A 54,803-nucleotide genomic window follows, 5' to 3' on the forward strand; every position below is an offset into this window, starting at 1 on the left:
TCACGCGGCTTCGACGGCCCGCCCTGACCACGGCGTTCCTTCTCGCGCGCACGCTTCAGCGCGGCGAGACTGCGCGCACGGCGGCCTTCATCCTCGTTGAGGGCGCGCGTGACAGTCAGCTTGCCCGACCGGCGGTTGTCCTTGCCCGCATCGATCGGCGCAGCGCGCTTGTCGTCCTTCTTCTTGCCCTTGACCTCGGGGGCCGGACGCTTCGGCTCGGGGCGCTCGACCGGGGTAAAGCGGCGAGCGGCAGGGACAGTCGCCTCAGCCTTGGCGGCGGGCGCAACGCCTTCATCAGCGGCGGGCGCTTCAGCGTCAGGCGCCGTCGCCAGAGGCTCAGGGGCAGCGGCTACTTCGGCGCGCTGCTTTTCGGCCTCTTCTTCGGCGCGGCGGTTTTCCTCGGCGCGGCGGCGTTCCTCCTCCTCGCGCTCGCGCGCTTCAGCTTCCTCGCGCTTGCGGGCTTCCTCGGCCAGACGCAGCCGCTCTTCCTCCGCTTCGAGCTGGAGGCGCTTCACGCGCTCCTGCGGGGTCTCACCAGCAGGGGCGGGACGCGCGGGCGGCGGCGGAGGCGGCGGTGCGGCCACGACCGGCTCGGGCGCGGGCGGCGGCGGGGGCGGCGGCGGAGCAGCCTCACCCGGTTTACCGAGCACGCGGCGACGCTTCACCTCGACCACCACCTTGTTGGTGCGGCCGTGACTGAAGGTCTGCTTGACCTCGCCCGCATCAACCGAGCGTTTGAGGCCCAGAGGCTTGCGGGTGCGCTGGTTGTCGTTGTCGTCGCTCATTATCGCTCGTCAGTCCTTCACGTATTCATCAAAATCAGCCGACCGGCCCTGCGGCTGATCGGCGTGGCCGGATTGATCCCGGCCCGTCTCATTCGTCGCGCTCGCCCGATCATCCCCGGTGTAATGCACCAGCCGGGATACCGCCTGAAGCACGCGGGTTGCCGCGCGCATGTCGCCGGGATGACCGGCAACGCCCAGGTGGACCACATTGTCGCGGCCCAATGCCACAGACAGCGCGGTGCGGTCTAGGGGCAAGACTTCGCCGCGTGCGCCTGTGCCTTCGGCATCCGTGCCGACACGCCACGCCTGATCAAGCTTGCGCCGCCCGTCTTGGCTGCTGTCAGCAGCATGGAGCAGCAGCGCGATCCTCCCGGAGCGCGCCTGTTCCTCGATCCGCGAGGAGCCCATCACGATATTTCCGGAACGCAGTTCCAGCCCGAGCCGATCACAGAGATGGCGCGCCAGCGCCGCCTCGACCCGCGCGGGAAGATCGTCGGGAATGGCAAGCGGCGCCCCCTTGAAGGCACGCATAAGGGCCTTCTTCAGGCTGCCATCAGCCAGAGCGGTTTCCAGCCGAGGCTGGGTCACACCGATCCACGCGCCCCGCCCCGGGGCCTTGCCGGCGGCATCAGGCAAAACCAGCCCATCCGGCGAAATCGCCAGCCGCACAAGCATGTCGCGCGGCGAATTCTCCCCGGAGAGGATACAGCGCCGCTCGCTCCCCGCAGCAGCGGAAAGCGACGGCTCAGCGATGTCGGACGTCAGGCGCTCATTGGGTGGAGTCCGCATGGGCGGCCTCCTCGGTCGGCTCTTCGTCCGCGAACCAGTGCGCGCGGGCAGCCATGATGATTTCGTTGCCCTGCTCTTCCGACAGGCCATATTCGCCCAGCACGCCGCCCTTGTCGGTTTCGCGCTGCGGACGACGCTGCGGCGGGCCGTCGGCCTGGCCACGACGGCGCGGGGCCTCGCGCTTCTTCGCAATCAGTTCGTCGGTCGCAAGATCGGCCAGATCGTCGAGCGTCTTGATCCCGGCCTTGCCGAGCGTGACCAGCATCGCTTCGGTGAGGTGCGGAATTTCGGCGAGCGCATCTTCAACGCCCAGACCACGACGCACTTCGCGGTGCGCAGCTTCCTGACGCTCAAGCGCTTCCAAGGCACGGCTCTGGAGTTCCTCGGCCAGTTCCTCGTCGAAGCCTTCGATGGTCGCGAGTTCAGCGAGGTCGACGTAAGCCACTTCCTCCAGCTCGGCGAAGCCTTCGGCCACCAGCAGCTGCGAGAGGGTTTCATCGACGTCGAGTTCTTCCTCGAACATCTTGGAACGCTCGGCGAATTCCTTCGAGCGCTTCTCCGAGGCTTCTTCCTCGGTCATGATGTCGATCTGGTGGCCGGTGAGCTGGCTCGCCAGACGCACGTTCTGACCACGGCGACCAATAGCCAGCGACAGTTGATCGTCCGGCACCACCACTTCGATGCGGCCGTCATCCTCGTCAAGCACGACGCGGCTGACCGTGGCGGGCTGGAGCGCGTTGACCACAAAGGTTGCGGTGTCTTCGCTCCAGGGGATGATGTCGATCTTTTCGCCCTGCAATTCCTGCACCACCGCCTGCACGCGGCTGCCCTTCATGCCGACGCAGGCGCCGACCGGGTCGATGCTCGAATCGCGGCTGATCACGCCGATCTTGGCGCGGCTGCCGGGATCGCGGGCGGCGGCCTTGATCTCGATGATGTTGTCGTAGATTTCAGGCACTTCCTGCGCGAACAGCTTCTTCATGAAGTCGGGATGCGCGCGGCTGAGGAAGATTTGCGGGCCGCGGTTGTTGCGCTCGACCTTGGTGATAAGCGCACGCACGCGCTCGCCCACGCGGGCGGCTTCGCGCGGGATCTGCTGGTCGCGGCGGATCACGCCCTCGGCCCGGCCCAAGTTGACGATCACATGGCCGAATTCGACCGACTTGATCACGCCGGTGATGACTTCGCCCTGACGGTCCTTGAATTCCTCGTACTGACGCTCGCGCTCCGCGTCGCGAACCTTCTGGAAGATCACCTGCTTGGCCGACTGCGCGTCGATGCGACCGAGATCGACCGGCGGCAGCGGATCGACGATGAAATCGCCGACCTTGGCGCCCGGCTGGAGCTTTTCGGCCTGCTTCAGATCAACCTGCTTGAAGTAGTCCTCGACCACGTCGACCACTTCGACGACGCGCCACAGCGTCAGATCGCCGGTCAGCGGATCGAGCTTGGCGCGAATGTCGTTTTCCGCGCCATAGCGGTTTCGCGCGGATTTCTGGATCGCTTCTTCCATCGCCTCGATGACGATCGCCTTGTCGATCATCTTTTCCGAGGCAACCGCATTGGCGATTGCGAGAAGCTCAGCCTTGTTGGCGGAAATGGCGCTGGCCATCAGTCGTCTGCCTTTTCTTCTTCTTCGATGAGTTCGTCGACCCCGCTGGTGTCCAGCGGGCGGGTGGCGGCGATCAGCGCGTCGGTGAGGACGAGCTTAGCCATATGAATCTGTTGGCGCGGCAGGCGAACATCGCCCGCCTTCACTTCCTTGACGAGGACCATACCATCCTCAAGCCCCCCAAGCACGCCCTTGTTGACGCGTTGACCATCAAAGCCCTTGTCCATGACGATCCGCACCTCGTGCCCTGCCCAGTTCACGAAGTCCTTGTCGCGGGTCAGCGGACGGTCGATTCCGGGGCTGGAAACTTCGAGGTGATAGGCATCCTCGATCAGCACGTCGCCCGCTTCCTCGGCGGCATCGAGCACATCCGACACGCGGCGCGACAGAGCGGCACACTGGTCGATCACCAGCTGGCCGGTTGCCGGATCCTCGGCCATGATTTGCAGCGCCATGCCGCCATCGCCTGCCTCGGACGGCAGAAACGCCACGCGCACAAGATCAAAGCCGAGCGCCGCAGCCTCGGGTTCGATCAATTGTGTCAGGCGCGCGATATCGGCCATGCGGGCTCCAGAATGATGACATTGCGCAAATGCGGTGTGGGGCCGGCCCCGTGCGGCGCCAGCATCCAAACCTTGTTGCGACAATGTCGGGATTGGCAGGCGCAATAGTCGCCTTTGCCCCGTTTGGCAAGCATCTTCGCGGCCGCCCGCCAGTTTGCCCTGCGCGAGCGGCCTAGCTGTCCCCCGCAACCCAGCGCCGCACCTGATCGCGCAGGGCCTGCTGGTTGCGCAGCTCGAAACCTTCGGCAAACCTGCGGATCCGGAGCACGTCTTCGTGCAGGATCGGATCGTCGAATTCCATCGCATTGACGGCCATCTCGGGCCTGCGCTCGGCCCGCACAATCATGCCGAAGATTTCCAGACGGCCGATCTCGATATAGCCGCTCTTTCCTTCGGCAAGAGGCGCGGGCAGCGCGATGCGGGCGCCGGTACGGGAAATGTCCATCAGAACGCAGGACTGGGTCGCGTAGATCGACACAAACCGTGCCGGGACGGCCAGCCGCAGGCGCGCAGCAGCGCGGCGGCCTGTGGACACCGCTTCATCCTGCGCGGCAGAGGAAAGAGGTTGCGCTGCCATGACGACGCAATGCTCGCCGCCAATGCTGAAAATAAGCCCTGCCAGGCTCCCGGGAGGATTACTTACTCATCCTGCGGGAGGCGCGCCCGTGCAGCCCGCTTAGCGGGCCGGGGTCAGGCCGTGCGTTCGTCGCTATTGTCGCCAGTCACCCATTTACGCGCGGTCTCGATCAGCGCGCGCTTCTCGCGTTCCTCGAAGGTCTCGTGATAGCGGCGGATCTCCAACACGATTTCGTCGGTGAGCGGCTCATCGAATTCCAGCGCGTTAAGGCCAAACTCGCTACGCGTAATGATCGCAAAGTTATTGATGATGCCACATCGCAGGATCGCCCCCTCGCCCTCACGCATGGCATCAAGAATGGCAACCTGCGCACCCGTGCGCGACAGGTTGAGAAGAATGCAGGTATGGACCTTCTCAACTGCGACCAGTTGAGCAGGCAGACTTAAACGCAGTCGTGGAGCAGCGCGGCGACCGACAGGCACCCCTGCTTTGGCATCCTTGTCCGGATCGGGATCCACCATCGGTTGCGCTCCCTTCCGCAGCCACGTCGAAGCCCCATCGACTGGCATCACGACGTGCGACTCGGCAACGGTATCAAGTGCAACCCGCGACTGTTTAACCGAGGAAGAGCCATGCGGCAAAGGTGTCATAAGACGCATTGCATGGTCATCAGGCACGCCGACATGAGTCACGTCAGGCCGTTCAGGCTCAGAGCACGAGCGAACGGGCCTTGCCGCTGATTGCGCCATATCTCTGACTGATCTTTGCATCCTGTCGTCGCCCCGGACCCCGCCCTTTCAATAATCGCCAGAGCTTTAAAAACGGTAAGGAACGCTCTCAGTCCTGGCCTTCCATCAAGCCATGCTTACGGATGCAGTGACGCAGTTGGTCATAGGTCAGGCCGAGCGCTCGCGCCGTCTGACGCTGGTTCCAGCGATGCTTGCCTAGCGCGTGGGCGAGGATTGCGCGTTCGTGCGCATCGACTGCGGCGCGCAGGTCATCGACGTTGTCATAGCCTGTGGCCGCAGGCCCGGCTGGCACCGCACCGCTTGATGCGGCAACAGGTGCCTGCGGGGAGGCGCGTCGATGTTCGGGTGGACGCGGGCGCCATGGGCTGTCGAACGGATCGAACTGCACATGGGCGATCGCCATGTCCGGCGCGTCCCAGCGATAGACCGCGCGTTCAATCACATTGCGCAGCTCGCGCACATTGCCGGGCCAAAGGTGATCCTCCAACGCTTCCATCACGTGCGGGGCAAAGCCGGGCCAGCGCTCCCAGTCGAGCTCGGCTGCCATGCGCCGCCCGAAGTACTCCGCCAGCACGCCAATATCGCCCTCACGCACGCGGAGCGGAGGCAAGGTGATGACTTCGAAACTGAGCCGATCGAGCAGATCAGCGCGAAATTCCCCCGCGGCGGCGAGAGCAGGCAGATCGTCATTGGTCGCCGCAATGATGCGCACATCGACCCGGATCGGCCGCGAGGCGCCAATGCGCGTGACCTCGCCATACTCGACCGCGCGCAGCAAGCGTTCCTGCGCGCCCATGGAAAGCGTGCCGAGTTCATCGAGGAACAGCGTTCCCCGGTCCGCCTCCTCGAACCGCCCCGCGCGCGCTCTGGTCGCACCGGTGAAAGCCCCTGCCTCATGGCCGAACAGCTCGGCCTCAATCAGCGTTTCGGGCAAAGCAGCGCAATTCATCGTTACCAGCGGCTCGTCCCACCGGCTCGACAAGCGGTGAAGACGTTCGGCGATCAGCTCCTTGCCGGTGCCGCGCTCGCCGATCACCAGCACCGGACGGTTCATCGCCGCAGCCCGACTGGCGCGCTCGACCGCGTCCAGAAAGGCCCCTGATTGACCAATGAACTGCGTCTCAAGCTTCATGTCCAAACTATAGTGAAATTCCCCAATGCTTGGCAATAGAGACCAATGCCCGACCGTCACTTGCGCCAGAAAACCGCGCAAATCCGCCATTCGGGCAGTTTGGCACGGCGGTTGCAGATTGGATGGCAAGACCACGGATACGACTTGGGAGGCCATAATGATCAACCGCAATGCAAGCCAAGCCAGCTTCTGGAGCTCCAAGCTCGGCCAGGCCGCGATGGCCAGCATCGCTGCCATGGTGATGATGATCGCGCTGACATCCCAGCTTCAGCCGGGGGCGGCCAGCGCCGCTCCGCTTGGTCACCCCGCTGCCGAAGCCGGCGCCTTGATCGAGGTTGCCTGACGTGAGCGATCACGAGAATCCCCTCGGGCCGGAGCGCCCCATGCAGGCTGTCCCTCCTGCAAACGCCGGTCACACCGCGGAACCCACCCGCGATGCAGGTACCAGCGAAGCTCCGGCCCACCCTTCCCGCCTGCTGTCGGCGGGGCGCATGTCGCGGCTCGATGAAGAAATCGAAGCCTTGCGTCGCAGCCCCACCCCGACGCAATCTCGGCGCGACAACGCCCAGCCGCAGGACGAGCGAGTCGCTCCCCTCGACCGGGTCAATTCGTTTCTCGATGGAGTAGCCTTCATGGGCATTTTCAGCCGCACCCGCGACATCATTGCTGCCAATTTCAACGATATGCTCGACAAGGCGGATGATCCGACCAAGATGATCCGCATGATCATCCTCGAAATGGAGGAGACCCTGGTCGAAGTCCGCGCCAGCGCGGCGCGCACCATCGCCGACCAGAAGGAAATGCACCGCCACTGCGTGAAGCTTGATCGCCTCCAGGCCGACTGGGCTGAAAAGGCGCAGCTCGCGCTGTCGAAGGACCGCGAGGATCTCGCCCGTGCGGCGCTGGTCGAAAAGAAGAAGGCTGGCGACATGGCCGAGCAGCTCAAGGCTGAAATCGCGGTGCTCGACGATGCCCTGCGCGCCTACGAGGACGATATCGCCAAATTGCAGCACCGCCTGCGCGAGGCCCGCAGCCGCCAGACCGCAATTGCCGCGCGCCTCGAAAGCGCCGAAAACCGCGTGAAACTGCGCACCCTGATGAGCACCGAGCGCACCGACGAGGCGCTGGCGCGGTTCGACCAGCTCGAACGCCGCGTCGACTACGCCGAGGGCCGCGCCGACGCTTTGCAGATCGCAGAAGGCAAGACCCCGTCGCTCGCCGATGAAATTGCCGCTCTCGCCGGGTCGGACGCGATCGACGACGAACTGGCTGCCATGAAAAAGGCGCTTGGCAAATCCGGCGAAGACAAGGGGGAATAAGCCATGGATGGAGGAGAAGTCATTGCCGCCCTGGCGCTGTTCATTGGCGCACCCTGGGTGATCCTGCACTACATCACCAAGTGGAAGACAGCCCCAACCATCACATCGGATGACGAGGTGCTGCTTGAGGAGCTCTACAACCTGGCCCGCCGGCTCGACGAACGGATGGACACGGTGGAACGGCTGGTCGCTTCGGACGACCCCGCCTTCACCCCCGCCCGCCGCCTGATCGCCGATCAGGAAAAGGACAACCAGCAGCTTCGCGAGTTGGAAGCACTGATCGCCGAGAAGAAGGGAACGACGCGATGAACAGCCCCCGGACCACGCTTTACCGCGACAAGCACAACGGCAAAATCATGGGTGTTTGTGCAGGCATCGCCGACTATACCGGAGTGAACGTGTTCTGGGTCCGCCTGGCGACCATCGCTCTCACATTCGGGCTCGGCTGGCCGATCATGGCCTATTTCATCGCCGGTTTCTTCCTCAACAAGAAGCCACCGCATCTCTACCGTGACGAAAGCGAGCAGAAGTACTGGCAGTCCGTCCGGCAGAGCCCGAAGCGCACCGCCCGCGAAATCCGCGCGAGCTTCCGCGACATCGACCGCCGCCTCGCCGCTGTCGAGCACCATTATGTCAGCAGCAACCCGCGCCTGACCGCCGAGATCGAGCGGCTGCGCTGAAACCCGCAATCACACTCAAAGGGGGACGCATATCATGGAAGGCTACCTGGCCCTGATGATCCCGATCATCGCATTGATGATCCCGATCGTCGCAATCTGGACCAAGCACCAGCAGAAAATCGCTGAAATGCAGGTTGGTGCCACCGCCGAGCAGACCGCCGAAAAGGCTGCGCAGTACGCCAGCCACATTCAGCGGCTCGAAGACCGGGTGCAGGTGCTCGAACGCATCGTCACCGATCGCGGCTACGACATTGCAACGCAAATCGAGGCGCTGCGCGACACGCGCCGGGTTGATGAAGCAGGCGCGGGCGTCCCGCTCGGCCTAGGCAGCAAGGAGCGCGTGTGATGCAGGCGTCCGATTTTCTCCCCTATCTGGGCTGGATCATCCTAGCCTGCACCGTGCTTGGCGGGATGGGTATCCTCGTCTCGTTCCAGACCACCCGCATGAAGATTAAGAACGGCTATCCGCTCGAAGGGATGTGGGGCCAGTCGCTGAAGCCCGGCTCGGACAAGGAAACCGCGCACCGCGTGACCCTGCTGACCCAGGAAAACGCCGAACTGCGGGCAGAGCTGGGTTCGATGAAGGACAGGCTTGCCAATGTCGAACGGATCGTCACCGACGGCGGATATCACCTCGGCGCGGAAATCGACGCCCTGCGCGACCGCGCGCTGGCAGGCCTCAAGGACAAGGGCGAAGCATAATGAGCTTTTGGACCGCCGCAGTCATCATCTTTGCCATCTGGGGCCTGGTGCAGATCTACACCCGTCGCCATGACCGCGAACTGGGCGTGACCCGCGATGAGGATGGCAACCCGGTCTTCGCCCCGCGTGATGACGGGCAGGCAGCTGCGGCGCTTGAAGCTTCGCGCAGGGAGATTGCCGAACTTGCCGAACGCGTGAAGGTGCTCGAACGCATCGCCACCGATGGCAACACCAGCGATGCGCGTGAACGGGCGCGGATCGCCGCTGAGATCGAGGCGCTGCGCGGGCTGCCGAACGCGCATAATTCCGACGAACGCCAGAAGGAGCAGAGCCAGTGACCACGCCCCTTTTCGACCCCTCCATTATCACCGCCGGTTCCTCCCTGATCGCGGTCATCGTCATCGCCGCTGCTCTGCTGCGCGCCTGGCAGGGATGGCTCGATCTCAAGCGGCACGAGCTTGAGCGTGCGCCCGAGGACAAACGCCCGGATCACGGCCTCGCGCTGGGCACGGCGCGTATCGAGATGGCGGATCTCAAGGAACGCATCCGCAAGCTGGAAGCGATCGCCAGCGGGGTGGAGCTGTGAGCGGCGCGCGCGATACCGCCACGCAGGCGGGGATCGGCCTTGGCAGCGCCATCGCCGTCGCCATCAGCTGGAGCCTCAACCAGTCGATCATCTGGGCGATCATCCACGGCTTTTTCGGCTGGTTCTACGTGATCTACCATGCTCTCACCCGGCCGGGCGGGCTCGGCGGATAATCACCCCTTTGCGTTGGAGTGCCGCCCTGTCTAAGGGCGGCCCATGCGCACTCTTTCCGACATTCTTGAGGAATATGAATTCCTCGACGGCGATGACCGTTACGGCCTGCTGATCGAGCTGGGCCGTAGCCTTGAACCCATGCCCGATGCACTGAAGACCGACGCCACGCTGGTGCGCGGGTGTTCGGCGGCGGTCTGGGTCTATCCCGCAGGCACCGACGCCGAGCGCCTGCACTTCCTTGCCGACAGCAATGCCGCGATCACCAAGGGCATCGTCGCGCTTGTCATCGCCGCGGTGCAGGACAGGCCGGCCGCCGAGGTTGCCAGCATGGACGTGATGGGCGCGCTCGCCCCCTTCGATCTCAAGAACCAGCTGTCGAGCAACCGCACCCAGGGCGTGCCGAACATGATCGCGCTGGTGAAGGAACACGCCAGCCGCCTCGCCGCAGGCTGAGCGGCTGTTTCACGTGAAACAGCGCGCGCAAGCCGGGGGCAAACCCCGCCGAGAGGGAGGCTAACCGGGGTCTGGAGGGGGTCTGAACCGAGTCAAGCTGCCGTTGAAACCGGCCTAGATATTGCGCCCGACCGCTTCGAATTCGTCGCCGCCCGCGCCCGCGCTGTCACGCACCACGGCAAGACCCGCTTCCTTCTGCGCCTTCAGTTCAGCCTTCAGCTTGGCCGGATCACGCGCGAAGACGAAACCGAAGCTCACCCCGCCTTCCTTGCCGATCGTCGCATGGTGGAGCTTGTGCGCCTGCACCAGCCGCTTGGCATAGCCCTTCCTCGGCACCCACTTCCAGTAACGCTGATGCACCAGGCCATCATGCACCAGCGTGTAGATCACCCCGTAAAGGCTGATCCCCACCGCAAACCACCACAGCCAGTCCCAGTAGAGCGAGCCGTAGATATACATCGCGGCATTGATCGTGCCGAAGACCACCGCGAACAGATCGTTCTTTTCCAGCATGTTGTCATGCGGTTCGTGATGGTCGCGGTGCCACGCCCAGCCCCAGCCATGCATGATGTACTTGTGCGCATACCACGCGAACAGCTCCATCCCGATCAGCGAGGACATGACGGTGAGGAAAATTTCGAGCCAGCTCATGCAGGCACCTTTTCAGTCAATGCGTCGCGGCCCACCCCGGCCCGGCGCGCTGCCGGGAGCGCCCACCACGGCACATCGGGGCGGCGGTGATGTTCGAGATGATAGCCGAAATGGAAGCAGGTGGCGAGGCTCGCCAGCGTGCCGAAATCCTCGGAGCGGGTGTTGTGACGATCCGCAAAGCGCTGCGCGTCTTCGCCGGGCTTGTGACAATGCGGGCGATAGGTGCCGAAATAAAACAGCTGCAGCGATGATCCCAGCGCGGGCAGGCCGTAGAGCAGCACGATCTGGACCATGGGAATGTCCAGCACCAGCCAGTAAATCCCGACGACAGTGTGCACGAACACCAGCGAACGCCAGCCGAAATAGCGCCGGAAGAAAGTAGCATACCAGCGCCAGAAATTGTCGGGATGATGCTCGTCGAAATCGGGATCGCCCGCATGGCCAGCCAGCTTGTGATGGGCAAAATGCGCATCGCGCAACTGCTTCCAGGCAAAGCCGGCATACAGCGCCAGCAGCACCGCGCCGATGGTGCCGTTCACACGCGGCGCGCCCGGCACGAGGCTGCCGTGCATCGCATCGTGGCAGACGATGAACACGCCCACCGAAAGCCAGCACTGCACCACCGCCAGCATCAGCGCAAAGGGCCAGTTCGACCATGTCAGATCGAACACGAACATGCCGTAGGCATGGATGCCCAGCCAGCTCCCGGCAATCGCCAGTGCCAGCGCAAGGCCGAGGGCGCGTTGGCGCGGACGCTGAGGCAGAGCGAAGTGCGGGTTCATCTCAAGGGGATACGCGCAGGCGGGCCATGCGGATGCGTATAGAGCGCGCGCGGCAAACGGCAATTGCGTTTGCGCAAAACAGGATTGCGCCGCGCACGGCAGCAATGTGCCGGTTTCAACCTTCGCCCGAAACTGGCAGCGCCCGCGTGAGCAGCACCGCACCGCATTCGTCCGCCACCTCGGTTTCGATCCGCCCTTCGAACTGCATGAGGCCGTCGCTGCGCGCGGTAAAGCGGCCCTCGAAATCGGCGGCGCCCTCCCCCGTCTCAGGCGCGACCAGCCAGCCGAGATTATCGAGCGTCACATGGCCATCGGCGCGGATCTCACCCACCAGCCGGAAGCTCCCCGCACTCTCGCCATGGATTCCGGCACGTCCGGAGATCACGGGGAAGAAGGCATAGCGGCCTTCGAGGCGGTAGGGGTAGTCGGGCGTGTCACCGGGGATGACGCGGGTGATTTCCAGCAGCGCGCCATGTTCGCCGTTCTCGCAGACATGGCTCCCGCCATAAAGGCCGGCAAGGCGCAGCGGCTCTGGCGGCAGTTCGGCGCGCGCCGGGCCGGATGGCGCAAACGCCAACGCCAGTGCGGCACAAGCGGCAATCCGCCAGAGGCTGGCTGTGGCCGTTGAAGCCTTGCCAATGGCGCAGGGTGGTGTCTTGACCATGGCAATCCTCCCTCGTCCCCTGGCTTGCGCGGCGCTGCGCAGTACACGCCCGTCAAGCCTGCGCCAAGCAGCACGCCTGTTCGCTGACCCCACCTTACTACTGCCCCAGCATACTCCGCGCCGTACAACCTCTTGTGTATCCCCCATCGCAGGCGCGCTGAAAGGCGGCTCGCGCCGCGGGCAGATCGAAAGCGCCGCCTTCGCCCTTCACCAGGAAGGTGCCCAAACTGAAACAGCCGTGCGCGTTGCCGCCATCACAGGCGCGCTGCGCCAGGCTCCGCGCACGCGGCAGATCGGCAGAGCCACCCTCGCCTTTCGCCAGCATTGTGGCCAAGCCGGAGCAGCCCTCCGCACTCTTGCCATCGCAGGCCCGCTCGAACAGGCTCCGCGCGCGCGGGAGGTCGGCGGGTCCGCCTTTGCCGTCCCTCAGCAAGACGCCCAGATTGTAGCATCCCCCTGCATCTTTCAGATCGCAGGCGCGCTGAAGGGCGGTTCGCGCGTTTGGCAGGTGGGCAGGACCACCCTGGGCGTTCACGAGCATGAGGCCCAGGTTGAAGCATCCATCCACGTCGTTCCCGTCACAGGCGCGCTGGAACGCGCTTCGCGCCTTGGGCAGGTCGGCAGGGACCCCCATGCCCTTCGAAAGCATAAGCCCCAGACTGAAACATCCCTGAGCTTCGTTCCCGTCGCATGCGCGCTGGTAAAGGTTCAATGCTTTGGGCAGATCGGCAGGGCCGCCTTGGCCTGTCCTCAGCATGTACCCAAGGTTAAAGCAGGCCTGTGCATTCTTGCCATCGCAGGCGCGCTGGAACAGGGTTCGTGCCGTGGCAAAATCACCTCTCTGGTAAGCCGCCCAGCCAGACTGAAATGTGCTCGCAGGCGAGGTCGGCGTTTGTGCCTGCCTTGCCTGTGCCGGGATTGCCGCTGTTGCCAGTGCCAGCCCCGCCAGCACCGCCCCCCAATGCCGCGCGCTTGCCGCGATCCGCATTTGTCACCTCATTTGTCGTCAGCGCCCATCAATACGTGGTGTTACAATCGTTCCAGTAATCGGTGTAGGTGTGGCACGAATTGCGCGCGCCGGTGGTGCGGTCGACATAGCAGACCTTGCGCTGCGGGCAGACGCGGCGTTCGGTCGGGCGGTAGGCGGGCGGTGCGTTCATGCGGTCGAAGATGCTCACCACCTGCGGGCGAAAGCGGGCCATGTCGCCCTTGATCTTGGCATCGCCGTGGGTCTCGGCGAAGGCCATCCAGTGCAGGATTTCGTTCTGGTGCTTCTTCACATCCTTGCGTTGAAGCAGGGCACTGGCGGCGATCACTGCGCCCACCACCTCACCCTGATCGACAAGGTTGCGCCCGAGCCTGTAGGCAAGACCGTAATCGGCCTTCACCCCGGCCCCGCGATTGACCAGATCGGCGGCGGAAAAGGTGGCGTGGACGTGGCCGCGCTCGGCCGCCTGCTTGAAGTATTCCAGCGCCTTCTTCGCGTCTTTCTTCGTACCGATCCCCTCGGCATGGATCAGCCCCAGCATGAACAGCGCATCGACGTGCTCGGTCTTGGCGGCGGCTTCGAGATGCTCGAGCGCCTTGGCCGGATTCTGCGGGCCAAGACCGCTGGGCTGCATCCTGAGGACACCGACCAGATAGTTGGCCGAGGGATCGCCCAGCCGCGCGGCTTCCGCCAAAGTGGCAATGCCGAGACTCGCATCGACATCCGGCACCCGCCCGTTCAGCGTCGCCAGCGCAAGTTCGTAATGGGCGGCGGCATCGCCTTGCTGGACATACTGGGTGAGCTGGTAGAACGCCTCCTGCGTCACCACGTCGCGGTTGGTTGCCTGCGCCAGCAGCGCGTCGGGCGGCGCGGGACAGGGCTGGCGCGCGGCGGCGTTGGCCTCATAGGCCTCGGCAAAGTCCTCCTCCGCGTCCGTGAGCCTGGCCCCGCCCGCCTCACGCTTCGCCAGCAGGTCATAGGCCCCATGGCAGTTGGAGCGCTGGTGATGCTTGCGCCCCGGATCAGGAAAGCCGCCGTTGATCTGGCCCGAGGCGAGGCCCGCCCCGGCCAGCCCGATCACCGCCGCGCCGATCGTGATGGTCGCCAGAAATCGTGATGTCATGTCAGTTCCCCCCATCTGATAAAGCGACCCCCACGCCTCAGTAGCAGTCGAAATCGAGCACCGTCGTCCCCGCCGTCACCCCGCGGGTGCGCGCCTGTCGTGCGATGCAAGCGCTGAAGGTCTCATCCGATCGGCGCGGGTCATTGCCAAAGCCGGGTCGCGGCCGCGTCAGCGGTTCCCACGCCCGCGCCATCTGTTCGGCAAAAGCGCGCCGGTTGTTTTCGTTCTCGGCCTTCTTGTAGCGCTGGCGCCAGGTCGAACAGTGCGGCCCGCGGTACTGGCAATAGACCGCGACGTCATAACCGAAGGTCTGGAGGCTGGTCATGTCCGGCCCCTGCGTGTCGATCATGTAGACGAATTCGGCCTGCCGGATATTGGGCGCAATCCTTGCCAGCACTTCTTCGGCGCCCTTGTCGCCCTTGCGCGCGGCGCGCACGAGAAAGCGCGCGGCTTCAAGGTAATCGCGGCTCGTCCCCTCGCCATAGGCCAGCATCCAGCCGACGGCATATTCGGACGGCGTATCGCCGGAATCGGCGAAGGGGCGCAGCAGCTGGTAGGCGCCGGGATAGAGCCTGCGGTTGAAGGAATCGAGCCCCATCCGGTAATCCGCCTGACTGAGCCCGGCGGTCGACGGCGGGGCCGGGGGCGTGCCGGTGGCGACCTTGCGGAGATTGTCGCAGGCGGTGTTGGCACCGCCATCGCAGGCAGACTGATAGAGCTGCTTCGCCCGCCCCAGATCGGCCCGTCCGCCGCGCCCGGATTCGAGCAGGATCGCAAGGCTGTTGCAGGCCTGCGCTATGCCTTCACGGCAGGCACGTTCATGCGCCATGCGCGCCTGCGTATCATCGCGCCCGCCGCCCTTGGCCTCCATCGCCATATTGCCGAAATTGTAGCACCCCGCTGCCCAGCCGAGATCACAGGCACGGCTCAGGCGCTGGCGGGCCGCCGGTAGATCGGCGGCGCCCCCGATCCCGTCAGTCAGCATCACGCCAAGGTTGAAGCAGGCGCGGGCATGGCCGCCATCGCAGGCCCTGCCAAAGTGGCCCCGGGTGGTAACCATGTCCCCGGCCTTGTAGGTCTTGGCGCCTTCGCTCCACGCCTTTTCGGCATCCTTGCTTGGCTTGTTGGCGGACGCGGGCAGCGCCAGCGCACAGGCAAGAACACAGAAAATCGAAAGCAGACGCAGCATTCTTCATCCCCCCGGATCAGTGCGCAGGATTGGCCGCCAAAGCTTACCCCTTTGCACGCTATGGCCAGAATATGCCGAAGGCCGTGCGGGTCAAATCCCCTGTTCGGGTAAGGCAGGCGCGCCCGGTTTCAGCCCGCCGGCTTTGGCTTGATCCAGTTGTAGAGATAGTCGGGCATGATCACCCGGTTGGCATAGCTGCCATCAACCACCGCATCGAACACGGCATCGTAAAGGATGTGGCGCAGCAGCAGCTTGTCACTTTCCTCCGGGAAGGCGTTGATCACCGCATAGGTCTGCGAGATCAGTTCGCGCAGCGGCGCATAGGCGTTCTGCGTGGTCGAGCTTGCAACGCGCGGCTTGGCCTCGGCCAGCAGCAGCGCATGAAAATTGCGGGCATGGTCGCGCGAACCGATACTGGCCCTGGCGAGCCGGCGCAGCGCGTCCTGCCGCTGCTTTTCGCTCCAAGTCGCGTCCCATGCCGATACCACCGGCTCGACATCGAGCAGGCTGGCAACAGAGGCCCGCATGGTATCGTTGATGACCTCCGACATCAGCAGATAGCCCTTGTCCGCTCCGTCCGCAGGTTTGGCAGGACTGACCGTGATCGTCCTGATCGGCCCCTTGAACGTCACCTCGACGATCAGATCGCGTTCATCGTCACTGATGCGGCCATCGGCAAGCACATGGCGACGCAGGGCTGCGACCCCGGCCTCGTCCCACTGCCCGCGTGGCAGGCGGTCACGGATGGCATTGGCGGCAGCATAAAGTGCAGGGCTGGCGGCCACACGGTTATCGGTCGGGCCATAATAGCGTTGATGGCGCTCAGGCCGGGCAGCGAACTGCGCTTGCGACAGTTTCGCGCTGTCCTCGCTCCATTGCGACGCACCCCGCCTGGTCTGTGCCTGCACGGAGGAAAGGGCCACTGCTCCGAGCATTACGGCAGAGACAGCAAAAAGCTGGCGGATCATGGCGAGGCGTCTCCTCCACGGCAGTATGATCGCTTCATCGCCTACCGCATCGCGCCGGGCAATCCCCCGATCAGGTGACGCCCCTAGGGCGCGGGCGGGAAGAAGAAGGCACGCAGATGCTCGCCGATGCGCGCGGGGCGCAGGGTTTCGGCATCGATGCAGCACCAGCTTGATTGCACCTCGGCCAGCACCTCCTCGCCGCGCTTGATCAGCGTCGAATAGAACGCGCGCGCCCCGTTGAAGCGTTCCAGCACGGTCTGGGCAATCACGGCATCATCAAGAAAGGCGGGCTTGCGATAGGTGATCTCGTGCTTCAGCGCGACCCATGCCTTGGATGCCACATCTTCGGCCGGAGCGATCCCGCGCCAATGCGCCAGCACCGCGTCCTGCACCCAATTGAGATAGCGGGCATTGTTGACGTGGCCCATGAAGTCGATGTCGGCCGGTTCGACCGTGATCGGGTGAAAAAAGGGCGCGGCGGGGGATTCGGTTGCTGACATATTTGTCAGTATACCGTGGGAACCTTGCAAATCCATGACGATTTTGACGCGTATCAAGCACACATCTTGCGCGATGGCGCACCCGGCGTCTAATCGCCCCCTCCCCACCCCCTTGCACACAGGGAATGACACAAGATGGCCAGCCGCCCGCGCACGCTTTACGAAAAGATCTGGGACGCGCACGTCGTCGAGACGCGCGATGATGGCACCGCGCTGATCTACATCGACCGGCATCTGGTGCACGAAGTTACCAGCCCGCAGGCGTTCGAGGCGCTGAAGGTGGCCGGACGCCCGGTGCGGCGACCTGAACTCACCCTCGCGGTGCCCGATCACAACCTGCCCACCACCGCGCGGCTGGACAGCGCAGGCAAGCCCGTCCCCATCGCCGATCCCGAAAGCGCAGCCCAGCTCGCCATGCTGGAAGTCAACGCGCCCGCCTTCGGCATCCGCTACATCCCCGCGACCGCGAAGGAACAGGGGATCGTCCATGTCGTCGGCCCCGAACAGGGCTTCTCGCTTCCCGGCACCACCATCGTCTGCGGGGATTCGCACACCGCCTGTCACGGCGGCCTCGGTGCGCTCGCCTTCGGGATCGGCACCAGCGAGGTCGAGCATGTGCTGGCGACGCAAACCCTGCTGCTCCAGCAGTCGAAGCCGATGGAGGTGCGGGTCGAGGGTGATCTCGGCCCCGGCGTTTCCGCGAAAGACCTGATCCTCCACATCATCGGCCGCATCGGCGCGGCGGGTGGCTCTGGCTATGTGATCGAATATCGCGGCAAGGTGTTCGAGCGCATGACCATCGAGGAACGCCTCACGGTCTGCAACATGAGCATCGAGGCGGGCGCACGCGCCGGTCTGATCGCGCCCGACGATGTCACCTTCGCCTACATCAAGGGCCGCCCGATGGCCCCCAGGGGCGCGGAGTGGGATGCGGCGGTGGCCTATTGGCGCACGCTCCATTCGGACGAGGGCGCGGTCTTCGCCAAGTCGGTGACGATCAACGCCGCCGATGTCGAACCCAGCGTCACCTGGGGCACCAGCCCCGAGGATGTCGTCCCCATCGGTGGCCGCGTGCCGCACCCCGAGGACTTCGCCGACGATAGCAAGCGCGTCGCCGCGCAGAAGAGCCTCGATTACATGGGCCTCACCCCCGGCACGCCGATGACGCAAGTGCCGATCGAGAACGTCTTCATCGGCAGCTGCACCAACAGCCGGATCGAAGACCTGCGCGCCGCCGCCGCGGTGCTCAAGGGCCGCCGCAAGGCCGACAACGTGCGCTGGGCCATTGTCGTCCCCGGATCGGGTCTCGTGAAGGCCATGGCCGAGGAGGAAGGCCTCGACCGCATCTTCACCGAAGCAGGCTTCGAATGGCGCGAACCGGGCTGTTCGGCCTGTCTCGGCATGAACCCCGACAAGGTTCCGCCGGGCGAACGCTGCGCCTCGACGTCAAATCGCAACTTTGTCGGGCGGCAGGGGCCGGGCGCACGCACGCACCTCGTCTCCCCCGCGATGGCGGCGGCCGCCGCAGTCACCGGGCGCCTTGCCGATGTGCGCGAACTGGTTTGATCCCAACCCCTTGAAACGCACCGCAGCGAGGCGCATGAAACAGTCATGACTGACAAGCCCAAGAACAACACCGCCCGCAACGCCGCTCTGGCCGCGGCTGGCGCCATCGGATCGGCGGCCATCGCGGCCGCGCTGCTTTATGCCGGCAAGCGCAAGAAGAAGCAGAACGAGGAGGCCCAGTCCGGCGCGATCCCGTCGGGCGAGCCGCCCGAAACCGACTGACAGGACACGCCATGGAACCCCTCACCCGCGTTGAAGGCCGCGCCATTCCGCTCGGCCTCAAGAATGTCGATACGGACATCATCATCCCCGCCAAGTGGCTCAAGACCATCAGCCGCGAGGGCCTCGGCGCGGGCGCGTTTGAAGTGCTGCGCGCGGAACCGGGCAACGTGTTCGACGATCCCGCCTACAGGCACGCGCCGATCCTGATCGCGGGCGACAATTACGGCTGCGGGTCGAGCCGTGAGCACGCTGCATGGGCAATGCTCGATCTCGGCATCCGCGTGGTCATCGCGCCGAGCTTTTCCGATATCCATTCGGGCAATGCGGTCAAGAACGGCATCCTGCCCGTGGTGCTGCCGCAGGAGGCGGTCGACCGGCTGCTGGAAGTCGCGCGCGAGGGGCAGGCAATCACGGTCGATCTGGAAAGCCAGACCGTCACCACCCCCTATCAGGATCGCTTCGCCTTCGAGATCGACCCGTTCCGCAAGCACTGCCTGCTGAACGGGCTCGACGAGGTCGGGCTGACCATGGCGCGGGGCGAGGCGATCGGCGCCTTCGAGGCGCAGCGTACCGCCGCCCAGCCGTGGCTGATGCGCGGCACTGAGGCCGCATAGAATTACAATACCGGGAGAGGACACAATGAAAGCCATTCGCACCCACCAGACCGGCGGGCCTGAGACGCTGACGCTCGACGAGGTCGAGGTTCCCACCCCCGGTGCAGGCGAAGTACTGGTCGCGGTCAAGGCCTGTGCGATCAACTATCCCGATGGCCTCATCATCCGCGACATGTATCAGTTCAAGCCACAGCGCCCCTTCTCCCCCGGCGGCGAGATCAGCGGCGTGATCGAAGCGGTCGGTGAGGGTGTCGAAGGCTTTGCCGTGGGCGACCGGGTGCTGGCCGGGATCGGCAATGGCGGCCTCGCGGAGAAAGTCGTCGTCCCCGCAGGCCGGATGTTCAAGGTGCCGGACGGCGTGCCGTTCGAGAAGGCGGCCAGCCTGTTGATGACCTATGGCACCACCATCCACGGGCTCAAGGACCGCGGCCACATCAAGGCCGGTGACACCGTGCTGATCCTCGGCGCAGCGGGCGGCGTGGGGCTTTCCGCCATCGAGCTTTCCAAGGCCTTCGGCGCGCGCGTGGTCGCCGCTGTCTCCTCCGAGGCCAAGGGCGAAGTCGCCCGCAAGGCCGGGGCCGATGAAGTCGTGATCTACCCGCGCGAGGCGATGGACAAGGATGCCTCCAAGGCGCTGGCCGACGCCTTCAAGAAGGCCTGCGGCCCGGAAGGCGCGAATATCGTCTATGACATTGTCGGCGGGCAATATTCCGAACCCGCGCTGCGCGCGATCGCGTGGGAGGGCCGCTTTCTGGTGGTCGGCTTCCCCGCCGGGATCGCCAAGATGCCGCTTAACCTCACCCTGCTGAAGTCCTGCGACATCTGCGGCGTGTTCTGGGGCGCCTTTACCGCGCGCGATCCCAAGGGCTTCCATGCGCAGGTGAACGAGTTGTTCGACCTCATGGCGGCGGGCAAGATCGATCCGCTGGTGAGCGAAACCTTCCCCCTTGCCCGCGCGGGCGATGCCATCGCCAAGCTCGAAGCGCGCGAGGCGGTGGGCAAGCTCGTCGTGACGATGGAATAAAGTCTCATAATTGTGTCCGACCCGCGCGGCTTCACCCTTGAAGCCGCGCGCGCCCGCCTCTATCGCTGAGAGCGGATCGTACCCGAAGGGACACATATCACATGACCGATTTCAAGGATCGCGAACGCGCCGAAGAGGCCAAGTTCGCGCTCGACGGCGAAACCGCTTTCCGCATCGCTGCGCGCCGCAACCGCCTGCTGGGCGAATGGGCCGCGGGCCTGATGAAACTCACCCCCGAAGAGACCGACGCCTACAAGAAGGCCGTGGTGCAGGCCGATTTCGAGGAATCGGGCGATGAGGACGTGATCCGCAAACTGCTCGGCGATCTGACTGCAGCCAGCACCAATGTCAGCGAGGCCGACATCCGTGCCAAGCTGGATGAAATGACCATCGAGGCGCGCCGCCAACTGCTCGGCGAGGCCTAAGCCATGCCGATGACCGCCAGCCAGATCGAGGAAGCCATCCTCACCGCCCTGCCCGGCGCGCGTGTTGAACTCACCGATCTGGCGGGCGATGACGATCACTGGGCCGCAACCGTTACCGCACCGCAGTTTGCAGGCCTGAGCCGCGTGGCACAGCACAAGCTGGTCTATAATGCGCTCGGCGGGCGCATGGGCGGCGTGCTGCACGCCTTGCAAGTCACCACTGTGGTTCCCAAGTAACCTGCAACGATCAACCATCCTGCCAGAGGCGCAAAACCCATGTCCGACGTCAACGCGCGCATTTCCGATCTCGTCAGCACCAATGACGTGGTGCTGTTCATGAAAGGCACGCCGCTGTTTCCGCAATGCGGCTTCTCCAGCCGCGCGGTGGCGATCCTCGATCACTGCGGCGTTGCTTATGAAAGCGTCGACGTGCTGCAGGACATGGAAATCCGTCAGGGGATCAAGAACTTCTCCGACTGGCCCACGATACCGCAGCTTTACGTGAAGGGCGAATTCGTCGGCGGCAGCGACATCATGATGGAAATGTTCGAAGCGGGCGAATTGCAGCAGTTGCTGGATGAGAGCGGTGTAGCGAAAGCCTCACAAGCTTGACGCTTGCTCTGCTGCAATTGTTTGCGTTGCTGCTAGGCGGCGTATTCAACGCGGTAATGGCTTATGAAGCTCATGGTCGCCAAGATCCGCTTTGGCGCAGGCTGATACCGTTATTGATAGCTTTGGGTTTGTTGGCTGCTGCTGCAAGCAAGTTCGCCGCTCTCGCTTAGTTCGGCCAGCGCCGCCGTCTGAGACGCCAACAGAAACGGCCCCGAAGGGTCGCAAGGCCGACCGGCCGCCCGCAGGCGCCCGTAGCGCAGCGAAGGAACAGCGCCGAGGACGCACCCGCGAAGGCGGGTGCGGAAAGCAAAAAACGCCCCGCAGGACCAGTGCGGGGCGTTTCTTTGTTCGGGGAGGCGCAACCCGGAGACCAGGAAGGGTCGCACCTCTCGTCGAAGACCATTAGGACCGCTGCATTCTCTGCACAGCCCGTGCCAAACTCGAAAAATCACGCAATTCCGTCATTTTGACGCTCATTCAGCTGGTCGCCCACAGGGCTATTGTAAAGCAATCCGACACATCTACAGGCCTCGGCACGGCTGACGGGAAATCGGGATCGCAACCCGGCAGGGATTCGCCTTGCCCCCTTGGCAAGCGCCTGCCGCAAGGCCATCCTTTGCCACGATGAACATCGAAACACCGCACGATTCTGGACCTCAGGGCATCCCTGCCGCCACCATCATCATTTTCCGCAATGCCCCTTCGGGCGGCGCGCCGGAAGTGCTGATGACGGTGCGTTCGCGCAATATGAGCTTTGCCGGGGGCATGGCGGTGTTTCCCGGCGGGCGGGTGGATCCCGAAGATTTCGCGCTGGCCGAACAGGTGGCCGCAGACCACGGCCTTTCTCCGGACGAAGCCGCCCACCAGATCGCCGCGGTGCGCGAAACGATCGAGGAAACCGGCCTTGCGCTAGGCCTTGCAGGCACCATCGATGCCGAGCGAGCCGCGGCAGCCCGAGCGATGCTGGCCGAGATCGGCGCGCTCGCTCCTGTGCTTCAGGCCTTCGACTGGCGACTCGACCTTGCCCAGATCACCCCCTTTGCGCGCTGGTTTCCGAAGAACGAGAACATCCCGCGCGTCTATGACACGCGTTTCTATCTCGCCGATCTAGGGACTGGCGCCGTCGACGTGTCGATTGACCATGCCGAAAACACGCAGCTGTTCTGGACCAGCGCGCAAGGGGCGCTGGATGCAGCGGAACGCGGCGAGATCAAGCTGATCTTCCCCACCCGCCGCAACCTCGAACGCCTTGCCCTGTTTTCAAGCTTCGCCGAGGCGCGCGCTCAGGCAGAAGCGATTCCGGTCAAGACCATCATGCCGCAGATCGTCGAGCAGGACGGCAAGCCGTGGCTGACGATCCTCGCCGATGCGGGCTATCCGGTCACCGGCGAATTGCTGGAAACCGTCGCGCGGGGATGAATGGCGCGCCGGGAAGGATGAAAATGAGAACTGGGTGATTATCCTTTAATTATTGATTTTCCTACTACATTCGCCTTCACACAGGAACCTTCTTTTGGCGGAACCTCATCAAAATCGCCCAGATTGATTGGTCTGAGCGGTGCAATCCTGCTGCGTCCGTTTTGTGCCCTCGCCACGGTTTTTGCGGTTGGCGCGCCGATCACCCAAAAGCTGACGACGTGCTCAGTTCGCCTCGGTTGCCAGTTCTGGGACTTAACCGCCGTGCCCAATCGACATTCGAATGACTGGATTCGCCAATACCGGTCGGTCAGCTTGGACCGGGGTTCTGCCAAAAGCCGAAATACAGCAACCGACCCCAAAACGGTCGTGGCGAGGATTGAACCCAGTTTACGGCTTTTCTTCAAACGGTTATTCTGCTCGTAATGCGCTCGCTTGCCATCACGTTAGCAATTGCCCTCGCGGGAGTGTCCGCTGTCCCAGCAGCGGCCCAAGATGCAGCGGCGCAGGACAACACCCCTCAGGGGACCACGATCATCGTCAGGCCGCCGCTCACGGAAGATGAGCGCAAGCAGGAACTGCGGGAGTTCACCAAACAGATCGTTCGACCGCCGCGCATGCGCCACCCGGTCGCGAAATTCTTCTATCCGATTTGTCCGCAGGTTCTCGGCCTCGCTCCCGAAGAGGCTGAGGCCATCGTCGAACGCATCCGGGAGAATGCCCGCGCATTAAGTGTTGGAGCGAACACGGATCCGGCCTGCCTGCCCACTGTCAAGGTTGCCTTCATGGCACCAGCGGCAGGCCCATCAGATCGCTGGCTGACTGCCGACTCCGCACAGCTCGCGCATCTCGCGATTTACGAGCGCGAGCGCGTGCTCGCCGAGACCGGACCTGTGCGCGCGTGGAACCGTGTGCTCATGCGCGACTTCAACGGCGAGCCGATTGAGGTTGGTAGGATGATTTTTATCGAGCCCTACAACCGGAACGATCCGATCGTCACGACCGAGATTACGGGAGCAGCGGTGCTTATTGCGCGCGAAGCAGCCGAGGGCTTCACGCTCGCCCAGCTGGCCGACTACATCACAATGCGAGCGCTGATCGGGACCGGTGCGCCATTGAGCGAAGAGGGCGTTCCGGCCCGCACCATCCTCACCTTGTTTGACGAGCCGGACCCGCCCGCCGAGATGACCTTGTTTGACCGGAGTTTGGTTGCAGAGATCTACAACGCCTCACGCAATTCCTCGCCTCGCCGTGTTTACAACGACATTGCACGCGCCGCTGCCGAATCCGAGCGGATTACCGGTGCGGAGCCTGAAGCGCCCAAACGCTAGCGTCGCGAATTAGCCGACAAAGCCGCCGTTCCGCAATCCACCCACCAGCAGTCATGAACAGGGCTGATGCGCGATCCCGAAAGCGGCACGTCGGCATTGCCCTGCTCGCGAAAAATTCCTGCCGGTCAGCAAGCGATCCCAAACCAGTCATCTGAAGAGGAGCGAGTTAGCGGTTCGCGCGGTTCGATACGTAGCAGACAATCGCGGTCATGAGTTTGCGCCCACCGATCCATGATCATTGCGTCAGCTGCGGTCATTGTGCGTGCTCCAGCACGGCTTGCGCCTCGCCCCACTCAGGGAACGGGTCGTTGAGGCGTTCCCACTGTTCAGGCGTGAATTCATCCGTCGGCACCAGACACGCATCGAGCGCCTTGGTGATCGCCGCCTTATCGAGCCCGATGCCGATGAACACCAGCTCCTGCCGGCGGTCGCCCCATACTGCGTCCCAGTGGCGGATGACAAATTCCTCGAAGGTGCCGTCATCGGGCCAGCGGTTCTTGGGCACCGCCGCCCACCAGCGCCCCATGCGGCTGACGGTCTTCTGATGCCCTGCAATCGCCAGCTCGCCGAGGAAGTCTGTGCGCGTGGCGAGCCAGAAATGGCCCTTGGCGCGGATCACCTTGTCCAAGCAGTCGCCGGTCAGGAAGCGGTAGAACATCGCCGGATGGAACGGACGGCGGGCGCGGTAGACGAAGCTTTCGACCCCGTATTCCTCGCTTTCGGGGCGGTGGCTGGCGTAATCATAAAGCTCCTTCATCCACAGCGGGTGCTGTTCGGAACGCTCCTCGTCATAGAGGCCGGTATCGAGGATGGTGTCCAGCGACACCTTGCCGAAATCGGCGTCGATGATGCGTGCATCGGCATTCAGCGAGGCCACCACCTGCTTGACCGTGGCAAGCTGCTCGGCGCTCACGGCGCTGGCCTTGTTGACGATTACCACATCAGCGAATTCGATCTGTTCAACCAGCAGACTGACAAGGCTGCGATCATCGCCTTCGCCCGCTGTCTCACCGCGTGCGGAAAGCAGGTCAGTGCTGGAATAGTCCGCCAGCAGATTGAGCGCGTCGACCACCGTCACCATCGTATCGAGCCGCGCGACATCGCCGAGGCATTCGTCATCTTCGTCGCGGAAGGAGAAGGTGGCCGCGACCGGTAGGGGTTCGGAAATACCGGTGCTTTCGATCACGAGATAATCGAAGCGGCCTTCCTCGGCGAGCTTGCGCACTTCCTTCAGCAAGTCGTCGCGCAAGGTACAGCAGATGCAGCCATTGGTCATTTCGACGAGGCTTTCCTCGGCGCGGGACAACGCCGCCTCGCCCCCGCGAACCAGATCGGCGTCGATGTTGACCTCGCTCATGTCGTTGACGATCACCGCCACGCGCTTGCCTTCGCGGTTGGCGAGGATGTGGTTGAGCAGCGTGGTCTTGCCCGCACCAAGAAAGCCGGAGAGCACGGTGACGGGCAGGCGGGGATCAGGCGAGGTGGTCATGGGGTGAAATCCTGTTGCTGGCACTTGCAAATCGGCGGCACCGATTTAAGTGATGTTGTAACATTACGCAATAGGGGCGGATCATGGCGATTTCTCTTTCAGCAACGTGCAACGAGCCGCTGTGGCACCGGTTCGGGATGGGCCTTTCGGTGCTGTGCCTCGTACATTGCCTCGCCCTGCCGTGGTTGCTGGCGAGCCTGCCGGCGGTGGCGCTTGCCGCTTTGCCCGAAACATTGCGTGACAACGAATGGCTTCACGCCGCGCTGATCGCACCGGTATTACTGGTGAGCGGCCCTGTGCTGCTGCGTGCCCGGCCGGGCCTGCTTCGCACGGCGCTGGTCTTGACTGCCTTTGCCGCGCTGACCGGCGCACTGTTCCTCGAGAGCGAGCTTGGCGAACAGACGCTGACCGTGGCTGGTGCCGCGCTATTGATGGCGGCCCACTGGGAGCGGCTGCGGCAAGCGCATCCGCACTGACGATGGATTTGGCAGCGCGCAATATTGGCAAGGCCTATGGTGGCCGAATGGTGTTGGCGGGCGTCTCGTTCACCCTCGCGCCGGGCGAGCGGGCGCTGCTGCTCGGCCCTTCGGGCTCGGGCAAATCGACGCTGCTGAATTGCCTGTGCGGGTTGCAACGGCCCGATACGGGTGCGGTGATGCTCGGGGAGGACGTGCTGGCCTCACCTGGCAATATGGCCGCCGCAGACCGTTTGCGCCGCCGCCATTTCGGGATCGTGTTCCAGACCCTGCGGCTGGTTTCAGCGCTCACCGTGCGCGCCAATCTGGCGCTGGCGCAGAAGCTTCAGACCGGCGTGAGCGATCCGGCGCTGATAGAGAGCACGCTTGACCGGCTGGGCATCGCGAACCGCGCCGATGCACGCCCCCATGCCTTGAGCCAGGGCGAAGCGCAGCGCGCCGCCATCGCCCGCGCGCTGGTGGTGCGTCCCGCCGTTTTCGTCGCCGACGAGCCGACCTCGGCGCTCGATCACGACAATGCCGCGCGGGTCGCGGGCCTGCTTCTCGACCTTGCCGAGGAAACCGGCGCAAGCCTGCTGGTCGCCACGCATGATGATCGCCTGCGCGCGCATTTTCCCCGCACCTTGACGCTGGCCGAAGGGCGGATCGCGGGATGATCGGCCTCGCGCTCGCCTACCTGCGTGACCGGCCGCTGACGACCGCGCTCAACCTGCTGCTGCTCGCCATCGCCGTCGCCATGCTGGTGCTACTGGTGCAGGTGAGCGCGCAGGCCAGCACACGGTTCGATCGCGATGCGCAAGGGGTGGATCTGGTGGTCGGGGCCAAGGGTTCGCCACTGCAGCTGATCCTCTCCAGCATCTTCCATGTCGATCAGCCAACCGGCAATATCCCGATCGAGGCGCGCGCCCTGCTTGCACGCGATCCGGCCGTCGCGCGGGTGGTGCCGCTGGCGCTGGGCGACAATTTCCGCGGCTACCGGATTGTCGGCACCGATGCGGGATTTGCAGCGCTCTATGATCTCAGGCTGGCCGAGGGCCGCGCCTTCGCCGCGCCGATGGAAGCGGTGCTCGGCGCAGACGTCGCCCGTGCCACCGGGGCGCGCCTTGGCCAGAAGTTCGTCGGCAGCCACGGACTTGCCGAGGAGGAGGGGCAGGAACAGGGCCACGACCATGCGCCGTTCAAGACCGTCGGCATCCTCGCCCCGACCGGCGGGGTGGCCGACCGCCTGATCCTCACCAGCGTCGCTAGCGTGTGGGCCGTGCACGGGATCGCGGAGCATGACGAAGGCGAGGAGCACGATCACGATCACGATCATGGCGCAACGAGCGGTTCGCAATCGCTCCAACCCGAACTGACCGCGCTGCTCGTCACCTATCGCAATGCCGCGAGCGCGATGCGAGTGCCGGCGATGATCAACCGGCAGAGCGCCCTGCAAGCGGCGGTTCCTGCCACCGAAACCGCCCGCCTGCTCGACCTGCTCGGCGCAAGCCTCGAAGGGCTGCGGATTTTCGCATGGCTGCTGGCGGCGACCGGGGGCCTTGCGATCCTCGTTGCGCTGGTCGGCATGGTGCGCAGCCGCGAGGGCGATCTGGCGCTGCTGCGGGTGATGGGCGCCAACCGCGCGCAAGTGTTCGGCACGGTGCTGCTCGAGGGCGTGCTGACCGCACTGGTCGGGGCGGTGCTGGGCTGGATCGCGGCGCACGGCCTGATCATGGCTGCCCGTGCGAGTTTCCCGGCGCTGGCCGAGCTTGGCCTTGCCGCCTGGCAACCGCTGCCGGCCGAAGCGGCGCTGGCAACTGCTGTGGTCGGCATCGGCGCGCTTGCCGCACTTGTCCCGGCGCTTGCCGTCTACCGCCTCGATCCTGCCTGCGTGCTGGTGCGGGCTGGCTGACGATGACTAGAAAGGAATTTGCCGAAATGAGCTGGAAGGCGATCATCGTGATCTTCGCTGCACTGGTAAGCATCACGGTGGGCCAGGCCATCGCCGCCGCGGTTCAAGGCACCAAGCGCAATCCCGCACTTATCGAACCGGCGGTGCAGGCCTATGGCGCGGCGCAGGCTCCCGATTACAAGTCTGGCCGCATGGTCGAGGACGTGTGGAAGCCCGCCGCGACGCCGAAAGGCGGGGTATCGTGGAAAGTGCTTGAGGCGACCGGCGAGACGACCCGCACCGATGCGCAGGGTTTCATCGTCTCCAAGCCGAAATTCACTCCGCAGGTAAAGGCGCTCGCTGGCAAGCGGATTACCGTCGCCGGATGGATGATGCCGCTCACCGCCGGGCGCACCCAGAAACATTTCGTGCTGCTCGGCTATCCGCCGGGCTGCCCCTTCCACTTCCACGCCGCACCCAACCAGTTCATCGAGGTGTATGCCGACACCGCCTTCCCAACGAGCGAAACGCGGGTGTTCACGGTGAGCGGAGTGCTCGAACTGACTGGCTACGATGAAAGCGGGATATTCTATCGCTTGCGGCAGTCCCGGCCCGGTTAGGCGCATCAAGCGCGATGGGGGCTGTGGCGCGCTGACCTGGACCGGTGCGGCAGCCGTAGCCGCCATTCGCCTTTCTACCCAGCTGCGGTCACAAGCGGGGCCAATCGGCAGTCCGAAAAGCCGATTGACGGCTTTTATCGGAACCAGACGCTCGATGGAATGGGCTCGAACGACCGCCTCTGGGTCGACAGCTGCCGTAGTTGAACAGATGATCGGAGGGTCACTTTCGTCCTTTTGGCACCCGGAACCTGCTCATCGGCAACCGGCCTGGAAATGGTCAAAGTTCTCTTTTTTGTGCGGGGATGGTTGCTTCGAAAATGCCAGTTTTCCGGTATTTTGTAGCGTTGGCGCGCCCGGCAGGACTCGAACCTGCTGCCTCAAGATTAGAAGTCTCGCGCTCTATCCAGATGAGCTACGGGCGCGCAGCCGATTGCGCCAATAGCGTGCTTTGCCGCTCAGGCAAATCGCGCTAACCGTCCGAGCGATGGAAAACACCTCTCCCGGCAAGCTGCCCGATCCGGCCGCCGCCTTCGACCGCAACCCCCATGACGGGATCGTGGCCACCAGCCATGCGCCGGTTACGTTCCGTTACTATGATCTGGTGATGGCCGCTTTCGTGGCAATCCTGCTGCTGTCGAACATCATCGGGGCGGCCAAGCTGACCTTCGTCAGCGTGCCGTTCTGGCCCGCAGGCTGGTGGCCCGCGCCAGACGGCACCTTCATTTACGGCGCGGGCATCCTGTTCTTCCCGCTGGGCTATGTGATCGGCGATGTGCTGACCGAGATCTACGGCTTCGCCAAGGCGCGCCGGGTGATCTGGGTGGGTACGGCGGCGATGATGTTCCTCGCCTTCATGAGCTATGTCGTGGTCAGCCTGCCCGCCTTCGACGGGTGGGAGTGCAGCGCCAGCGGCTTTGGCGGCACGCGCCCGGTCACCTCCAACGCTGACGCAAGCATTCCCGGCGGCGCGATCTGTCAGGAAACCTATGCCAGCGTGTTCGGCAGCACCTGGCGGATCGTGGTCGCCTCGATCACCGCCTTCTGGGCGGGTGAGTTCGTCAATTCCTTCGTGATGGCCAAGATGAAGGTCTGGACCAAGGGTCGCGCCCTTTGGAGCCGCACCATCGGGTCGACCTTCGTAGGGCAAGGCGTGGACAGCCTGATCTTCTACCCCATCGCCTTCTTCGGCATCTGGACGACCGACGCGGTGCTGACCGTGATGGTTACCAACTGGGCGCTGAAGGTGGTGTGGGAAGCGGTGCTGACCCCGGTGACCTATGTCGTTGTCGCCAAGCTGAAGAAGGCCGAAGGGGTCGATCTGTTCGATCTCGACACCGATTTCTCGCCCTTCGCCACGAGCGAGAAACAAGCGCCCCCGAAACCGCTCTAGAGCGGATTCCAATCTGGCTGCGCCAGATCAACCGCTCTGATTTATTGGTTTGCCGCGTTTTCCGAACCGTCAGGTGATTCCACCTGACTGGAAAACGCTCTAAAGCACGCCTTCCGGGACGATATCGACCCGCCAGCCAAGACCCAGCCGGCCAGCGAGCAGCTTCATGTCCTTTTCGGTCGGCTGTCCGAACAGCGCCTCGTGGCTTTCCGCCAGTTTCAGCACCAGCTCACCATCCTCGATGATCAACCGGCTGACTTCCAGCGAACGCGCCGATTGCGCACCAAGCCGCCGCGCGAGCCGCAGCGCAAGGCCCCAGCGCACCGCTTCCTCCAAGGCCTCCTCGCTGGCGAGGGCGTGAACCTCTGCGGGCAGCGCAAGCTGGTTACCATTGGCCGCAATTGCCGCCGCCAGCATCGCCCGCCCCTTGCCGTCGATCCCGATCCAGCGCTTGTGCAAGGCCCAGTTGATCGCCTGCGGCAGACGGATATTGGGCTCGATCTGCATCCCTGCCAGACCCAGCATGGTCGCCGCCAGCCGCAACCGTTCCGAGCCATGTTCGCGCGCCGGAGCGGCATCCAGCGTCCAGGCTGCCATTCGCGTCGCCAAGGTTGTCGCCGATCCGCGCTGAGCTGCGAACACGGCCACGCCTGCCAGCAGCGGATCCTGCGAGCGGGTGTGCGCGGGCAAGCGATCATAGACCAGCCCTTCGCGCAGGCCCCATGAGGAAAACACCACCTTTTCGGGCGCCAGCCGCACCAGCAAGGCCTGCAGCAGCACCGCGGCATCGGGGAGCTTTTCTGCGCGCATGGTCGAAATCCGGTCGCGGGTTCTAAGGACGTCGCTTTCACTAACGGACAGCGTTGCGGCCAGTTGCTGCGCCGCAGGAACGTCCAGCTCGAAGCCGTGCGGATCGCTCAGCGGCCAACCACGCGCGGCCATCGCGTAGACCGCCATCGCCCGCCATGTGCCGCCAACCAGATAGAGCGCGCCGTTCTCTGCCGGAGTCTTGTCGGCCAGATCCCAGCCGCCCTTGCGGATCGCCTTGTCGATCGATTTGCGCATCTCGGCGCGCCCGGCATCGGGCTTGCGGGAGGAAGGGCGGTGATCGGGCAGTCGCAATGTTCCGAGCGGGAGCGTGCTGGCGCTGTCGGTCTGGCCATCGGCCACCCGCACGAGTTCAAGGCTGCCGCCGCCCAGATCGGCCACGATCCCGCGCGCATCGGGGAAGGCACCGATTACCCCATGGGCGCTGAGCAGGGCTTCTTCCTCGCCCGAAATGACGCGGGGACTGAGCCCGATGGCGCGCAACTGCTCCACGAATTCCGGCCCGTTGGCAGCATCGCGCACCGCAGCGGTCGCCACGGTCTCGATATCCTTGATACCAAGGTCGGCGAGCAGCAGGGCAAAGCGCCGCAGCCCGCGCAGCGCCAGCGCCATTGCCTCATCGGCGAGCCGCCCGGTGGTGGCAATCTCGCGCCCCAGCTTGGCGGTCACCTTTTCGTTGAGCAACACGATCGGCGCGCGCATGGTGCCGCCATAGACGACAAGACGCACCGTGTTCGATCCGATGTCGATGATCGCCCGTTCGGGCGTGCTGCCTCCGATTGTCCCATCGCGGTCTGCCCGCCGCCAGCGCCAGATCATGTCGCCGCTCCCCGTCGCAGGGACAGCTTCGGCACACCCCCCGCCTCCAGCGCCCCGCCGCGTCCGGACAGCGATGGGTTGGTCATGAAATAGCGGTGACAGTTGAACGGCTTGCCCTCAGGCACAACCCGCGAATAGCTGCCATCCGAATGTAGCCACCAGCTTTGTTCGGTATCGAGCATATTGGCGAGCAGCACCTGCTGGAGCACCTGATCGTGGACAGTGCGGTTGAGGATCGGGATCAGCGCCTCGACCCGGCGATCGAGATTGCGCCCCATCAGATCGGCCGAAGCGATGAATACCGACGAATGCGCGCTCGGCAGCGGATGACCGCTCGCAAAGGCATAGATGCGGCTGTGTTCGAGAAAGCGGCCGATGATCGACTTGACGCGGATATTCTCGGACAGGCCCGCGATCCCTGGCCTCAGACAGCAGATCCCGCGCACTACCAGTTCCACCTGAACGCCGGCATTGCTGGCGGCATAAAGCCGGTCGATCACCCCTTCATCGGTGATCTGGTTGCATTTCATCCAGATCGCCGCAGGCTTTCCGGCAGCCGCATTGGCGATTTCGATGTCGATCCGGCGATAGATTTCCTGCCTGAGATCGATCGGCGCAATGTGAATCCGCTCCAGCGCGTGGGGCTCGACATAGCCGGTGACGAAATTGAACATCTTGGCCGCATCGCGCCCCAGCTTGGGATCGGCGGTAAAGAAGCTGAGATCGGTGTACACCTTGGCCGTTACCGGGTGGTAATTGCCCGTGCCGAAGTGACAATAGGTGCGGAAGGAATCGCCCTCGCGGCGCACCACCATCGCCACCTTGGCGTGGGTCTTCCAGTCGGTGAAGCCATAGATCACCTGCACGCCCGCACGTTCGAGTTTGCTCGCCCATTTGAGGTTCTGTTCCTCGTCGAAGCGGGCCTTGAGCTCGACCACGGCGGTCACCGATTTGCCGGCTTCGGCCGCCTCGATCAGGGCATTGATCACGGCCGATTGCGAACCCGCGCGATAGAGCGTCTGCTTGATCGCCACCACGTCCGGATCGGCCGCTGCCTGCCGGATGAAGTCGACCACCACCTCGAAGCTTTCATAGGGGTGATGGATGATGATGTCCTTTTCCCGGATCGCCGAGAAGGCATCGCCGTCATGTTCGCGGATGCGTTCGGGAAAACGCGGGGAATAGGCATCGAACTTGAGGTCAGGTCGGTCTTCGCGGACGATCTCGGCAAGCCCGTCGATCCCGATCATCCCGTCGGTCTTGATCACCGCCGCCTCATTGATACCAAGCTGTTCGAGCAACAGGGCTTCCGCGGCAGGATCAAAATCCTCCTCGATTTCCAGCTGGATCACCTGGCCCCTGCGCCGCCGCTGGATCGCGCTGCGGAAGGTCCGCACGAGATCCTCGGCCTCCTCCTCGATTTCGATATCGCTGTCGCGCAGCACCCGGAACAAGCCGTCGCCTTCGATCGTGAAGCCGGGGAACAGGGCAGCAGCATAACGCTGGATCAGGCTTGAAATCGAGATGTAGAGCGCCCCGCTCTCCCCCGTCACATCATCCGGCACCCGCACGAAACGCGGCAGCGCGCTGGGAATCAGCACCATCTCGATCAACTGTTCACGCGTCGCGTCGCGGGAGAGCGTGAACAGCAGGCCCAGCCCTTCGTTCTGGACAAACGGAAAGGGGTGCGCCGGATCGAGCGCCTGCGGGGTGATGATCGGCAGGATCTCGTTGAGGAAGAAGCTCTTGAGCCACTTGTGCACCGGCGGGCTGACGCGTTGTTCCTCGGCAATATGGATCCCCACGCCCGCCAGCGCGCCCTGCAATGTGCGCCAGATCGATTGCTGGGTCATGCTGAGTTCGGCCAGCTCTTCGCGGATTGCGGACAGCTGCTGCGAAGGGCTACGCCCGTCGATCGAAGGGGTCGCGAGGCCCCGCTGCACCTGACCGACCAGACCAGCCACGCGGATCATCATGAATTCATCGAGATTGCTGCCCGAAATCGACAGGAACCGGAGGCGTTCAAGCAGCGGATAGGCTTCGTTGCAGGCCTCGGCCAGCACGCGCTGGTTGAATTGCAGCCATGAAAGCTCGCGGTTGAAATAGGGCGATTCGTCCGGGGCAAGTTCCGCAAATTGCGCTGCCGCCGCGCCTGCGGGCGGGTCTTCACTGCCAATCGGTGACGTGCTCATCGCTTTCCCGTTCTGCCTTGCGCCGGTTCTTCAGCGGCGCTCGCACAGCGCATGTGTTCGCTTGCGCAAGCGGTGTAAATCACGAAGGCAGGCTTGTCACACCAATGTCAATCTGATTGCGGGCGACCTCTGGCGGCACAGACCACCCGCCTCGCATCGCGCGAAAATGAAATCACACCAGATCACGGCTTTCGGCAATGCTGGTGATACCCCGCTTGCCATTGGCGTCGCGCCCCAATTGCACGATCACGTCGATCACGCTGGCGGCATAGGCGATGGTGTCGCCGCGCGTCAGGCCAATGCCGGTCTGCATCACCATCAGCGCCAGTTGCTCCAGCGCGCCGCGCAGCGAATTGGCGTGAATGGTGGAGAAGCTGCCCGGATGCCCGGTGTTGATCGCGCGCAGAAAGCTGACGCTTTCCGCACCGCGAAGTTCGCCCAGGACGATGCGATCGGGGCGCAGGCGCAGGGCCGCCTGCAGCAGCTCATTGGCGGTGACTTTGGCCTCGCCCAGTTCTCCCTTGACCGCGACCAGACCGACAGCATTGGCACCGGGGAACTTCAGTTCCGGTGTGTCTTCCACCATCACCACGCGCTCTTCCGGAGGGATCTCGCCGAGCATGGCATTCAAGAAAGTGGTCTTGCCGGTGCTCGTGCCGCCCGAAATCAGGATCGTGCGGCGCGCCCGGATCGCCGCACGCAGGAAGGCGATAGGCGCCGCATTGGGATCGGGCAGCGATACCTGCGCCTCTCCCGCCAGCGGCCCGGTGTCATAGGCATCAAGCGGCAGGTCGAGGCGGCGATGACGGCGGATCGCCATGACCCAGTGCTTGCGCGCGGCCGGCGGCCCGCAGAACTGAACGCGCGCCCCATCGGGCAAGGTCGCGCCAAGCAAGGGGTGTTCGCGGTTGATGCCCTGATGGCTGACCCGCGCCACCTGTTCGGCAAGGCGCTGCACCAGCCGGTCGTCGATCTCCGGCACATCGAGGCACTGCATCCCGGGATTGGCGGCATCCTCGATCCACACCTCACCCGGACGGTTGACCATGATCTCGGTCACAGTGTCGCGGTCGAGCCAGCGGCGGAAGGGGGCAAGATAGGCGTCGAGATAGACAGAGCGTTCCGCCGTGAGCGGCAGGGCCTCTGCCTCGCCTGCCCCCAGATGATGGATATCCGCGCTCATCAAACCGCTCAGTTCACGGTGCTGAAATCGAGATCGCGCGCGGTAAAGACGCGGATCGGCTCGCCCATGCGCACACGGATCGTCGGGCTGATCTGGCCTTGCGACTGCACTGCGGAGTTGGCTGCGCCCTGCGCGCCGCCAGCAACGATCACGCCGCCCACGCCGCCCGTCGCCAAGGCGCCGAGCCCGCCGACCACAGACAGCAGCAGGCCCGATCCGAACCGCTTGAAGAAGTGGCTGTTGACGTCGCCCTCAAGCCCTGTTGCCCCGTCAAATCCGACAGCGGGCGAGGCAAGATTGACCGACACGCCATCCGGGCGGATCAGCCGCGTCCAGATCACATAGGCGCGGCGTTGGCCCTGCTCGACGCCCGCCTGATACTGCCCGATCAAGCGCGAGGAGCGCGGGATCAGCACGCGTTTGCCATCAAAGCTGCGCACATCCTGGCTCACCACCGCACGGACATAGCCCGGCACATCGGTGTTGATCGCGGTTTCAAGGATTGCGGGGATCAGCGTGCCTTCTGTCACGGTGGTCGAGGGGTTGGTCATGGCGCGGGCCTGTGCAGGCGCACCGCCCACCCCGCCGATACGGCTGGCAAAGGCGGCCGCACCGCCTGACCCTGCGATCTCGGCTCCCGGCGTTCCCGGCGGCGGGGCGGAAGCGGCAACGCCGCCCACCTGTACGCCGCGGGCGCTGCTGGCATCGAACACCAGTTGCGGGCTGGCATAGGGATTGACGGCGGCGCCCGGCATCATCGCGGGATTGTTCGCCAGCACCGGCGCGGGCGCAGGATCGGCCTGAGGTTGCACCGGCTCGGCACCGGGTTGCAGCGCGGGGTCGGTTACGGGTTGCACGGTAGCAGGCGCCGCTGCTTGCGGCGGCGCGACTGCGGGATTGCCGATGCCACTGGGCTGAGGGGCCTCAGCCGCATCCATCGCCCAGAAGGTCACCGCGCCCAATAGGCCGACAATTGCCACGCCTGCGGCCAGTCCCAGCCCCTCACCCCTTGCCTTGCGGTCGGCGACAGCCGGGAAGGCAGCGCGGCTGGCAAGATCGATGATCTCGGCGCTTTCCCGCTCGCGCGGGTCATCACCCTCGCCGCTCGATTGATCGCCCTTCTTCGGGGGCAGACGCATGGCCAGACGCATCAGTTGGACTCCTTCGACGACCCGGCCCGATCAAGCCCTGCCTGACGCGCCGTTGGCCTGATCGGCCCGGTGTTGGTGAGGGTCGCGGTCTCGCGCCCCGAACGCAGGATGATCTGCGCCGGCACCCCATCGACGATCACCATATCGCCGCGGGTGGTGTAATTGACCGGGCCTTCATCGCCATCGGCATTGGTGACGAGAATCGCAGGAATAGCAGTGCCTTGCGGCCAGACCAGGAACACCGCCTCACCATCGTCGAAAGCGCGGGTGGGCAAGAGTGCCGCCGCACCGGCAGTGGCCCATTCGAAGTTGAGCAGCGCCGGATCAGCCACGGCATAAGGGTCGGATGCAGCCGCCAGCTCGGCCGGATCAGCGAGCGCCCGTGCAGCTTGCGCCTCAGCCTCGGCGGCAGCGGCAAGCCGCGCTTCCTCGGCCGCCTTTTCCAGCTCGGGATAGCGGAATTGCAGAACATAAAGCGCTGAATTTCTTGGGCTTGCCACAAGATCGAACAGATAGGTGCGCTTGTCCGTCACCACCGTCATGTTGGTCCGCGCCACCGGATCGAGCGGCTTCACGAACAGGATCGTCTGCGCCCGGTTGGGCTGCACCTGCCACGCGGTCGAATCCCCGATGGCGACATTCTCGATCACTTCGTCAGGCGCGAACTTGATGGTGGTCTGCACCTTGACCATGCCATCGATCCGCACCACCGTGTCCTCATCGAAAACAAGCGTTTTCAGGCGATTGTCCTGCGCCGCCAAGGGCGCGGCAAGAGCAAGTGCGAGGCTCGCGAGGAGCGCGGCGCGGATCATTGGTAGGTCTCCGGAAGCGAGGCTGCGGGCGCGGGCGCGGGCTTGGCCGCCCCGGGCGAACGAAAGCGATTGCCGATCCCGCGGGTGCGCGATCCGGCTGGGCCTTGCGCGGCCACCTGTCCACCGCCGCTGCTGGTCGCCAGTACCCGGGTTTCACGTGAAACAGTGCCGCCAAGGCTCGTGTCATTGGCCGCAAAGGCGGGCTGAACCGAGGCAACATCGACCCTGCGGGGGGTCAAACCCGCGCCGGTAGAGGTCAGGACGGCGCTGCGCGGCGCGGCCTGCAACGGCTGCGGTGCCGACACCATGCGCGGCCCATCGGACACCCGGTCCCGATCCCGCGATGGCACCAGACCGAACACCTGCCAGCCCGATACCATCGTTCCGGCCACCTTCAGCGCCAGCAGCATCAGCGCCATATGCACCGCGCCGACCAGAAAGAAGGCCATCGCCGCGTTCTGATCGATCTTGCCCGGCACCGCTACCAGCGCGGCCAGCACCGGCACCGACAGCTCCAGCATGATCGATCCGCCCAGCACCGCAAACAGCGGTGCCAGCGCCAGCATCACCAGCCCCTTGAGCCAGCCGGTAAACAACCCGCGCGTGCCTTCGAACAGTGCCATCACCACGAAGATCGGCCCCACCGCCAGCAGCAGCGCCAGCGCGATCCGGGCCGTCACCAGCAGACCGACCGTGCCGAGCATCAGCAGCATCGCCCCAAACCACATCATCCCGCGCGGGGAAAAGGCGGAAATATCCTCGTTGCTGCCGCTCGCTTCCTGCACCGCCACGAACACCACGTCGAGTTTCTGCGCGAACACTGCCGTCGCGCTTTCGCCGCGCGTACCGGTCAAGATACCCGCGATCTGATCGGGCGCACCGATGAAGACATTGTAGAACACGCTGGAAAACGCGACAAAACTGGTCGCAAAGGTCAAAACCAGCCCCAGCGTCATCATCTTGGGCAGCAGCACGCGAACCGACAGGTTCGACCGGCCGAGCATCAGCGAAATGCCGAAGAAGGCGACGTAGAAACCCAGCAGCAAGGTCAGGGCAACGGCGAGCTGGCCCTCAGTGCCGAACAGGCGGTTGAAGGCCTGTTCGGAAACGCCGCTGGCAATGCAGTCCACAGCCGTCAGCGCCGCGGAAACCCCGCTCCCCATCGCCTGCGCGGCCATGTCGCAGGTGGTCGTCATTCCGCCGCCTGCCACATGGTGTGATCATCGCCCGCCCCGCCATCGGGCCATGTCCTGCCAGTAAGCGCCGGGAACCAGGCCGAGGGCGCATCGCCCACCGCTTCGCGCAGCAGATCGAGCCGCCGCACCGCGCTTTCGCGGCCCGAAAGGATCGTCAGCACCTCCGGCGCGCCCGACAGATCGAGCCGCACCACCACGGAGGCATCAGGCTGCCGCACGAGGAAGCAGCGCGAATGGGCGGGCAGGCTGCGGATCAGCGCGAATTCATGCGGCGTCAGGCCAAAGCCGTCGCAATAATCCTCAGGCCGGGCGCGACTGTTGGGCATGAACACCATCGTCGCGGTCTGTTCGACCAGCGCGGTCGAAATCTTGCTGTCGAGCGCATCGCGGGCTGATTGCGTGGCAAAGCCGACCAGCGCGTTGCGCTTTCTCAGCGTCTTGAGCCAGTCGCGGATGCGCGCGGCAAACACCTCGTCATCCAGCGCCTTCCAGCCCTCGTCGATCAGGATCATGGTCGGCTGCCCGTCCAGCCGCTCGTCGATGCGGTGGAAGAGATACATCATGGTCGGCGTGCGCAGGCGCGGGTTTTCGAGCAGCGCGGTCATGTCGAAGCCCAGCACGCGGGTTTCGAGATCCAGAAGATCGCGCGCATTGTCGAACAGCCAGCTGTGTTCGCCTTCTGCGATCCACGCACCGAGGCGATCGGCAAGGTCGCCCGGCTCGGGACGCCGCGTGCCGGCCAGCAGCTCCTTGAAGTGGCGCAGGCGCCGCAGCGAAGGATCATTGGCATAGGTCGCATCGACCGCGGCGGAAATGGTCGAAAACTCCTCAGGCCCATCGGCCTTGAGCAGCACCGCCAGCCAGTCACGCAGGAAGGCGCGGTTGGCCGGTGTATCGGGCAGGCTCAGCGGATTGAACCCGGTGGGCTGGCCCGGCGCGATCCGGTCATAGCGCCCGCCGATCCCGCGAATGAACAGCTCCGCGCCGCGATCCTTGTCGAACAGAATGGTGCGGGGGCGGAATTTCTGCGCCTGCGCGGCGAGGAAATTCATTACCACGGTCTTGCCCGATCCGCTCGGCCCGATGACGCTGAAATTGCCGAGGTCGCCGTGGTGGAAATTGAAGAAGAACGGGGTGGCGCTGGTGGTTTCCAGCAGGGTCACCGCATCGCCCCAGTGGTTGCCGCTCGCCTGCCCCAGCGCAAAGCCGTGAAAGGAGCCAAATCCCGCCATATTGGCCGAGGAAATCAGCGCGCGGCGCACGATATATTCCTCGTTGCCGGGGAACTGCGCCCAGAAGGCGGGTTCGAGATTGGTGTCCTCGCGCACCGCGATCGCGCCGGTATCCGCCAATGCCGCCGCGCAGGCGGCCATCGCGTCATCGAGGCGCGGGAGGGTGCTCTCGCGCACCAGCACGGTGAGGTGATGATCGCCAAAGCCGACCGCGCCATTGCCCAGCGCATCGCGCGCGGCGAGCATGTCGGCACGTTCGGCGGCGGCTTCCTCATCGACCGAGCGCGAGCGCCGCAGCGCAAGGTCGATCCGTTCCTTGGCCGTGGTGCGCTCGTTCGGAGCGTAGCTTTCGGTAACGACCATTTCGAACGGCTGGCGCAGCAGATTGTCGAGCAGGCCGGGCGAAGTCGCCTCGGGGTAGTCCTTCAGGCCGAGGATCGCGGCGAAATCGGGCGCGGCTGACCCGCGCAGCTCCATCGCATCAAGCCCGAAGCTCGCGCGGCGATAGGGGAGCATATGGCCGATGTCGGTGTCTTCCGAAGGACGGCGCACCGGGCGCATTTCGCCGTTGTAGAGCGCGCTGAGCAGCTCCAGCATCTCCGAATTGGTGCCTGCCGAACCGGGGGCCTGATAATCCCCCAGCACCGCCGCGCCGTAGTTCTGCAAGCTGGCGACGAGGCCGGTGATCGCGGCCTTGAGGCTTCGCAGATCCTTGGGATCGGCCTCAAGCTCGTCGGCACCCGCACGGCTGAACAGCTTGGCCATGCGTTCCGGCAGGCCCGTCTTGCCGCGCGCGGGACGGCGGATCAGGGTCACGAACTGATCATTGATGAACAGCGATCCCCCCGCTAGCCGCTGCTTCCAGCGCGCGTCGATATGGCGACTGAGAGGATCGGGGAATTCCGCATCCAGCTCCACCTCGACCCGGCGGCGGATGACGTGGTGATACATCACGAAGCGCGCATCGAGGGTCGAACGCAGCATCACCTCGCGCGTCGCGGCATGGGCGTTGAGGGCGTCCGAATCCTCCGTCTCGAACAGCAGACCCGGCACCTGAATTGCGCTCATGACGGAACCATCGCGCAGCAGCACGGTGTTCTCGTCAATCAGGCGGGCATAGGGCAGCCGGTCTCCGACCCTGGCTTCCTTGGCGCTCCAGCTGGCAGGGCCGATCCACTTACGGGGCATAGGAATTGCACCCCCAGCGCTTGAAATTGGGCACCCGCGGGCATTTGGAGACCTTGGTGATCCACAGGTCGAAGATGCGCGGTTCGCGCAGCGAAGCGAAGTAGCCGACCACGTGCATCACCACCGGCACCGGGATGATCCACCAGCTGTTGAGGATCAGGAACGAAATCGTCGTCACCATCATGTTGATGATGAAGAAATTCATCGTCACGCCCGCAAACATCTGCGGGCGGGTGAGAGTGCGGTGCACCGGATGACGGACGAGATCGGTCATCGCCGGCTCAGAACCCGCTGATGCTGGCGACCAGTCTGGGCGCGCCGAAGATGATGAAAACGCCGATGATCACTGTCGCCCCGTAACGCCAGTTCATCCGGCCGGTCAGCATCATGAAGCCCACGCCGGCAACCGCCATGACAGCAAGGCTGGTGGCGATCGGCCCGAGCAGGATGCCCTGCATCCAGGAAAGCGCGTTGGTGATGGGGTCTCCCCCCTGCCCCGCAGCGGCCTGCGCAAAGGCGGCGGACGGGGTCAGCGCCAGCGTCAGCAGGGCAAGAAGGCGGGCGGAAATGCGGAACTGCGACATCATTTTGCGATCATTCTTTCATGTGATGTTGCCCGGCAGATCATTGACCGGCCGGACGCGAATGGTTGGCAAGCCGCCCCATGATGGCGGCAACATACTGCTTTGTCTCGCGGATATTGGGAATGCCCCCAGCGCGCTCGACCCGGCCCGGCCCGGCATTATAGGCCGCCAGCGCCTTTTCCAGATCGCCGTCAAACCGATCGAGCTGTTCGCGCAGATAGCGCGCCCCGCCTTCAAGGTTCGCATAGGGATCGCGCGGATCTACCCCGAGATAGCGCGCCGTGCCGGGCATCAGCTGCGCCAGCCCCTGCGCCCCGACCGGGGAGACGGCGCTCTCGTTCCAGCGGCTTTCCTGCCACACCAGCGCCTCAAGCAGGCTGGGAGACAGATCGAACCGCTGGCTGAGCTCGGCAATCTTGGCCGAATAGCGCGGGGGAATGCCGGCCGCGTGGCGGGCGGGATCGGCAATGGCATGATCGGGCAGTGCGGGGATTTCGGCAAGGTCGGCGGCGGTCAGCGGCGCACGCGCGGGATCGACCACGGCCGGCTGTCCGGCAAGCGGCCCTGCCACCCAGCGCGCGCCGTCCGAGCCCAGTTCCAGCACATCGGCCCGGCCCTCAGCCGCAAGCCCGACCGCAGCAGCAACAATCATGACGCGGCAAGCCGCGGCGAGAATCATGTCTCGGCCCTCCAGAATGACCCCCTTTGTCTATCCTAAATGACAGGCGGGTGACAGTCTTGCGAAAGCCAGAGCCCGCGATGCGCGCTCGGCCGTGGCGCCGGACAGCAAAACGGGCGAGCCGCCTGTGGCAGCCCGCCCGTGATGCGCATCGGTGCGGCCCGCAGGCCGCGAATCAGCCGCGTATCTCAATCGCGATAGGTCAGCTGTTCGCTGCGCGCCGCGGCAGGACGAAACTCGCCGCGCTCCAGCATCTTGAGCGCCTTGCGCGCAAGACGCCGCGAATCGGTCGCGGTGCCATCGGCAGTATCGAGCTCGATCACTTCATGACACGCCAGCGCCTGTTCGAAGGCAGCGCGTGCCTTGGCGTCATGGCCCGCCTGCGCATAGGCAATCCCGAGATTGATCAGCACGGCTGCATCATGCGGCGCCGCAATGCTCGCGCGTTCAAGCGTGGCGAGCGCCTGCTCGGCCTTCCCGGCAGCGAGCGGCTGGACGGCAAGCTCAGGCGCAGCTGCGGAGGCGAAGGGCGTTGCGGCAAACAGCGCGAGCGCGAAGGCGGTAACGGACATCGGCATGGCTCCTCTATCATCGAGCTGCATGATGACTCGCCTTGGCCGTGGATGCAACAAAACTGTAATATTGTAATTTTTCTGTAATTTATAGTCTCAAATGCGTGTTTTTTAACCCTTTTTATATGACATTTTGAACGTTTTAGGCCCGATCCGGTGTCGGCGAATTTTGTCATATTTGTCTTTCTTCGGTCATAATCGCGCAACTGCAACACGACTGTAATGCTGCAAGAATTCTGACACGCCCGCCCCCTAGCGACCCCTCAGCGCATCACGTCACGCGCCATTTCGATTCTCGGCTCATTAGGGGACCATCGCTCGTGAAAAACATTCAACGCACTCTGATCTTGGGTTGCAGCCTTGTTGCTTTGGCAGGTTGCGGCGCGGATGAAATCGTCTCGCCCGGCACGAGCGGCGACATCATCATCAACAACCCGCCCCCGGCCCCTGCCCCGACGCCGACCCCCACGCCGACCCAGTCGCTGGTCACGCCGGCGGCCGGTTGCCCCACTATCGCCACGCCGGGCGGTCTGACCGATGCCGGCACCCTGTCCGGCCCGACCGGCGAGTATCGCGTGTGCCGCCTGCCGGCGCGCTTTACCACCACCGATACGCTGCCGTTCATCCGCGGCCTCGTCTATCAGATCCCCGGCCGTGTCGAAGTGGGCGAGGATCGCGGCTTTGCCAGCACCGGCAACGCTGTCACCCTGACGGTCCAGCCGGGCGTGATTCTGTTCGGCCAGCAGGACTCCTATCTGGTGGTCAACCGCGGCAACCAGATCCAGTCGAACGGCACCGCTGATCGCCCGATCATCTGGACCAGCCGCGATAACATCCAGGGTCTGACCGACGACAACAGCCAGCAGCAGTGGGGCGGCGTCGTGCTGCTCGGCCGCGCGCCGCACTCGGATTGCTCGACCGGCGTGTTCAACACCGCTGCCAACCCCAATGCCAACCCGACCTGCGAAGGTCGCCTGGAAGGTGCGGCAGTCGCCACCCCGTTCGGCGGTGCCAACCGCAATGACAGCTCGGGCTCGTTCCGCTTCAACCAGATCCGCTTTTCGGGCTTTGAACTGGCCCCGAACAACGAATTGCAGGCGCTGACCACCGGCGGCGCAGGTTCGGGGACGGTGATCGAGAACCTCGTCTCGTTCAACAGCTCGGATGACGGCGTCGAGTTCTTCGGCGGCGTGCTCAACATGCGCAACTTCGCGATCATCGGTGCTTCGGACGATTCGCTTGACGTCGACACCGGTGCCGACGTCAATCTCGACACCGTGATCGTCGTGCAGCGCCAGACCACCGGTGACCGCGTCATTGAGCTGGATTCGCCCAACGTGGCTGACCGTACGCCCTCGAACGCGATCCCGCAGACCCGCTTCCAGGTGAACAACTTCACCTTCGTCGTGCGTGACGGCGCTCCGCAGGCCGTGCAGGCGCGCGGCGGTGCGGCGCTTGGCCTTACCAACGGCGTGATCAATGCCGGGAACAACCACTGCTTCCAGCTCGACGAGCCGACCACGCTGGCGGCGCTGATCGGGATCGATTCGGTGGTGGGCGACTGCCCGACCGGCAACATTGCGCGCGGCGGTGGCGGCAACACCAATGAACAGGCGCTGGCGGCAGTCAATGCCGGCACCAACAACAACTTCGCCTTCACCATCACCCTGACCAACAATGTGGTCAACGGGACGGGCGAAGCGGGCCGCACTGCCTTCAACGCCAACAGCCGGTCGACCTTCTTCCCGACCCGCAGCTTCATCGGCGCGGTGGAGAATGCTGCTGCGCTGGCCAGCACCTTCGGCAACTGGACCTGCAACTCGTCGATCCAGAACTTCAACAGTTCGACCGGCGCCTGCACCTCGCTGCCTGTCTACCCGGTCTGATCCGGGCCCATGCAACCTGTCGGGGGAGGTGCCGCTTCATCGCTGCGCCTCCCCTGTTTTCGCATCAAGACTGACCAGATCATCAGGGGGGCTACACCCATGTCGACCGGCACGCGCCTTGCAGGGCTGCTGCTTCTCACCACTTCGCTGACCTTGCCTTCGGTTCTTCACGCGCAGGAAGCGCCGCAAGAGCAAGAGGCACAGTCCGAAGACCTCGGCGAAGAGGATTCCCCGGACGAAAGCCTGCAACAGGCCGACATTTCGGTGCCGGGCGGCGGGATCATCGTGACCGGTCGCCGCAACCGCGATCCGGCGCGCAATTCGGGGCAGGTGCTGAGCGTTCTCTCCGAAGCCGATATCGCCCGCACCGGCGAAGGCGACATTGCCGGCGCACTGGCACGGGTCAGCGGCCTTTCGCTGGTGGGCAATGGCCGCGTGTTCGTGCGCGGGTTGGGTGATCGCTATTCGCTTGCCCTGCTCAACGGCCTGCCCCTGCCCAGCCCCGAACCGCTGAGCCGCGTCGTTCCGCTCGATATCTTCCCGACCAGCGTGATCGCATCGTCACTGGTGCAGAAGACCTATTCGGCCAACTTCCCCGGCGAATTCGGCGGCGGTGTGATCAACCTGACCACCAAGGCCATTCCGTCCGAAGACTTCCTCACCATCAGCATCTCGGGCAGCGGGGATACCGAAACCACCTTCCAGAACGGGCTGACCTATTTCGGTTCGGACTGGGACGGGTTCGGGTTTGACAACGGCAACCGCGATTTCCCCACGGCGCTGCAGGGCCTGATCGCCAGCGGCACGCGCGTCAACGATGCACCGATCGCGGTGCAGCGCCAGTTGGCCGGGCAGGTCATGCCCCTGAACCTCGTCACGCTGCAGAAGAACGACGTGCTGCCCGCGAATTTCTCCGGCAGCATCACCGGCGGCGGATCGTTCGAGATCGGCGACGGCAATTATCTCGGGATCATCGCCACCGCCGGGATCACCAATTCCTGGCGCAACCGCAACGTCACCAGCCAGCAGTTCGGCGATGCCGAAGCGGGCCAGATCCTGTTCGATTCGCAAAACTTCATCACCGACAACAAGGTGCTGGTGAACGGCCTGATCGGGCTCGGGCTCGACATTGGCGAGCACACCATCCGCTGGACCAATCTCTATATCCGCGACACTCTGAAGACCGCGCGGCTGGCCACCGGCACCGATGCTTTCACAGACGTTGCGCGCCCGTTCGATTTCCAGACCCAGCAGACCGGCTGGTTCGAACGCCAGCTGATGGATTCGCAGCTGGTGGCCGAATTCAACTTCGACAAGTTCGAGATCGACCTGCGCGGCGGCTATGCCCGCACCGATCGCGAAGCGCCCTACAACGCCATCGTTCCCTATATCCGCACCAACATCCCCAATGACCCCTTCGGCGACAAGTTCGTGGTGGATGTCGGCGCGCTGATCGGCGGGACCGAGCGCATCCAGGTCGGCTTCGAAGACCTGCGGGAAGAACTGTGGTTCGGCGGCGCGGACGTGACCTTCGAGGTTTCCGACACCCTGTCGCTGACGGCGGGTTATGCCTATTCCGACACCACCCGCCGCTCGATCTCCTTCATTATCCGTCCGCTGCTCGGCTCTACAGCCGACTTGACGCCGGCGCTGCGTGCGCTGGGTCTGCGCAAGCCGGGCGACATCATCAACGGTGCGGTGCTGGCCGAATTCCCCGATGGCCGCCCGTTCTTCAATGTCACCGTATCCGACCCGACCCCCTTCCCGGTGTTCGACGCGGCGCTGACCGTTCACGCTGGCTATGGCCTTGCGCGCTATCGCCCGACCGACCGGCTCAGCATCGAGGCGGGTGTGCGTTATGAAGACGGCCTTCAGGTCGCCGCGCCCGATCTGCGCTTTGGCGGCGGCAACATTGCGACCCCGACGCGCATTGCCAATGATTACTTCCTGCCCTCGGCCACGGTGACGTGGGAGGCGATGGACGATCTCCAGCTGCGCCTTTCTGCCTCGCAGACCATCGCCCGCCCGCAGTTCCGCGAGCTGGTGGAACAGACCTATTTCGATCCCGAATCGAACCGTCGTTTCCGCGGCAACCCGTTCCTGCAGGACAGCGAGCTGATCAACCTTGAAGCGCGCGCCGAATATTACATGGGCGGACCGAACCGGGTGAGCCTTGCGGGCTTCTTCAAGAAGATCGACAACCCGATCGAAAACTTCCTGATCACCGCGCCGGGTATCATCGAAACCAGCTATGCCAACGCGCCGGAAGCCGAGCTTTACGGGGCCGAGCTCGATCTCGCCTACGGGATCGATCTGTCGGACTGGGGCGGGCTTTTCGAGACCAAGCAGTTCCTGATCCTGGCGAATTACACCTACACCCAATCGAGCATTTCGGTCGGCGCGACCGATCTTGCCCCGATCCCCGGTGCGACCGGCCAGGTGGCGAGCCAGCTGTTCGACGACGGAGCACCGCTCGTGGGCCAATCCGACCACGTCGCCAACGTCTCCTTCGGGATTGAGGATCTGGACAAGGTCCAGCAGTTCACCGTGATGTTCAACTATGCCAGCGAGCGTGTGACCCTGCGTGGCGGGGCGCTGCCGGACGTGGTCGAAAACCCCGGCCTTACGGTCGATCTGGTGGCGCGTTCGCAGGTCAAGCTTGGGGGCGTTCCGCTCGAACTGAGCTTCGAGGCGCGCAACATCCTGGGCCGTGACAACTTCGAGTTCCAGGAAGTGAACGGCAACCGCGCCGAGCTCAACACCTTCGATGTCGGCACCACCTTCGCCATCGGGCTGAAGGCCGAATTCTAGGCACACGACATTGCATCGCAAAAGGCCGCTCCCTGAGGGGCGGCCTTTTCGTGTGGCAAATCGAAACGACCAAGAGGCGCAAGGCGCCCGACAGCCCCCGTTTGCTTTTGCCTATTCGCGTGCGCCTCAGCAGGTGCGGACCGGCACGGCGTTGATGATCGCAAGGAACGGATGCGCGGCCCGTTCAACAGGGCCGTCCGCGACAAGCCGCAGATCGCGCCGCAGCATTTCCTCGATCAGGATCTGCAATTGCAGTTCGGCAAGGCGCGCGCCGACGCAGCGGTGGATGCCGTAGCCGAAGGACAGGTGCCGCCGGGCATTGGGGCGGTCCACCAGAAACAGGTCGCCATCCGGAAACAGGCGCTCCTCGCGGTTGGCCGAGACATACCACAGCACCAGCTTGTCGCCCTTGCTGATCCGGTGGCCGCGAAACTCGGTGTCCTCCAGCGCGGTGCGGCGCATGTGCAGCGCGGGGCTGTGCCATCGGATCACTTCGCTGGCGGCATTGGCGACGAGCGAGGGATCGGCGCGCAGGCGCTCCCACTGTTCGGGCCAGCGGGTGAAGGCCTCGGCCAGCGCCGACATCGAATTGCGGGTGGTGTCGTTGCCACCGACGATCAACGTCGCCATGTTGCCCATGAACTCCGCCGCATCCATCTCGCCGAAGCTGCCCGAATGGATCATCATCGACAGCAGATCAGGAGCGGGCGGTGCTGCGGCGCGATCCTGCCATAGCTGGTGGAACCGGCCCGCCATTTCGAACAGCAGCCCGGCGCGCTCGTGCGGGCGATTTGCGATCATGTCGAGCGAAGTGATCGCATCCGACCACACGCGCAGCTTGTCCCGTTCCTCCCACGGGAAGTCGAACAGGATCGCCAGCATGTCGATGGTCAGCGGGATCGCGACCCGCGCCGTCCAGTCGAAGCCCTCGCCGCGGGGCAGGCCATCGAGACAGGCGGCAGTGCGCGCACGGATCGACTCGCTCAGCCGCGTCATTTCCGATGGGGTGAAGGCGGGGGCGATGGTGCGGCGCTTCTGGGCGTGGCGCGGCGGGTCCATCATGATGAAGGATTCCAGATAGGTCGCTTCAGCCGGGTTGATGTCGATGATCGACACCCCGCCATGCTTCGCCTCGGAGGAGAACAGCGCAGGGTTGGCTTCGATGGCGACGATGTCGTCATAGCAGCTCACCGACCAGAACGGGCCGAAGGCGCCGTCCGAGCACCAATGCACCGGAGCCTCGCGCCGCAGCCGGGCAAACATCGCGTGGGCGCTGCCGTCGGCGAAGCGTTCGGGCAGGCTGGGATCGAGCGTGTCGGGGCGGTCGGCGAGATCGAGGGTCATCATCGGGGCTCCTTCACGCCTTGATGTTGCGCGCCATGCGCTCGAAGAACTGGCCGAGCTGCGCGAGTTCGCTGTCGCTGAAGCCGCCAAACAGCTGGGCGTAGATCTCGTCGATCACCTCGCGCAGGCTGCCGAGCATGGCCTTGGCGGTATCGGTCGGCAGGATGCACCACACGCGGCGGTCGGTGGCATGCTGGCTGCGCGCGATCAGCCCGCGCTTTTCCAGCGCGTCGATCGCGACGCCGACACTGGCGCGCTCGATTTCCAGATGCCGGGCAAGCTCGGTCTGAGTCAGCCCTTCCTGCCGCAGGACATAGGCGAGCAAGCGCCATTGGGTGCGACTGAGGCCCTGATCCTGCAAGGCATCGTCGATGATGCGGCGCAGCTGGCGGGGCAGATCCTCAAGCCGGAAGGTAAGCGCATCGAGCGGGGTGAGAACCGGCGACTCGGTCGGGGCGGTGGGGACGAGTTTCATGCCATCAGCATAAAGTGAATACTCATATTGTCAAATGACTTACTAAATGAACAGCAAGCCTTACCCATTGACCTCTATGGGCTCGGTTTCGGAACGGCCAGCTTCGGCAGTCGGCCGGACAAAGCGGCCAGTCGGCACGCTAGGCCCCTTCACCCCAGATCGAAGACATACCCCAGTGATCGCACGGTGCGCAGCGGGTTGCCGCCGCCTGCTGCCTTGATCGCGCGCCTGAGCCGCCCGATCCAGACGTCCACCGTGCGCTCGTCGATCGGCGGTTCGCGCTTGCCGAGCCCGTTGATCAGATCCTCGCGGGTCAGCACCCGGTTGGGGTTTTCGGCGAGGAAGCGCAGCAGGCGGAATTCGTTGGGGCGCAGGGTGATCGGCTCCCCCGCCCAGCGCGCCTGAAGCGCGGCCATGTCGATAGTGAGCGCGCCCAGCTCGAACTTTTGCGATGCGTGACGATCCATGCCGCGCGATTGCAGCGCCAGCACCCGGTCGAGCACTGCTGTGCGCGTGAGCGGCCCGATCACGTAATCATCCGCCCCGGCCCGCAGCGCGCGGCGGCGATCATCGGGATCGTCCTCCTCCAATACCATCGTGACATGCGCTTCAGCCGTGCGCGGATCGGCGCGCAACCGGCGGCACATTTCGAGGCCGGCCAGCTCGTCCATCACCCAGTCGACAAAGGCCCACATCGGCCCTTCAACCAGCCGCCGCGGGCCTTCCGGGCCGAGCCGGTCGAAGGTGAAGCGGCGCTGATCATGGACGAAATCCTCCAGGCTCTCGCCCAGTTCGCCTGTCACGAAAATATTGACGACATCCATGCCCTGATTGCCCCGGTTTGGGCCGGGATTGGCGCAGGCGTGTGACGCGTTTGTGACGGGATTACAGTCGCGTGTCGCAATCCGCGAAAAAGGTCAGGAAAGCGTCAGCCCGCCATCCACCACCAGCGTCTGCCCGGTGATGTAGGCCGACAGCGGCGAGGCAAGGAACAGCGCCGCGCCCGCCATATCCTCTGGCGTGCCCATGCGGCGCAGGGGGATCTTCTTGAGGCTGGCTTCGAGGCGTTCGGGGTGCTCGGTCGTGACGCTCGTCAGCTTGGTCGGGACGAGGCCCGGAGCGATGCCGTTGACGCGGATGCCGTCGCGCGCCCAGGCCTCGCCCAGCGTCTTGGTGAGGCTCGCCGCCCCTGCCTTGGAGGCCGCATAGGCGGGCGTGCCGATGGTCGATTTGAACGCGGCGACGCTGGAAACGATGATGATCGCGCCCTTGGCTTCAGCGAGCGCACGGTGGAAGGCGCGGGCGGCGTCCATCACCGAGTTGAGGTTGATGTCGACCACCTGATCCCACCCCTCGCGGGTAAACTCGGCCCGGCCATAGCGTACGGTGCCCTGACACAACACCAACACGTCCACCGCACCAAAGTCCGCCGCCAGCCGCTCCGCAGCCTCGCGGTCAGTGAGGTCAAGCTGGCGGTAATCGAGCCCGGTGAAGTCGGCATCCTCGGCTTCCAGGTAATCGCCGTAATCAGGCCGCGTGCCGGTGACGGTCACAGCCGCGCCGCGCCCCCGGAACCCGTGCGCAATGCCGTTCCCGATCCCGCTCGACCCGCCGATGACGAGGACGCGTTTGCCGGTGAAATCGAGCGGTTCGGTCATGATCAAATACTCCGCGAGATCACTTCCTTCATGATCTCGTTCGTCCCGCCGAAGATCCGCGTCACGCGCGCGTCGCGCCAAAGCCTCGCGATGGCATATTCGTTCATGTAGCCGGCCCCGCCGTGGAGTTGCAGCGCGACATCGCAGCATTCCCATTGCAGATCGGTGTGCCACAGCTTGGCTGCGGAGGCCTCGTCGGTGGTGAGTTCGCCTGCGAGGTGCTTGCGGATCGCCCAGTCGAGATGCGCCCAGCCGACTTGCAATTTCGCCTTGAGGTCCGCCAGCGTGAACTTGGTGTTCTGGAACTCGAACACGGTCTTGCCGAAGGCCGCGCGCTCCTTGGTGAACTTCACCGCCTCGTCGAACGCCCGCTGCGCTGCCGCCTGCGCGCCTACCGCGATGCTGAGGCGCTCTTGCGGCAGCTCCTCCATCAAGTGCACAAAGCCCATGCCTTCCGCGCCAAGGATGTTGGTCATCGGCACGCGGCAATCATTGAAGAACAGCTCCGAAGTGTCGGCCGAATGCTGCCCGATCTTGTCGAGATTGCGCCCGCGCTCGAAGCCGGGGGTGTCGGCGTCCACCAGAACGAGGCTGATGCCCTTGGCCCCGCGCTCGGGATCGGTCTTGGCGACCACGATCACGCAATCGGCGTTCTGGCCATTGGTGATGTAAGTTTTCGAGCCGTTGATGACGAGGTGGTTGCCGTCCTTCTTCGCCGTGGTGCGGATGCCCTGAAGGTCGGAGCCTGCGCCCGGTTCGGTCATGGCGATGGCGGTGATGATGTCGCCGCTGACCATGCCGGGCAGATATTTCTGGCGCTGTTCGGGGGTGCCGAGACGCTCGAAATAGTTCGCGGTGATGTCCGATTGCAGGGTGAAGCCCGCGGCCGAGCCGAGGTAGGAGAGCTCTTCGGCGACGATGCAGTTGAAGCCGAAATCGAGGCCCAAGCCGCCGTTCTCCTCCTTCACGGTGGGGCACAGCAGCCCCGCCTCGCCCACCGCCTTCCAGACGTCGCGCGGGACGATGCCCTTTTCCTCATGCTCGTCGAGGTTGGGGGTGAGGTGCTCGGCAAAGACCTTGCGGACAGTGTCGCGGAAGGCCTCGTGGTCTTCGTTATAGGCGGTGCGGTGGGCAGTCGCGAGCATGGGGGTCTCTCCGGGCAGATGGGTTTTGATTTGCCACGATTGAACAGCGCACGCGCGCGGGGGTCAAGCGCGAAATTGGGGTTGTGGGCGCGTCCTGTGCTAGCGGCTGGAAGGTTCGTCGGAAGCCTGCCGACGGCCTCTTGTGAGATGGCAGGTGCGATGTGGCCAATATTTTTGATATCCCCTTGTGTTTCTGGCCAAATTGCTGGACATCTACCGAAATTTTTCAAGACAGACTCAAGGTAATAGTATGCGTCCATTGGTAGTTGCCTGCCTGTTGCTCGTTGGCTGTGGTGGGGGCGGTGAAAGTAGCACCCCACCTCCCACTAGCGGCGTCACGCCAACACCCAGCCCGACCCCCACACCAACACCCATACCAAGCCCCTCTCCCAACGTCAGAGTGGAGATCGTGCCGCCCTTTGCAGCCTTGCTCCCCGGGGGCGCCGCAACGGCGGGTCTGGTGCTGGCATCGGATGGCAATTACTACGGTGCCGAGCGGCTCCCCGGCCAAAATCCGTGTCGTCCGGAGATATTCCCCGGGCGTGATTGCGGGGTAATCGTCAGAGTCTCGCCCACAGGTGACAAGACCATATTGCACCGCTTTGGACTGACCGCCGGCGACGAATTCGACCCGGGCCCTCTGGTTCTGGGTGACGATGGCGCATTTTATGGCGCAACCAATAATGGCGGCGCTTTTGGCGGCGGCGGCACGATTTTTCGCATCACCCAGTCTGGCAGCTATACGATCCTGCATTCGTTCAGCGGCGCCAATGGCGATGGGGCCGGTCCCGGATTTCTGACCAAGGGCAGCGACGGCAATTTCTATGGCACCACGGCGTCTGGAGGCGCTAACCGGTGCCCAGCGATCCCATCCGACGGCCCGAATTGCGGAACCGTTTACCGGATCACACCGGAAGGTAACGTGACGATCCTCCACTCCTTTGGGAGCACGGCAAGCGACGGAGTTTTACCGGAAGCGCGTCTTGTAGAAGGGGAGGACGGAAGGCTCTACGGCACGACGCAAATTGGCGGAACCAATACCTGCGGAACCCTCCCCAATTCGTGCGGCACGCTGTTCAGCATCTCCAAGGCCGGCGCGCTTGCAATCCTGCATTCGTTCGGCTCGGCGACAGGTGACGGAATCGTACCGCGGGATTTGATCCGCGGGCCGGGCGACAGCATCGTCGGCTTTACGGTTGCCGGAGGCGGAAGCCGTTGCTCCGTTACCTCGGGCTGCGGAACAGTCTTCACCTTTTCCGCCGGCAGTGGAGTGAGCGTACTTTATGCTTTCGGACAGCAGAACCAACTCGACGGGAGCGGGCCCTCATCCTTGACGCTTGGAACGGATGGCAATTTCTACGGCACGACCACGTCTGGCGGGCAGTTTCAATGTTCTTCCTGTGGGACGGTATTCCGGCTGACTACCGCAGGCCGCCTTACCACCTTGCATTCCTTCGGTCCTGTCAACACGACCCCCAGCAGCCCCACGCTGATTTCGCGATCAGCTAACGGCGTTCTCTATGGGTTCATGCAATTCAACACGAGCTTCGATGGAACGCCGCAGTATTTCAGGCTGACGGAGCTTTAGGCGGCATCAGATCAATCATCAGCCGAGTGCCGCACCCATTTGGTCAGGCGCGGTTGCTCACCACCAGCACGCGTAGAACGCGCCCGTCACGCTTTAGCACCAGGCTTGACCCGGGATCCCGCTTACTCTGCGCCACCGGTCGAAGGACCAAAAAAAGGCAGCGGGGCCCCGGATCAAGTCCGGGGAGACGATGAGGGTATCAAGTCACCCCACAAACGCCCGCTCGATGACGAACTGACCCGGCTTGTTGTTCGCGCCCTCTTCAAACCCGCGGGCTTCCAGATCGGCGGCGTGGTCCTTGATCATCGCCATGCTCCCGCACAGCATCACGCGGTCCTCGTCGGGAACGAAGTGCTTCGGGCCCTTGGACTGCGCGAACAGGCGGCCATCGTCGATCAGGGTCTGGATGCGGCCGGTGGTGTGGAAATCCTCGCGCGTGACGGTCGGCACGTAGATCATCCGCGCGCGGTCTTCATCCTCGAGCAGCGGGTCGCCTTCGAGCTTCGATTCCAGCAGTTCGCGATAGGCCAGCTCGGCGACGTTGCGCACCGAGTGGACAACGATCACTTCCTCGAACATCCCGTAAACCTCGGGATCGCGCACGAGGCTCATGAAGGGCGCCAGGCCGGTGCCGGTCGAAAGCATGAACAATCGCTTGCCCGGCAGCAGCGCGTCGGTGACGAGGGTGCCGGTCGGCTTCTTGCCGAGGTAGATCGGATCGCCGACCTGGATGTGCTGAAGCCGCGAGGTCAACGGGCCGTCCTGCACCTTGATCGACAGGAACTCCAATTCCTCGGCGTAGGACGGCGAGGCGACCGAATAGGCGCGGAGCAGCGGCTTGCCGTTGTCGCCCGGAAGCCCGATCATCACGAACTCGCCCGAACGGAAGCGGAAGCTCGCGGGGCGCGTCATCTTCAGGCTGAACAGTCCGTCACACCAGTGGTGGACATCGGTGATCGTCTCAATGCTGAGCGCCGCGCTTTCGGTGAACTGGTCGCGGTCGATGATGGGCTGGTTCAAAACGGGCCTCGGAATACTGGATCAGCGCCGCGCGGACGCACGGCAGGAATGGAGGCGCAAATGGACGATAGGCGCGCCCCCTTCAAGACAGTTTCGTGATAGGGCCTGAAAGCGGGCCTTCAATTGCGCCAAATCAACCCAGCGTTCAATTCCATCCGGCGCGGTCGAAGATCTTGACCGCGTCGGCCTGCCCCTTGCCGATGGTGGCGACGCTCAGCGTATCGGCCTTGAATGTCCCAAGCTGTTCAACCGCCGAATTGGCCTTCAGCCCGATGGCAGCGGGATATTCGTTGTTGCCATCGGCAAAGTAACGCTGGGCGCTTTCCGAGGTGAGGTATTCGAGGAACTTCACCGCGTTCTCGCGGTTCGGCGAGGTCTTCACCAGGCCAGCGCCGCTGA

The 54,803-nt window shown here is 64.3% G+C and carries 62 protein-coding genes and 1 tRNA gene (2 of these 63 only partly in view); 28 read left to right on the plus strand and 35 right to left on the minus strand.

Going from position 1 to position 54,803, the window contains the following annotated elements; all coding sequences use genetic code 11:
• From infB to pspF, 7 genes are all read right to left on the minus strand, one after another.
• Positions 1–785, minus strand: the 5' portion of a protein-coding gene (infB, locus tag CHX26_RS14135) for a translation initiation factor IF-2 (RefSeq protein ID WP_104942921.1). 1,756 nt of this gene lie to the left of the window's left edge; the window shows 785 of its 2,541 coding nt (coding positions 1–785); it begins with the start codon at positions 783–785; its stop codon lies off the left edge, out of view.
• A 9-nt stretch (positions 786–794) separates the two neighbouring features.
• Positions 795–1,574 carry a DUF448 domain-containing protein gene (locus CHX26_RS14140; RefSeq protein ID WP_104942922.1) on the minus strand — a complete coding sequence of 260 codons (780 nt, stop codon included), beginning with the start codon at positions 1,572–1,574 and terminating at the stop codon, positions 795–797.
• On the minus strand, positions 1,555–3,186 hold the full coding sequence (gene nusA / locus CHX26_RS14145; protein WP_104942923.1) for a transcription termination factor NusA: 1,632 nt from the start codon (positions 3,184–3,186) through the stop codon (positions 1,555–1,557). Before nusA ends, CHX26_RS14140 begins: the two co-directional genes overlap by 20 nt.
• The gene (gene rimP, locus CHX26_RS14150; RefSeq protein WP_104942924.1) at positions 3,186–3,749 is read right to left on the minus strand and encodes a ribosome maturation protein RimP; all 564 of its coding nucleotides are present in this window, start codon (positions 3,747–3,749) and stop codon (positions 3,186–3,188) included. The genes nusA and rimP overlap by 1 nt, the downstream gene beginning before the upstream one ends.
• A 172-nt stretch (positions 3,750–3,921) precedes the next feature.
• Positions 3,922–4,326 carry a PilZ domain-containing protein gene (locus CHX26_RS14155; protein WP_104942925.1) on the minus strand — a complete coding sequence of 135 codons (405 nt, stop codon included), beginning with the start codon at positions 4,324–4,326 and terminating at the stop codon, positions 3,922–3,924.
• A gap of 113 nt (positions 4,327–4,439) precedes the next feature.
• Entirely contained in the window at positions 4,440–4,847 is a 408-nt protein-coding gene (locus CHX26_RS14160; protein WP_146107747.1) for a PilZ domain-containing protein, read from the minus strand.
• A gap of 316 nt (positions 4,848–5,163) precedes the next feature.
• Positions 5,164–6,207 (minus strand): phage shock protein operon transcriptional activator, encoded by a 1,044-nt coding sequence (gene pspF, locus CHX26_RS14165; protein ID WP_104942927.1) that lies wholly within the window; start codon positions 6,205–6,207, stop codon positions 5,164–5,166.
• Between the two features lie 157 nt (positions 6,208–6,364).
• Between pspF and CHX26_RS14170 the strand changes: the two genes are divergently transcribed.
• The 10 genes from CHX26_RS14170 (at position 6,365) to CHX26_RS14210 (ending at position 10,121) form a co-directional block, all read left to right on the plus strand.
• A complete protein-coding gene (locus CHX26_RS14170; RefSeq protein WP_104942928.1) occupies positions 6,365–6,550 on the plus strand; it encodes a hypothetical protein in 186 nt (61 codons plus the stop codon).
• A 148-nt stretch (positions 6,551–6,698) separates the two neighbouring features.
• Positions 6,699–7,526, plus strand: a complete 828-nt coding sequence (gene pspA, locus CHX26_RS14175; RefSeq protein ID WP_172449926.1) for a phage shock protein PspA — start codon at positions 6,699–6,701, stop codon at positions 7,524–7,526.
• A 3-nt stretch (positions 7,527–7,529) separates the two neighbouring features.
• Positions 7,530–7,835: an envelope stress response membrane protein PspB gene (pspB, locus tag CHX26_RS14180; RefSeq protein WP_104942929.1), complete on the plus strand. Its 306-nt coding sequence runs from the start codon at positions 7,530–7,532 to the stop codon at positions 7,833–7,835.
• Positions 7,832–8,206, plus strand: coding sequence for an envelope stress response membrane protein PspC (gene pspC / locus CHX26_RS14185; protein WP_104942930.1), 375 nt, complete (start codon positions 7,832–7,834; stop codon positions 8,204–8,206). Before pspB ends, pspC begins: the two co-directional genes overlap by 4 nt.
• A gap of 34 nt (positions 8,207–8,240) precedes the next feature.
• On the plus strand, positions 8,241–8,552 hold the full coding sequence (locus tag CHX26_RS14190; protein WP_104942931.1) for a hypothetical protein: 312 nt from the start codon (positions 8,241–8,243) through the stop codon (positions 8,550–8,552).
• Entirely contained in the window at positions 8,552–8,908 is a 357-nt protein-coding gene (locus tag CHX26_RS14195) for a hypothetical protein (protein WP_104942932.1), read from the plus strand. Before CHX26_RS14190 ends, CHX26_RS14195 begins: the two co-directional genes overlap by 1 nt.
• Positions 8,908–9,246, plus strand: a complete 339-nt coding sequence (locus CHX26_RS14200; RefSeq protein WP_104942933.1) for a hypothetical protein — start codon at positions 8,908–8,910, stop codon at positions 9,244–9,246. Before CHX26_RS14195 ends, CHX26_RS14200 begins: the two co-directional genes overlap by 1 nt.
• On the plus strand, positions 9,243–9,494 hold the full coding sequence (locus CHX26_RS14205; RefSeq protein WP_104942934.1) for a hypothetical protein: 252 nt from the start codon (positions 9,243–9,245) through the stop codon (positions 9,492–9,494). Before CHX26_RS14200 ends, CHX26_RS14205 begins: the two co-directional genes overlap by 4 nt.
• Complete coding sequence (locus tag CHX26_RS15920) at positions 9,491–9,667, plus strand: hypothetical protein (RefSeq protein WP_172449851.1); 177 nt, start codon at positions 9,491–9,493, stop codon at positions 9,665–9,667. The genes CHX26_RS14205 and CHX26_RS15920 overlap by 4 nt, the downstream gene beginning before the upstream one ends.
• Positions 9,668–9,710: 43 nt before the next feature.
• Entirely contained in the window at positions 9,711–10,121 is a 411-nt protein-coding gene (locus tag CHX26_RS14210) for a SufE family protein (RefSeq protein ID WP_104942935.1), read from the plus strand.
• Between the two features lie 114 nt (positions 10,122–10,235).
• Here CHX26_RS14210 and CHX26_RS14215 read toward each other — a convergent pair whose 3' ends face one another.
• The 8 genes from CHX26_RS14215 to CHX26_RS14250 form a co-directional block, all read right to left on the minus strand.
• Positions 10,236–10,772 (minus strand): sterol desaturase family protein, encoded by a 537-nt coding sequence (locus CHX26_RS14215; protein ID WP_104942936.1) that lies wholly within the window; start codon positions 10,770–10,772, stop codon positions 10,236–10,238.
• On the minus strand, positions 10,769–11,554 hold the full coding sequence (locus CHX26_RS14220; protein WP_104942937.1) for a fatty acid desaturase: 786 nt from the start codon (positions 11,552–11,554) through the stop codon (positions 10,769–10,771). The genes CHX26_RS14215 and CHX26_RS14220 overlap by 4 nt, the downstream gene beginning before the upstream one ends.
• A 115-nt stretch (positions 11,555–11,669) precedes the next feature.
• Complete coding sequence (locus CHX26_RS14225) at positions 11,670–12,218, minus strand: hypothetical protein (RefSeq protein WP_104942938.1); 549 nt, start codon at positions 12,216–12,218, stop codon at positions 11,670–11,672.
• Between the two features lie 97 nt (positions 12,219–12,315).
• Complete coding sequence (locus tag CHX26_RS14230; RefSeq protein WP_104942939.1) at positions 12,316–13,206, minus strand: tetratricopeptide repeat protein; 891 nt, start codon at positions 13,204–13,206, stop codon at positions 12,316–12,318.
• A 28-nt stretch (positions 13,207–13,234) separates the two neighbouring features.
• A complete protein-coding gene (locus CHX26_RS14235) occupies positions 13,235–14,329 on the minus strand; it encodes a tetratricopeptide repeat protein (protein ID WP_172449852.1) in 1,095 nt (364 codons plus the stop codon).
• 37 nt (positions 14,330–14,366) lie between these two features.
• Entirely contained in the window at positions 14,367–15,518 is a 1,152-nt protein-coding gene (locus CHX26_RS14240) for a tetratricopeptide repeat protein (protein ID WP_104942941.1), read from the minus strand.
• 128 nt (positions 15,519–15,646) lie between these two features.
• On the minus strand, positions 15,647–16,486 hold the full coding sequence (locus tag CHX26_RS14245; protein WP_104942942.1) for a hypothetical protein: 840 nt from the start codon (positions 16,484–16,486) through the stop codon (positions 15,647–15,649).
• 83 nt (positions 16,487–16,569) lie between these two features.
• A complete protein-coding gene (locus CHX26_RS14250) occupies positions 16,570–16,986 on the minus strand; it encodes an acyl-CoA thioesterase (RefSeq protein ID WP_104942943.1) in 417 nt (138 codons plus the stop codon).
• A 135-nt stretch (positions 16,987–17,121) separates the two neighbouring features.
• Between CHX26_RS14250 and leuC the strand changes: the two genes are divergently transcribed.
• The 10 genes from leuC (at position 17,122) to CHX26_RS14295 (ending at position 24,196) form a co-directional block, all read left to right on the plus strand.
• On the plus strand, positions 17,122–18,552 hold the full coding sequence (gene leuC / locus CHX26_RS14255; RefSeq protein WP_104942944.1) for a 3-isopropylmalate dehydratase large subunit: 1,431 nt from the start codon (positions 17,122–17,124) through the stop codon (positions 18,550–18,552).
• 45 nt (positions 18,553–18,597) lie between these two features.
• The gene (locus tag CHX26_RS14260) at positions 18,598–18,774 is read left to right on the plus strand and encodes an LPXTG cell wall anchor domain-containing protein (protein ID WP_104942945.1); all 177 of its coding nucleotides are present in this window, start codon (positions 18,598–18,600) and stop codon (positions 18,772–18,774) included.
• 11 nt (positions 18,775–18,785) lie between these two features.
• Positions 18,786–19,388 (plus strand): 3-isopropylmalate dehydratase small subunit, encoded by a 603-nt coding sequence (gene leuD, locus CHX26_RS14265; RefSeq protein ID WP_104942946.1) that lies wholly within the window; start codon positions 18,786–18,788, stop codon positions 19,386–19,388.
• Between the two features lie 25 nt (positions 19,389–19,413).
• Entirely contained in the window at positions 19,414–20,412 is a 999-nt protein-coding gene (locus tag CHX26_RS14270; protein WP_104942947.1) for an NADPH:quinone oxidoreductase family protein, read from the plus strand.
• Between the two features lie 101 nt (positions 20,413–20,513).
• Entirely contained in the window at positions 20,514–20,837 is a 324-nt protein-coding gene (locus tag CHX26_RS14275; RefSeq protein ID WP_104942948.1) for a DUF1476 domain-containing protein, read from the plus strand.
• A 3-nt stretch (positions 20,838–20,840) separates the two neighbouring features.
• On the plus strand, positions 20,841–21,074 hold the full coding sequence (locus CHX26_RS14280; protein WP_104942949.1) for a BolA/IbaG family iron-sulfur metabolism protein: 234 nt from the start codon (positions 20,841–20,843) through the stop codon (positions 21,072–21,074).
• Between the two features lie 39 nt (positions 21,075–21,113).
• Positions 21,114–21,449 (plus strand): Grx4 family monothiol glutaredoxin, encoded by a 336-nt coding sequence (gene grxD / locus CHX26_RS14285; RefSeq protein ID WP_104942950.1) that lies wholly within the window; start codon positions 21,114–21,116, stop codon positions 21,447–21,449.
• Positions 21,446–21,619, plus strand: a complete 174-nt coding sequence (locus tag CHX26_RS15925) for a hypothetical protein (RefSeq protein ID WP_172449853.1) — start codon at positions 21,446–21,448, stop codon at positions 21,617–21,619. Before grxD ends, CHX26_RS15925 begins: the two co-directional genes overlap by 4 nt.
• Positions 21,620–22,073: 454 nt before the next feature.
• Positions 22,074–22,868, plus strand: a complete 795-nt coding sequence (locus CHX26_RS14290; protein ID WP_104942951.1) for an NUDIX hydrolase — start codon at positions 22,074–22,076, stop codon at positions 22,866–22,868.
• Between the two features lie 422 nt (positions 22,869–23,290).
• Positions 23,291–24,196 carry a hypothetical protein gene (locus tag CHX26_RS14295; protein WP_104942952.1) on the plus strand — a complete coding sequence of 302 codons (906 nt, stop codon included), beginning with the start codon at positions 23,291–23,293 and terminating at the stop codon, positions 24,194–24,196.
• 253 nt (positions 24,197–24,449) lie between these two features.
• Here CHX26_RS14295 and CHX26_RS14300 read toward each other — a convergent pair whose 3' ends face one another.
• The gene (locus CHX26_RS14300) at positions 24,450–25,685 is read right to left on the minus strand and encodes a GTP-binding protein (protein ID WP_104942953.1); all 1,236 of its coding nucleotides are present in this window, start codon (positions 25,683–25,685) and stop codon (positions 24,450–24,452) included.
• Positions 25,686–25,768: 83 nt separating this feature from the next.
• Between CHX26_RS14300 and CHX26_RS14305 the strand changes: the two genes are divergently transcribed.
• Genes CHX26_RS14305 through CHX26_RS14320 form a run of 4 tightly spaced genes read left to right on the plus strand, consistent with a single transcriptional unit; the run spans position 25,769 to position 28,651 of the window.
• Positions 25,769–26,161, plus strand: coding sequence for a MerC domain-containing protein (locus CHX26_RS14305; protein WP_104942954.1), 393 nt, complete (start codon positions 25,769–25,771; stop codon positions 26,159–26,161).
• A gap of 2 nt (positions 26,162–26,163) precedes the next feature.
• Positions 26,164–26,817, plus strand: a complete 654-nt coding sequence (locus CHX26_RS14310) for an ABC transporter ATP-binding protein (protein ID WP_104942955.1) — start codon at positions 26,164–26,166, stop codon at positions 26,815–26,817.
• Positions 26,814–28,052 carry an ABC transporter permease gene (locus CHX26_RS14315; RefSeq protein WP_104942956.1) on the plus strand — a complete coding sequence of 413 codons (1,239 nt, stop codon included), beginning with the start codon at positions 26,814–26,816 and terminating at the stop codon, positions 28,050–28,052. Before CHX26_RS14310 ends, CHX26_RS14315 begins: the two co-directional genes overlap by 4 nt.
• A gap of 2 nt (positions 28,053–28,054) precedes the next feature.
• Positions 28,055–28,651: a DUF3299 domain-containing protein gene (locus tag CHX26_RS14320; protein WP_233997177.1), complete on the plus strand. Its 597-nt coding sequence runs from the start codon at positions 28,055–28,057 to the stop codon at positions 28,649–28,651.
• Between the two features lie 345 nt (positions 28,652–28,996).
• On the opposite strand, the gene CHX26_RS14325 is transcribed toward CHX26_RS14320, so the two are convergent.
• A tRNA-Arg gene (locus tag CHX26_RS14325) sits at positions 28,997–29,073 on the minus strand.
• Between the two features lie 62 nt (positions 29,074–29,135).
• Here CHX26_RS14325 and CHX26_RS14330 point away from each other — a divergent pair.
• Positions 29,136–30,041 carry a queuosine precursor transporter gene (locus tag CHX26_RS14330; protein WP_104942958.1) on the plus strand — a complete coding sequence of 302 codons (906 nt, stop codon included), beginning with the start codon at positions 29,136–29,138 and terminating at the stop codon, positions 30,039–30,041.
• A gap of 99 nt (positions 30,042–30,140) precedes the next feature.
• Here CHX26_RS14330 and CHX26_RS14335 read toward each other — a convergent pair whose 3' ends face one another.
• The 11 genes from CHX26_RS14335 to CHX26_RS14385 all read right to left on the minus strand — a co-directional run bounded on the left by CHX26_RS14335 (position 30,141) and on the right by CHX26_RS14385 (position 42,477).
• On the minus strand, positions 30,141–31,688 hold the full coding sequence (locus CHX26_RS14335; protein WP_104942959.1) for a Ppx/GppA family phosphatase: 1,548 nt from the start codon (positions 31,686–31,688) through the stop codon (positions 30,141–30,143).
• Positions 31,685–33,880 (minus strand): RNA degradosome polyphosphate kinase, encoded by a 2,196-nt coding sequence (locus CHX26_RS14340; RefSeq protein WP_104942960.1) that lies wholly within the window; start codon positions 33,878–33,880, stop codon positions 31,685–31,687. Before CHX26_RS14340 ends, CHX26_RS14335 begins: the two co-directional genes overlap by 4 nt.
• Positions 33,881–34,052: 172 nt before the next feature.
• Positions 34,053–35,063: a P-type DNA transfer ATPase VirB11 gene (gene virB11, locus CHX26_RS14345; RefSeq protein ID WP_104942961.1), complete on the minus strand. Its 1,011-nt coding sequence runs from the start codon at positions 35,061–35,063 to the stop codon at positions 34,053–34,055.
• A gap of 8 nt (positions 35,064–35,071) precedes the next feature.
• A complete protein-coding gene (locus tag CHX26_RS14350; protein ID WP_233997178.1) occupies positions 35,072–36,214 on the minus strand; it encodes a TrbI/VirB10 family protein in 1,143 nt (380 codons plus the stop codon).
• The gene (locus CHX26_RS14355; protein WP_104942962.1) at positions 36,214–37,026 is read right to left on the minus strand and encodes a TrbG/VirB9 family P-type conjugative transfer protein; all 813 of its coding nucleotides are present in this window, start codon (positions 37,024–37,026) and stop codon (positions 36,214–36,216) included. The genes CHX26_RS14350 and CHX26_RS14355 overlap by 1 nt, the downstream gene beginning before the upstream one ends.
• On the minus strand, positions 37,023–38,222 hold the full coding sequence (locus CHX26_RS14360; RefSeq protein ID WP_104943459.1) for a type IV secretion system protein: 1,200 nt from the start codon (positions 38,220–38,222) through the stop codon (positions 37,023–37,025). The genes CHX26_RS14355 and CHX26_RS14360 overlap by 4 nt, the downstream gene beginning before the upstream one ends.
• Complete coding sequence (locus tag CHX26_RS14365; protein ID WP_104942963.1) at positions 38,219–40,642, minus strand: VirB4 family type IV secretion/conjugal transfer ATPase; 2,424 nt, start codon at positions 40,640–40,642, stop codon at positions 38,219–38,221. The genes CHX26_RS14360 and CHX26_RS14365 overlap by 4 nt, the downstream gene beginning before the upstream one ends.
• Positions 40,632–40,916 (minus strand): type IV secretion system protein VirB3, encoded by a 285-nt coding sequence (locus CHX26_RS14370; protein WP_104942964.1) that lies wholly within the window; start codon positions 40,914–40,916, stop codon positions 40,632–40,634. Before CHX26_RS14370 ends, CHX26_RS14365 begins: the two co-directional genes overlap by 11 nt.
• A 7-nt stretch (positions 40,917–40,923) precedes the next feature.
• Entirely contained in the window at positions 40,924–41,229 is a 306-nt protein-coding gene (locus CHX26_RS14375; protein ID WP_104942965.1) for a TrbC/VirB2 family protein, read from the minus strand.
• Between the two features lie 37 nt (positions 41,230–41,266).
• Positions 41,267–41,878, minus strand: coding sequence for a lytic transglycosylase domain-containing protein (locus CHX26_RS14380; protein WP_104942966.1), 612 nt, complete (start codon positions 41,876–41,878; stop codon positions 41,267–41,269).
• A 215-nt stretch (positions 41,879–42,093) separates the two neighbouring features.
• Positions 42,094–42,477 (minus strand): tetratricopeptide repeat protein, encoded by a 384-nt coding sequence (locus CHX26_RS14385; protein ID WP_172449854.1) that lies wholly within the window; start codon positions 42,475–42,477, stop codon positions 42,094–42,096.
• A gap of 320 nt (positions 42,478–42,797) precedes the next feature.
• Here CHX26_RS14385 and CHX26_RS14390 point away from each other — a divergent pair, with 320 nt between their 5' ends.
• Positions 42,798–44,363, plus strand: a complete 1,566-nt coding sequence (locus CHX26_RS14390; RefSeq protein ID WP_104942968.1) for a hypothetical protein — start codon at positions 42,798–42,800, stop codon at positions 44,361–44,363.
• 99 nt (positions 44,364–44,462) lie between these two features.
• Positions 44,463–47,174 (plus strand): TonB-dependent receptor domain-containing protein, encoded by a 2,712-nt coding sequence (locus CHX26_RS14395; RefSeq protein WP_104942969.1) that lies wholly within the window; start codon positions 44,463–44,465, stop codon positions 47,172–47,174.
• A 126-nt stretch (positions 47,175–47,300) separates the two neighbouring features.
• Here the strand turns inward: CHX26_RS14395 and CHX26_RS14400 are convergent, their stop codons facing one another.
• The 5 genes from CHX26_RS14400 to CHX26_RS14420 all read right to left on the minus strand — a co-directional run bounded on the left by CHX26_RS14400 (position 47,301) and on the right by CHX26_RS14420 (position 51,796).
• The gene (locus CHX26_RS14400) at positions 47,301–48,521 is read right to left on the minus strand and encodes a cytochrome P450 (RefSeq protein WP_233997180.1); all 1,221 of its coding nucleotides are present in this window, start codon (positions 48,519–48,521) and stop codon (positions 47,301–47,303) included.
• Between the two features lie 10 nt (positions 48,522–48,531).
• Positions 48,532–48,993: a MarR family winged helix-turn-helix transcriptional regulator gene (locus CHX26_RS14405; RefSeq protein WP_104942970.1), complete on the minus strand. Its 462-nt coding sequence runs from the start codon at positions 48,991–48,993 to the stop codon at positions 48,532–48,534.
• Positions 48,994–49,142: 149 nt separating this feature from the next.
• Entirely contained in the window at positions 49,143–49,817 is a 675-nt protein-coding gene (locus tag CHX26_RS14410; protein WP_104942971.1) for a response regulator transcription factor, read from the minus strand.
• Positions 49,818–49,910: 93 nt separating this feature from the next.
• Positions 49,911–50,651 (minus strand): SDR family NAD(P)-dependent oxidoreductase, encoded by a 741-nt coding sequence (locus CHX26_RS14415; protein ID WP_104942972.1) that lies wholly within the window; start codon positions 50,649–50,651, stop codon positions 49,911–49,913.
• A 2-nt stretch (positions 50,652–50,653) separates the two neighbouring features.
• Positions 50,654–51,796: an acyl-CoA dehydrogenase family protein gene (locus tag CHX26_RS14420; RefSeq protein ID WP_104942973.1), complete on the minus strand. Its 1,143-nt coding sequence runs from the start codon at positions 51,794–51,796 to the stop codon at positions 50,654–50,656.
• 400 nt (positions 51,797–52,196) lie between these two features.
• Between CHX26_RS14420 and CHX26_RS14425 the strand changes: the two genes are divergently transcribed.
• Positions 52,197–53,384 (plus strand): choice-of-anchor tandem repeat GloVer-containing protein, encoded by a 1,188-nt coding sequence (locus CHX26_RS14425; protein ID WP_172449855.1) that lies wholly within the window; start codon positions 52,197–52,199, stop codon positions 53,382–53,384.
• Between the two features lie 204 nt (positions 53,385–53,588).
• Here CHX26_RS14425 and CHX26_RS14430 read toward each other — a convergent pair whose 3' ends face one another.
• The gene (locus CHX26_RS14430) at positions 53,589–54,404 is read right to left on the minus strand and encodes a ferredoxin--NADP reductase (RefSeq protein WP_104942975.1); all 816 of its coding nucleotides are present in this window, start codon (positions 54,402–54,404) and stop codon (positions 53,589–53,591) included.
• Between the two features lie 145 nt (positions 54,405–54,549).
• On the minus strand, positions 54,550–54,803 hold the end of the coding sequence (locus tag CHX26_RS14435; RefSeq protein ID WP_104942976.1) for a Fe(3+) ABC transporter substrate-binding protein. It continues 790 nt past the right edge of the window; the window shows 254 of its 1,044 coding nt (coding positions 791–1,044); the start codon falls outside the window, past its right edge; it ends in the stop codon at positions 54,550–54,552.

The organism is Porphyrobacter sp. HT-58-2 (assembly GCF_002952215.1).
Lineage (GTDB): Bacteria > Pseudomonadota > Alphaproteobacteria > Sphingomonadales > Sphingomonadaceae > Erythrobacter.

Bases quoted from the DNA above. Each gene is read 5' to 3' on its own strand.
- CHX26_RS14410 (WP_104942971.1), bottom strand. From the start codon at position 49,817: ATGGATGTCGTCAATATTTTCGTGACAGGCGAACTGGGCGAGAGCCTG.
- CHX26_RS14295 (WP_104942952.1), top strand. From the start codon at position 23,291: ATGCGCTCGCTTGCCATCACGTTAGCAATTGCCCTCGCGGGAGTGTCC.
- CHX26_RS14305 (WP_104942954.1), top strand. From the start codon at position 25,769: ATGGCGATTTCTCTTTCAGCAACGTGCAACGAGCCGCTGTGGCACCGG.
- rimP (WP_104942924.1), bottom strand. From the start codon at position 3,749: ATGGCCGATATCGCGCGCCTGACACAATTGATCGAACCCGAGGCTGCG.
- CHX26_RS14270 (WP_104942947.1), top strand. From the start codon at position 19,414: ATGAAAGCCATTCGCACCCACCAGACCGGCGGGCCTGAGACGCTGACG.
- CHX26_RS14210 (WP_104942935.1), top strand. From the start codon at position 9,711: ATGCGCACTCTTTCCGACATTCTTGAGGAATATGAATTCCTCGACGGC.
- CHX26_RS14215 (WP_104942936.1), bottom strand. From the start codon at position 10,772: ATGAGCTGGCTCGAAATTTTCCTCACCGTCATGTCCTCGCTGATCGGG.
- CHX26_RS14260 (WP_104942945.1), top strand. From the start codon at position 18,598: ATGACTGACAAGCCCAAGAACAACACCGCCCGCAACGCCGCTCTGGCC.
- CHX26_RS14140 (WP_104942922.1), bottom strand. From the start codon at position 1,574: ATGCGGACTCCACCCAATGAGCGCCTGACGTCCGACATCGCTGAGCCG.
- CHX26_RS14155 (WP_104942925.1), bottom strand. From the start codon at position 4,326: ATGGCAGCGCAACCTCTTTCCTCTGCCGCGCAGGATGAAGCGGTGTCC.
- CHX26_RS14400 (WP_233997180.1), bottom strand. From the start codon at position 48,521: ATGATGACCCTCGATCTCGCCGACCGCCCCGACACGCTCGATCCCAGC.
- CHX26_RS14415 (WP_104942972.1), bottom strand. From the start codon at position 50,651: ATGACCGAACCGCTCGATTTCACCGGCAAACGCGTCCTCGTCATCGGC.
- CHX26_RS14405 (WP_104942970.1), bottom strand. From the start codon at position 48,993: ATGAAACTCGTCCCCACCGCCCCGACCGAGTCGCCGGTTCTCACCCCG.
- CHX26_RS14365 (WP_104942963.1), bottom strand. From the start codon at position 40,642: ATGCCCCGTAAGTGGATCGGCCCTGCCAGCTGGAGCGCCAAGGAAGCC.
- CHX26_RS14375 (WP_104942965.1), bottom strand. From the start codon at position 41,229: ATGATGTCGCAGTTCCGCATTTCCGCCCGCCTTCTTGCCCTGCTGACG.
- CHX26_RS14310 (WP_104942955.1), top strand. From the start codon at position 26,164: ATGGATTTGGCAGCGCGCAATATTGGCAAGGCCTATGGTGGCCGAATG.
- CHX26_RS14160 (WP_146107747.1), bottom strand. From the start codon at position 4,847: ATGGTGGATCCCGATCCGGACAAGGATGCCAAAGCAGGGGTGCCTGTC.
- CHX26_RS14195 (WP_104942932.1), top strand. From the start codon at position 8,552: ATGCAGGCGTCCGATTTTCTCCCCTATCTGGGCTGGATCATCCTAGCC.
- nusA (WP_104942923.1), bottom strand. From the start codon at position 3,186: ATGGCCAGCGCCATTTCCGCCAACAAGGCTGAGCTTCTCGCAATCGCC.
- CHX26_RS14170 (WP_104942928.1), top strand. From the start codon at position 6,365: ATGATCAACCGCAATGCAAGCCAAGCCAGCTTCTGGAGCTCCAAGCTC.
- pspF (WP_104942927.1), bottom strand. From the start codon at position 6,207: ATGAAGCTTGAGACGCAGTTCATTGGTCAATCAGGGGCCTTTCTGGAC.
- CHX26_RS14320 (WP_233997177.1), top strand. From the start codon at position 28,055: ATGACTAGAAAGGAATTTGCCGAAATGAGCTGGAAGGCGATCATCGTG.
- leuC (WP_104942944.1), top strand. From the start codon at position 17,122: ATGGCCAGCCGCCCGCGCACGCTTTACGAAAAGATCTGGGACGCGCAC.
- CHX26_RS14230 (WP_104942939.1), bottom strand. From the start codon at position 13,206: ATGCGGATCGCGGCAAGCGCGCGGCATTGGGGGGCGGTGCTGGCGGGG.
- CHX26_RS14275 (WP_104942948.1), top strand. From the start codon at position 20,514: ATGACCGATTTCAAGGATCGCGAACGCGCCGAAGAGGCCAAGTTCGCG.
- CHX26_RS14235 (WP_172449852.1), bottom strand. From the start codon at position 14,329: ATGACATCACGATTTCTGGCGACCATCACGATCGGCGCGGCGGTGATC.
- CHX26_RS14360 (WP_104943459.1), bottom strand. From the start codon at position 38,222: ATGACGACCACCTGCGACATGGCCGCGCAGGCGATGGGGAGCGGGGTT.
- CHX26_RS14335 (WP_104942959.1), bottom strand. From the start codon at position 31,688: ATGATCTGGCGCTGGCGGCGGGCAGACCGCGATGGGACAATCGGAGGC.
- CHX26_RS14250 (WP_104942943.1), bottom strand. From the start codon at position 16,986: ATGTCAGCAACCGAATCCCCCGCCGCGCCCTTTTTTCACCCGATCACG.
- leuD (WP_104942946.1), top strand. From the start codon at position 18,786: ATGGAACCCCTCACCCGCGTTGAAGGCCGCGCCATTCCGCTCGGCCTC.
- CHX26_RS14350 (WP_233997178.1), bottom strand. From the start codon at position 36,214: ATGCGTCTGGCCATGCGTCTGCCCCCGAAGAAGGGCGATCAATCGAGC.
- CHX26_RS14290 (WP_104942951.1), top strand. From the start codon at position 22,074: ATGAACATCGAAACACCGCACGATTCTGGACCTCAGGGCATCCCTGCC.
- CHX26_RS14200 (WP_104942933.1), top strand. From the start codon at position 8,908: ATGAGCTTTTGGACCGCCGCAGTCATCATCTTTGCCATCTGGGGCCTG.
- CHX26_RS14220 (WP_104942937.1), bottom strand. From the start codon at position 11,554: ATGAACCCGCACTTCGCTCTGCCTCAGCGTCCGCGCCAACGCGCCCTC.
- CHX26_RS14420 (WP_104942973.1), bottom strand. From the start codon at position 51,796: ATGCTCGCGACTGCCCACCGCACCGCCTATAACGAAGACCACGAGGCC.
- CHX26_RS14395 (WP_104942969.1), top strand. From the start codon at position 44,463: ATGTCGACCGGCACGCGCCTTGCAGGGCTGCTGCTTCTCACCACTTCG.
- CHX26_RS14190 (WP_104942931.1), top strand. From the start codon at position 8,241: ATGGAAGGCTACCTGGCCCTGATGATCCCGATCATCGCATTGATGATC.
- CHX26_RS14370 (WP_104942964.1), bottom strand. From the start codon at position 40,916: ATGACCGATCTCGTCCGTCATCCGGTGCACCGCACTCTCACCCGCCCG.
- grxD (WP_104942950.1), top strand. From the start codon at position 21,114: ATGTCCGACGTCAACGCGCGCATTTCCGATCTCGTCAGCACCAATGAC.
- CHX26_RS14300 (WP_104942953.1), bottom strand. From the start codon at position 25,685: ATGACCACCTCGCCTGATCCCCGCCTGCCCGTCACCGTGCTCTCCGGC.
- CHX26_RS14315 (WP_104942956.1), top strand. From the start codon at position 26,814: ATGATCGGCCTCGCGCTCGCCTACCTGCGTGACCGGCCGCTGACGACC.
- CHX26_RS14330 (WP_104942958.1), top strand. From the start codon at position 29,136: ATGGAAAACACCTCTCCCGGCAAGCTGCCCGATCCGGCCGCCGCCTTC.
- CHX26_RS14385 (WP_172449854.1), bottom strand. From the start codon at position 42,477: ATGTCCGTTACCGCCTTCGCGCTCGCGCTGTTTGCCGCAACGCCCTTC.
- pspC (WP_104942930.1), top strand. From the start codon at position 7,832: ATGAACAGCCCCCGGACCACGCTTTACCGCGACAAGCACAACGGCAAA.
- CHX26_RS14240 (WP_104942941.1), bottom strand. From the start codon at position 15,518: ATGCTGCGTCTGCTTTCGATTTTCTGTGTTCTTGCCTGTGCGCTGGCG.
- CHX26_RS14280 (WP_104942949.1), top strand. From the start codon at position 20,841: ATGCCGATGACCGCCAGCCAGATCGAGGAAGCCATCCTCACCGCCCTG.
- CHX26_RS14340 (WP_104942960.1), bottom strand. From the start codon at position 33,880: ATGAGCACGTCACCGATTGGCAGTGAAGACCCGCCCGCAGGCGCGGCG.
- CHX26_RS14245 (WP_104942942.1), bottom strand. From the start codon at position 16,486: ATGATCCGCCAGCTTTTTGCTGTCTCTGCCGTAATGCTCGGAGCAGTG.
- CHX26_RS14355 (WP_104942962.1), bottom strand. From the start codon at position 37,026: ATGATCCGCGCCGCGCTCCTCGCGAGCCTCGCACTTGCTCTTGCCGCG.
- CHX26_RS14225 (WP_104942938.1), bottom strand. From the start codon at position 12,218: ATGGTCAAGACACCACCCTGCGCCATTGGCAAGGCTTCAACGGCCACA.
- pspA (WP_172449926.1), top strand. From the start codon at position 6,699: ATGTCGCGGCTCGATGAAGAAATCGAAGCCTTGCGTCGCAGCCCCACC.
- pspB (WP_104942929.1), top strand. From the start codon at position 7,530: ATGGATGGAGGAGAAGTCATTGCCGCCCTGGCGCTGTTCATTGGCGCA.
- virB11 (WP_104942961.1), bottom strand. From the start codon at position 35,063: ATGAGCGCGGATATCCATCATCTGGGGGCAGGCGAGGCAGAGGCCCTG.
- CHX26_RS14380 (WP_104942966.1), bottom strand. From the start codon at position 41,878: ATGATTGTTGCTGCTGCGGTCGGGCTTGCGGCTGAGGGCCGGGCCGAT.